This window comes from Bartonella sp. HY328 (assembly GCF_025449335.1).
In the GTDB taxonomy this organism is placed as follows: Bacteria; Pseudomonadota; Alphaproteobacteria; order Rhizobiales; family Rhizobiaceae; genus HY038.
Window position 1 is genome coordinate 1 of record NZ_CP104883.1, and the last position, 57671, is coordinate 57671.

Here is a 57671-nt window from a genome sequence, read left to right on the forward strand (position 1 = left end):
AAATTAAATCAATGATTTAATATGCTTATCCACAGGATGTGGATAGGTGTACATAACGCTATTTAGAGTCAAGACCATATTATAATTTTTTTTTAAAGTTGTAGTTTTGCAAGCCCACCCCAATCCCAATTGAAAAAGCTGTGTTGAATCAAAGTTCATGGCAAAAAATCTAATCTAATTGCTGCAAAATTGAAAAAAACATTGGACATAAAAGAATCGGATTCAGCACTTGCAATGCTCGCAGCGATTTTTGTAATGTGGTCTACACACCGGCAAGATAAGAGCTGCGTTAATAATTATGAATAAGGCACTTATCACAGTGATATCTAAAATTTGATCCAAAAAGGCATAGTCCAACTCTATTTGTGTTTGGGCTTGATGAGGATTTTTGTGCCTATATAAACCACTTGAAAAGTGAGCTACTGCTCTATTTTATTTGAAAGGTTTTAATAGGCTTTGGAATGATTGGCATAACTGCATAGAAATATTGCAGTTGGTGGAAAAGTGAATTTGCGGCAATTCCGCATAGAAAATATGAAATTTTGCGATTTCAGTTTAAAATCTATTGGTTAATGTGTTAAGAGTAAAAGGCTAAAGATGATGGTAAATGTTGACTTGAACAATATGGAAGAAAATTTTGGGAATTCTTCTATAGACCCATCATTGGAGAATAGCATGGCTGAGGGAATGACCAATAATATGATAATTTCTGATGAAGATGGTGCAAAAGCCTTTGAACGTGTTGCAGCAAAATTAAAGGCACGAGTTGGTGCTGAAGCCTATTCTAGCTGGTTTGGCCGTTTAAAATTAGCAGAATATATGCGCAATCAGGTTCGCCTTTCTGTGCCGACTGCGTTTTTACGTTCATGGATTAACAACCACTATGCTGTTATCCTTACAGAATTATGGCGCGAAGAAAACTCTGCTATTATGCGCGTTGAAGTCATTGTACGCGGCATGAATCGCGCACCAAAACCAACGGTAAGTGCCAATATCACAAATGAGCCTCAATTAACTGAGCAAGCAGCACCAATTGCTAATCCCGCGCGCACTGAAAAGACAAGCTCTAGCTATTCCAATGCCAGTATTTTTGGCTCTCCGCTTGATCCTCGTTATTCCTTTGAAAATTTTGTCGAAGGTGCTGCCAATCGCGTAGCTCTTGCCGCTGCCCGCTCTATAGCTGAGGGAAGCCAAGGCGCATTGCGTTTTAATCCACTTTTCATTCATGCTGGCGTTGGTCAAGGCAAAACCCATCTCTTGCAGGCAATTGCAACGGCTGCCTTAAAACACCCAACACCGCAACGGGTTGTTTATTTAACTGCTGAATATTTCATGTGGCGTTTTGCAACCGCTATTCGCGATAATGATGCCTTGTCCTTTAAAGAACAGCTACGCGATATTGATCTTCTTATCATTGATGATATGCAATTCTTGCAAGGTAAGTCTATCCAGCACGAATTTTGCCATTTGTTAAATACTTTGCTTGATAGTGCCAAACAAGTGGTGGTTGCAGCTGACCGTGCACCAGCTGAGTTGGAATCGCTTGATGTGCGTGTACGTTCACGCTTGCAAGGTGGTGTATCGCTTGAAATTGGCTCGCCAGATTATGATATGCGCCTTGAAATGTTGCGTCGCCGTTTACGCACCGCTCGCCAAGAAGAGCCAAATATTCAAATCGGTGAAGATATTTTATCCTACATTGCCCAAAGCGTTTCAGGCTCTGGCCGTGACCTTGAAGGTGCCTTTAACCAGCTTTTATTCCGCCAATCTTTTGAGCCAGAATTATCCATCAACCGTATTGACGAATTATTAGGCCATTTGACCCGTAGCGGTGAACCAAAGCGCATTCGCATTGAAGAAATTCAACGTGTGGTTGCTCGCCATTATAATGTATCCAAGCAGGATCTATTATCCAATCGCCGCACTAGAACCATTGTCAAGCCGCGCCAAGTTGCAATGTATCTTGCCAAGATGATGACACCGCGCTCATTGCCAGAAATTGGCCGTCGTTTTGGTGGTCGTGATCATACAACTGTTCTTCATGCGGTGCGAAAGATCGAAGATTTAGTTGGCGGCGATCAAAAGCTGGCGCAGGAATTGGAATTGTTAAAGCGCCTTATCAATGATCAGGCAAGCTAGAGCGTTTTCCGAAAAGTGTGAAGCGGTTTTCGGATAAAAAACGCGGTGTAAACGATGGCTTAGAGCGCTGATCTGATCCAATCAGATCGAAATGCGCTCTAAGCCTATTGGAATGATTTTAAAAAAACGTTTAACCTTAAAACTTGAACGCTTTTATTTGAGCAATATAAAATCTTATAAAAAAAGCCCAATTTGTTTAACGCAAATTGGGCTTTTATTTTGCTTATAAGCAAAAAATCAATTATCGATTTTATTTTTAAAAATCAGCACACGGATAATAGCGGATAAATCGGCAATTGCCTCAACAAGGACAAAGCCATTTTTGTCAAAAAGATCATTTATATCTTTTTCTTGGCCCATACCAATTTCAAGAGCAATATAGCCGTCATCATTTAAATGATTGCGGCTTTGTTCAGCAAGTTGACGATAAAAATCAAGACCATCATCGCCGCCATCAAGTGCGAGCATTGGATCAAATTGACGTACACCAATATCAAGCTCTTCTATTTCCTTATGGGGAATATAAGGGGGGTTTGATGCAATAATGTCAAATTTTCCAACAATATTTTCAAACCAATTGCTATAGAGCGGTGTAAAGCGCCGCTCGACCCCATGCCGAGCAGCATTGCTTTTTGCCATATCAAGCGCATTTTGTGAAATATCAACGCCAATAGCGTGAACTTTTGGCTCTTCACAAGCAAGGGTAATCGCAATAGCGCCGCTACCGGTTCCCATATCAATAATTGTGACTTTGTCCTTTTGTTGTGCAGATAAGCGCACATAGGGCAACAGCACATCAATTAAAGTTTCCGTATCGGGACGCGGCTCTAATGTGTCGCCATTCAGCCAAAAATCACGGCCATAAAAATTACGCTTTCCCATGATGCGATGCACAGGTTCGCCATTAAGTCGGCGTTTGATAATGCTGTCCAATTCCATTACCAATTGATGGGTAATCACCAATTCAGGATTGCTCACACGGTCCAAACGGCTCGTCGCAGTAAGCCAACTTACCAGCAAATCAGCATCAAGTTCGGCAGTGGTAATATCGGCGTCTTTAAAGGCTTGTTTTGCACTCAAATAGCATTCTTGCAAGGTCTTACTGGTCACGCGTCACTCATCTCTGCCAATAATGCACTTTGATGATCCGAAATAAGCGCATCAATAATTTCATCAAGATCGCCAACTATAATGCGGTCAAGCTTATAAAGCGTGAGATTAATCCGGTGATCTGTCACGCGGCCTTGCGGATAATTATAAGTGCGGATACGCTCAGAGCGATCGCCCGAACCAACTTGGCTTTTACGCGATGCTGAACGCTCGCTATCGGCCTTTTGCCGTTCCATATCATAAAGACGAGCGCGCAAGATTTGCATGGCGCGGGCGCGGTTTTGATGTTGGGATTTTTCCGCCTGCACTACCATAATACCGGTTGGAAGATGGGTGATGCGCACTGCCGAGTCGGTAGTGTTGACGTGCTGGCCACCAGCGCCCGATGCGCGCATGGTATCAATACGAATATCTTCATTGCGAATTTCAATATCAATATCTTCTGCTTCTGGCAAAACCGCAACGGTTGCTGCTGAAGTATGGATACGGCCACCCGCTTCTGTCTCAGGTACACGCTGCACGCGGTGGACGCCTGATTCAAATTTTAACTTTGAAAACACGCCCTTACCAGTGATGGTCGCGATAATTTCCTTAAACCCACCGGCATCGCCTTCACTGGTTGAAACCAATTCGACTTTCCAATTATGTTCGCTGGCATAGCGCTCATACATGCGGAAAAGATCACCGGCAAAAAGGGCAGCTTCTAAGCCACCAGTACCCGCACGAATTTCCAAAATAGCGCTACGCTCATCGGCAGCATCTTTTGGTAAAAGCAAAATTTGGACGGATTTTTCCAAATTTTCAATTTTTTCTCTAAGTTCGGGTAACTCTGCCTCAGCAAGATCACGCATTTCTGCGTCTGTATCGCGGTCATCAAGCATGGCTTGCAAATCTTGCAATTCGCTAAGGGCGCTATTTAAACCACGAATCTGAGTGACGATCGGCTGCAAATCCGAATATTCAGAAGCAAGGCGTACATAGGTTTCAGAATCGGGATTTTGTGACATCTGCGCTTCAATCATTTCAAAGCGTTTTTCCAATTGATGCATGCGATCCAGTGGCAGTGATACCATTGCTTATTACCTGACCTTGAATAAATTTTATAAAATAAATAGCTTATGCAGCCTTAGCATAGCTATATATTTGAACTATTTGATCACTTTTATCCAATCTTGCAGATTTTATTAAAGCGATTATGATTGCAATCTTGTTTTAAGCTATATACGCGCATTTATGCGCTTTACAACCAATTTATCAATGGCTTGGTATTATTTTAATGTTTTTCCATATGGTTTAGCAGCATAAAAATAGCAAAACAGAATAAAGTGAACGATGCTTTATTGGCTTTTTAATTGATTAAGGCTAAGATCAATGGAAGTTCAAAAATATTGCATGGCTTTTCACCGACTGCCGGTTGACCAGACATTCGGTCAATGACATCTTTTGGTAGTTTTCCCTTTAATCTATGTTAAGTTGCTCTGTCGTGACGCAAATTTTAAGCAATTTAAAAAAAAGACCGCATAAATATCCAAGACTAATGGTTTTGGCTGTGTTGTTTGCCCTTGTTTTTTCGCTTAATATAATGGCGCCGCCATTCATGCAGTATAAAATGAGCAATGAGATAACCAATGATATAAGTAGCGATAATGCTGCAATAGCGCTTATCGATACTCATTGCCAAGACGCGATGGACGGAGCTAACCAGTCCTCACAACTACCGCATCACTTGCAAGATTGTTGTCGCTTAATGGCCGGCTGCGCCTTTTGCTTTCTCCCCATCGACGAATTTTATTCTTACAGCATAATGCCAACCAAAATTACTTTGGTTATAAGCCATGATGTTTTTTTGGCGCAAAGCAATTATCTGCCGCTATTACCACCACCTAAAGTGTCTTGATTGTATTTTTTAAAGTTTAAACCTTGGCAAAAATGGCTCTAAGGCTTTTTGAAAATTAACTTTCTTAAATTAGGTGTAAATTATGAATCGTAGAAAAATTCTGCAATTGCTGGGCTCTGGCGCCCTCATGGTAACGGTTGCCCATAAGGCTTTAGCCCAAGGTGGACATCAAGGGCATGGTTACCATTCGGGTCATGGAGCAATGGCCCCCAATAAAATGGGTCATAGTGGCCATGGTTCCATGCCGACCATGTCGCATGATTTAGCAGATTTAATGCCACTTGATAAAATGGCAAGCAAACAGCCTTTGCAGCCCTTAAAGCTTTTAAAAAATACCTCTAGTAAGCAGGGCGTATTTATAGCGAATTTGGAAGCAAAGCCGATCAAAGTTAACTTGGCTGACGATAAGGAAACTGAAGTTTGGGCCTATAACGGCCAATTGCCTGGGCCGCAAATTGTGGTCTATGAAGGCGATACTGTTGAAATTCATTTTAAAAATTCACTATCACAACCAACCACAGTGCATTGGCATGGTTTACCAGTACCACCGCAAGAAGACGGCAATCCACAAGATGCGGTTAAACCGGGCGAAAGTCGTATCTATCGCTTTACTTTGCCACAAAATTGCGCCGGTACCTATTGGTATCACCCCCACCCCCATGGCTATGTTTCTGAACAAGTGGCAAAAGGCCTTGCCGGGAGCTTTATTGTCAAAGCCAAAAATGATCCTTTAAATGATTTATCCGAGCAGCATTGGCTTATTTCAGACTTGCGCCTTGATAAAAACGGCAATATTCCTGAAAATAATATTTTGGATTGGATGAATGGCCGCGAAGGGCAGTTTGTGTTGATTAATGGCCAATTGCAGCCAAGTATCAACATCAAAACTGGCGAGCGTATTCGTATCTGGAATGCTTGTTCTGCCCGTTATTTATTGCTTGCCATTCCAGGCTGTAAATGGATCACAGTTGGCAGCGATGGCGGTCTATTAGAAGAACCAAAGCCCGCCGCTTCAAAATTATTTATTGGCCCTGCAGAGCGAGTAGAAGTTATTCTACAAGCCGATGAAAGTCAATTGACGCAATTGGTTAGCAATTATTATGACCGAAGTAAAATGATGGTTAATGATCCTAAGAATGACGTTCTTTTAGCCAATATTTCGGTTGATGCAACACCGTTTAAACTACCTGAAACGTTGAGAACGATTGATGATTTAGGGCCGGTTGCTGCAAAAAAATATGTTGAGTTTTCAGAAGCAGAAATGCCCACTGATTTTATGAATAGCAACAGCGATAAACAAATGGCAGTGCTAAAGACTATGTTTTTAGTCAATGGTAAGACCCATGACATGAATAGAATCGATATGACCAGCAAGCTTAATGCTATTGAAGAATGGGAAGTTTATAATAATTCCCATATGGATCATCCTTTTCATATTCATGGCGGACAGGTACTCATTACTAAGCGTGTTTTTAAAGACAAGGTAACTGAGGAAACCCGTAAAATCTGGAAAGACACTTTTAACGTCAAACCTTATGAGCGTGTAACCTTTAGAATTAAGCAAACAGAAAAAGGTATTCGCATGTTCCATTGTCATATTTTGGAGCATGAAACCCTTGGCATGATGGCCAATTTAAATGTTATTTAGTCAATATTAAACCCATCTTGAACTCTGTCCTGTTTTCACAACAGGACAGAGTTTAGCTTACAGCCATATGTCTTCATCAATATGTATATTGTTTAAAAAATTTTGGTCATGGCTAACAACCATCAACGCACCGTCATAGGCATTGAGCCCGTTTTCTAAAGCTTCGATGGTTTCAATATCCAAATGATTGGTTGGCTCATCAAGGATTAGCAATTGCGGCGGTGTTTCACTGCCAATGGTGCAGCAAAGACCAGCCCGCAATTTTTCACCGCCACTTAAATCACCAATTATTCTTTTTGCCATAGTGTTGCGAAAACCAATCCGCGCCAAAGCCTCAAAACATTGGCGATCATTGGCCATTGGGTGAAGCCGTGCAAAATTATCAAGCAACGTAGCATTGCCATCCAACAAAGATACAAATTGGTCAAGCATGGTAAAGCGGACAAAAATATTTGCATTGCCGCTTTTTATCGGCAAGGTACCACTCAATAATTTTAATAAAGTCGTTTTACCGCTACCATTTTTACCATGAAGCGCAAGGCGTTTTGGTCCGTAAAGCTCAAGATTGAATTTTTGAATAATATCATTATAGCCACCTGTTAATTCATTTGCTGATAAAACCAGCTTTTGTGGTGCTAGCTTGGTCGGTAATAGCTTAAAAGCAATCGGCATTTTTTTGATCAAGGCAGATTTTGCAACCGTCATTATATCTTGCGCTTTACTCAATAAAGCTTGGTTCTGCTCAATGGTTTTGCCGCGTGATTTTTCAGCATTATTCTTTGCCTTATCCAATGACATTTTGGGAATATTAGCAGTTTTGCTCTTGCGTTTTCCGTTTTGGTCGCGCCTATTTTGCCGCTCAATAAGCTTTATGCCTTTATTTTTAACATTTTTAAAATCAACCTCTGCCTGATGAACATCGTTTTTAATTTTGGTAAGTCTTTGCACTCTATCTTGATAATAAACACTATAATTTCCGCTGACTTGGTAAAGACCCGTTGATGATAATTCATTGATTGTGTTCATATGTTCAAGTAATTGCCGATCATGACTGGCAATGACAATAATGCTTTTTTGTACAATCAAAGGATTTTGGGTTAATTGTTTAATTAAGAAATCTCGCGCTTCATTATCAAGATTATTACTTGGTTCATCTAGCAAAATAAGCGAATAGCCGGCACAAAAAAGTCCAATGAGTCTAGCGCGTATGGCCTCACCGCCACTTAAATCACTAACCAATGTATCAAAATTACGGCTGTTAATCGCGCTTTGTTGCAAAAGATCGTGAAAATCTTCTAATGCAGTCCAGTTAATCTTATCGCTATCAAAAGATAGAAGCTCGCCTTTTTCAATTTTTTCAAGCAAACGCAAATCGTCACCAAGGCCAAAGAGATCAGCAAGGGTGGTATTGGTGTTATGTCTAATGTTTTGGTTAAGATAACCAATCGGATTTGGTGTTTGAAGCGCACCACTTGTTGGCTGTTTTTTGCCGGCAATTATGTCAAGAAGGCTGGATTTACCAGCCCCATTTTTTCCAATCAAACCATGTAAACCAACAGGCAATGCCGCATTGACATTGGAAAACAGCCAATCACCATTAGGTAATTGATAGCTAAGTGATGTTAAGTCGAGTATGGGAGAATAAGCCATGGAAAACCACCTTTTCACAAAATATAACAAATAATTTTATGAGTGGATTGCGCATGACACTTATTCCTTTATTGCAATAGGACTATTTTGAACAAAAACTTTAACATGAAAAACCTAAGCTTACCATAGATTTGGCATAACATTATTTAAAAAAGCGCTATTTTTCAATAAAATACCCATTAATGGTGTAATTTATTCTATTGCGTCATTTAAAAAAGCAAGGCAATTTACAAGGCAATTTACATGGCAATTGGGCTTTTAATATTTAAATCCTTTCGGCATTAGAATATAAGCGCAGGAATTATAAGTATACGGGGCAATGATGGTTGATCTTAAACAAATAACTTTATTAATTCGGCAACGCATAAAATTGGCGACCGAAGGCATGATTGGCCGCGAGCAATTAGCCGAATTAATGATTTTAGGCGCCATTGCTGGTGAGCATTTATTGGTGATTGGTCCGCCCGGCACTGGCAAAAGTGCGGTGGTGCGCCGCGTCGCTAATTGTTTTGGAGGACGTTATTTTGAATATTTGCTTGGCCGTTTTACTGAACCATCGGAGCTATTTGGGCCGGTTGACCTACGAAAATTAAAAGAAGGCAAGGTTGAAACAGATATTTCTGGCATGTTGCCTGAAGCTGATATTGCCTTTCTTGATGAGGTTTTTCTTGGCTCTACCGCAATTTTAAATACCTTGCTGGGTATTTTAAATGAACGGCGTTTTCGCCGCGGTCATACCGAACTTATCTGCCCTTTAAAAATATGTGTTGGTGCGTCCAACTCCCTGCCCCACGATCCTGCCCTTGGCGCCTTTGCTGATCGCTTTTTAATGCATCTTTTTGTTGACCGCATTGCTGATCACCAATTGGAAGATATGTTAAAAGGTGGTTGGCAAGCGCAAAGCCAAATAACAGCTTTTGAAAAAACTGGGGACCTCATTGCAACATTAAACGCGCAATTGCCAAATGTTGATATGGCAAATATGCGACCAATTTTGGCTGATGCAATACGTAAACTACGCCATGGCGGATTAAATCTATCAGATCGGCGTATTGTGCGTTGCCAAAATCTAATTGCCGCAGCAGCTTTATTAAATGGTCGTTTTGAAGCCAGCAAAGAAGATTTATGGCCTTTGCTTTATGTTGTGCCAACTGAGGCCGAACAAAAATTTGCCCAAGATATTTTACGCCCTATTTTAGGCGATGCAGCTAATTTTTCATTGCATGGCGTGGTCGAAGCAGTGGCAGAGCAACCCGCAAGCCGCGTTGCGCGTCTGGCTGAAATGGCGGATCTATGCCTCAAGGCGGAAGAGAGTGATCTTAGCGCAATTGAAAATATCTTGCGTGAAATTGATGTCAATTTTGCAAGTGATGCTGTGCCGCAAGAATTGGCTGGCTTGCGTGTCCGCTTGCTAGAGCGTTTACAGGAAAAACGCCATGGCGAAGTTTGATTGGCAATGGCAAGCGCGGCCAAATGGGCTTACGGCCAAAGGCATGATTGTTTTTGGCCCAGCAAGTTTTGATTTGCTTGAGCGTCTGAAAGCCATTGATGACAGCGTGCAGCAAGCGGCCTTACAAATTGTCGGTTTTCGCTATGGCATTGTGGTGTTAGGGCCATTGCAATATTTACCATGGTGCGAAAATGGCCATTATATTGGCCATGATCTTGAAGCGCCAGAATTATGGTTACCTTTGCATAGCATGCCTAATGCGCCACTAGACCTTTTGCTTGCAGCCTTTAAAAAGCGTTTTCCAGCGCCGTTTTTGCTATGGCCAGAACCGCGACAACTCATCGATTTAAGACGGCAATTTCCTATTCAATCTTCAGTGCTGACATTATTGCGCCAAGAGTTAGAGGAAAACGCAAAATGACAATGGCGCAACAGCAAACATCTGACCCAAATACATTAAATAATTTATTGGCTGAGTGGCAGCACTGGCTTAAGTGGTTTTTAGGCGATTTGCAGGGCGATATTGGGCAAATGTTACATCATTTGCATCCCTTATTAACCGCGCCGCGCCCAAGTGATAATGGTGGGTTATTAACCACGCCGGGTCTTGAAACAGTGTTGCGACGCGGAAATTATGCCAATTTGCTATTATCTGAATGGATGCTTGCGGATAGTTTTCCTGATGAATTTTTGCGCCGTGCTGCACAGCATGAACATTTATTTTTTGCGCCGCCACCACTTGAAGACGATGGCGGAAAAAGAGTGCTTGCCCTTTTTGATGTTGGCATTATGCAGCTTGGCTTGCCGCGTGTTGCCCATATAGCCTTGTTAATGCTTTTATCGCGCCGTGCGCAATTATTAAAAGGTGAATTTTATTGGGGCATTGTACAAAATGAACCGCAATGGCATGAATTTACCAATGTCAACCATTTGCGGCAGATGCTCGATGTCCGGCAGGTTACATTAATAACAGCTGAACAACTTGATAAATGGCGCAATTTTGTTGAAGAAGGGGATAAAGGCGATGAGTGTTGGTTTATCAGCAGCCAAAAATTTCATGATCAAGGTAAAAGCCTTTTTGCAAGCCACAGATTAAGCATTGACGAAACTTTTAAAGGTACATCGCTTGAGGTTATTTTGCACCAAAATGGCCGCTCAGCAATTGAAATAGCGCTACCTTTACCCGATGAAAAGCAATGTAAGCGTTTATTATCGGCTAAATTTGTCAAAAAAGATACGCAAGGAAAAAAGCAAACTAACAGCCTGCTCGATAATAGCTCGCTTTTGTGGCCATTAATCATTTCACCTAATGGTAAAAAAGTCCTGCTGCGTACCAACGGCGACAATGATCGATGTTTGATTGAAGTTGATATAGATGATCTGCGCCCTAAAATTCGCAAGTGGTCCTTGCCAGTAGGCGCAAAAATTATCGCTGCTGGTTATTCATTCGATGGTGATATCAGCTTGTTATTAAAAGTTGATCAAGATTATCAATTATGGGCAAAAGATAATACGCCTTTGCGAGGAAATATTCAAACCAATATTTCCGATTCACCTGCAAGAACGACGAGAAAAATTGAACCGCTCATTGTCATGACTGATGGGGATGGGCTTAGCTGGATTGCACGGTTGTCAGGCGGTTTGACACAGAACCTTTATATAACAAATGCGACAATCAAGCCTTTGAAAGAAAATTTAGCATTTCTCGACATTTATGCTGTGCAATATTATTCCTATAAGCATTTTTTAGTATTGAAAAATATAAAAGAAAATTTCCGCTTAGAAATGATCAGTGTCAAAGATAACGAGGTTAAACAATTTTTTGATCTTGGGCCATCATTTGAAACTTCAAAGACATTTATAAAAATCGGCTATATTGACAATCCAGCTTATAAGGGATCCAAAAAATTTGTATCTGGTATGCTTGCCCAAAATAAAGATGAAAGTCACTTAACTTGGTTAAGCCGGACTAAAATTGGTGGTGAGCAGCTTGTTGAAACTATATTCCCTTTGCCCATGGGATGTAAGGTTATTGGCACATGGTTTGATGATGCATTAAATGTTTTGGTACCAGTTATTTGGGATCATAAAAAAACCATTGGTGCATGGCGCGGTGATCGTTTTGAAAACTGGTATAGCGATGCAGTAAAACTCGCTAACGCCGAAATGTGTATCTATTCGGGAACTATTGTTATGCATAGTGTCGATCATGACATCATCTTTTTTGATGTCAATAGTCGGCAAATTATGGCGCAAACGGGGCAGGCAAACGGGGATAAAAATGGATAAAACAAATTTTTCACCGGTGCGCCAACCTTTAGCGCAAGGAAGACGCGATGTAGCTGGTTTGTGGTTGCCCCATGAATGGTATAGCGAAAGTGAGCGCCAGCGCATTATCTGGCACTACTGGCAAAAAGGCGCGCAAATTTTGCGCTTTTCAAGCAGCAGCGAATCCTATTTCAATGCAAATGGTGATTTATTGCGCTTTCCTGTTGCATGCTCAATGCTTTGCAGTGATTTACCGGGGCTACCTTTGATTGCTTATGGTGCAATGCTTACCACTGCGGATCTTGATAAAAATGAGCAAAAAACATTACCCGTCTGTGATTGTTGGATTATTGCTGGCAATGAAACCAAGGCTTTAAAATTCAGTCAAGGCGCATATATTGACCCGTCCAATTGGGCAAATATTGCTAACTATACGTGGCACGAAAGTTTTGATCTCGCGCCGCCAGTGATAGAGATTGAGGAAATTGCTCCCAAGCCTAGCGGTGATACGCGCACAATATTGGGTGATAATATTCCGCAGCCAAGTGAAAGCCAAGAAAAAATATTAAAAGACTTAAAGAAAAAGGCCGTAGCAAAGAAAACACGAAAGGTATTCAATAGGCCTTGGATTTATGAAAGGGAAAGAACCACCGCAGATGGGATGGGGAGCAAGATTATAGCTATTTATCTCATTGTCTTGGCCCTCTTTTTTTATATTTTTTTCGTAAACGATATACCGCACTCAACTCAAACAACAGCAACGCCGCAAAATAATCCAGTCGCTCAACCAATTATCGAGTATAGTAGCAGCCCTTCAATTTTTTATTGGTTGGTTGTTTTTGGGTTGGTGGCACTTTTCATATTTTTATTACGCCAATTTTTAATATCTAATATTTTTAACAAGATAACGGCCTCAAGTGTCGAGCAATATACAAAATATCAAGACAGCTTAGCAACGCAGCAAAGTTACCGCCAAACGACGCGGGCGCAAGGCCCTAGCGTGCAATCAACTCATCAGGACGTTGAGCAAGATGGCGTTAATGATGCAATAAAAGCAAACAATAAGCCGCAAACTCAAAACAGTTCCACGCCAAAAGCCGAAGGCAATAAGAATAAAAATCACTCAAAAAATAATAAAAATGGCCTTAAACAGCGTGATGAAGATAAGATTATGCGCCCACCCTTATGGCGTTTATTGGTGGCGCGGTTGGCAATTGTTAGTAACCTGAACCGCTTGTTTGCTATGCGACAGGCACGATATTTAAATTCTATGCTGCGCATGTTTGAACAAGGCGATATAGAAAATGCTTTGCGCCATGCTATACCATTTTCATCAAGCCAAAGTGATGGTGGCCCAATGTTTGGTGTACCACGGCCGCGAGATAATTTGCAATTAGGCGCAAAACAGGTTGGTGGTCCATCTATCAATATTGACGAAGACGCAAGAAAAATGCTTACCAGCTATTATCGGCGTGCTTTCACAACCCTTGATAAACAGGGCCGCATTGAAGAAGCTGCTTTTGTTTTAGCTGAACTCTTGGATGAGCGCTTAGAAGCACTGGATTATCTTGAAAAAAATGACCGCAGTGATAAAGCCGCCGAACTTGCGCTTGCTTGGGATATGTCGAGTGACATTATTGTGCGACTATATTGCCTTGCCGGAAAATGGGATTGGGCTATTGCTGTTGCGCGCCGCGACCATGCTTTTGCTGCGGCGGTTTTGCGCCTTGAAAGAGATAAATCTTCGGCGAGCGTTCGATTGCGCAAAGAATGGGCATTTTTTGAAGCTGAAAACGGCAATTTGATGAGTGCCATACAAATTATCTGGCCGCTTAAAAACCAGCGTGATCTTGCATTGCAATGGCTTTTACTAGCGGAAAAATCAGATGGTGAACTTGCTGCTGCCGCGCTTGTTAAACGGGCAATTTTACTATCAGACACGGTTGAAGATTATCGCACTAAAATAACCCAAATTATTGAAGATAAAAATCCCAAAGTTTTTGCGGCACTCATTAGCGAAATTGATAAGGCATTTTTAAATGGTGACAGTAGTGAAGGACTTATTTTTTTAACGCGCTTCATTACAAGGCCAGCCTTATTACGGCATCAGCAAAACGCATTTTATCTTGAAAAACAAAAGTTTTTGCGGCTTTTACATGCCAGTAAACAATTTGCCTTTGGTGCTGATTTACCCCAAACTGGTTGGGGTCAAAATAGTTTGGAAGCATTTAGCGCAGATAATATTTGCCAATTTAAAGCGCCAACGAATGGCAGACCGCTTGATATACATGATATAGTCTATGTCAGTGAAGGGCGATTTATTGCCGCCCTTGGTGATGGCGGCGTGGTGCTTCTTGATGATTTAGGCCATGAATTGGCTTTTTATGATGTGCCTGCTTCGCAACTGGTGGTATCGGCTTCAGGTAATATTGTGCTTTTATTGATGCAGCGCGATAATTTATACCGTGCCACACGGCTTAACCTAAATGATAATAGTTTAACGCCGCTCAAAAATTTGGCTTTGCAAGCAATGACGCGCGATTTTGACGGTGTTTCGTGGTCAGTTGCGCTAACGGATGGTTTTATTCATGTGCTTGATACAGCCCGTGGCTTAAAATCGCTTTGGAAAAGCGGAAAATTACCAAATCCAGTTCATGACATGCGTTACCGGCACTGCTTTGTTGAAGGGGTGCCAACAACTGCAAAAAGTGAGCAATGGCTTATTTACCATGTTGACCAGCAGCAAAAAATGATCGAACTTGAAAGCTGGTATTATTCGCTACCAAGCAGAACCCTGCGCTCACGCGACATTATTCCCGATAGTTTAAACACCACAAACCGTATCTTCCTGCCAGAAGACTATATCGCCTATAGCTATGGTATTGAACAAGACAATGAAGGCAATGCTCAGCTTTATTATCTTGATGCCTGTGAATATGAATATAAAACACATTCAGTTTCACTTGATGCCTATTATGAGCCAGAAAATCAAGAATTTAAGATGTTTGGCTTTGATAAGGCATTTATCGCCAATTATAATGGAACTATCTATGCAATTTCGCATAAAAATATTGTTATTGCCTCCCTTGCATGGGGCGATGTGCGCTATCGCTTGGCAGAGCAGCAAAATCATTTAATTGTTTATAATGATCGCGGCCGTATTTTTCATTTCGACATGGTAAACCATACCGGCAAAGCAATAAGCGTGCAGTAAATTTACCTTAGTATAAATATGATTTTTAAAACCGATTTGGATAAACCAAATTGGACATTGGGGCAGCGCTTAGAATTATCAGTAGTTTAGTGGCTTTTCGATCTGATTGGATCAGATCGGCGCTTTAATCCATTGTTTACTCCGCATTTTTATCCGAAAACCGCTGCACACTTTTTTGAAAATGCTCTAATATTCATGAATTTTATTCATAGCAGTATGGTGAATTTAGCCTATTCCTTTCATAAGCTTTAGCTGGTTTAATCAAACTAATAACGAATAAGACTGCTGAAAAGCCAAATTTTATCTAAGTTTCATTCAAACAACTGGAACAAAAAGGAGATATTATGCTTAGTCAATTACAACAAATGATTGTTCCTATTGCAGCTTTTACAGCTAAGGGTGATATTGCGGCATTAAAGACCGCCCTTGATGAAGCATTAGATAATGGGGTTACCATTAATGAAGCGAAGGAAGTTATCATTCAAACCTATGCTTATGCTGGTTTTCCGCGTAGTTTAAATGGCCTAAATGCGTTGCAAGACGTTTTAGCTGTTCGCAAATCTGCTGGTAAAAATGATGAGCTTGGCCGCGATATTTCCCCTATTGCCCCGTATCAATCCACGCTTGAAATTGGCACAAAAATCCAGACGGAGGTCGTTGGTCAGCCGGTTGCTGGCGGCGTTTATGATTTTGCCCCTGCTATTGACCAATTTTTAAAAAGCCACCTATTTGGTGATATTTTTGCCCGTGATATTTTGGACTACCCCACCCGTGAGGTTGCAACCATTGCAATTTTGGCAACTATTCCTGGGCTTGAGGCGCAATTACAAGGCCATTATAATATTGGAATGAATACGGGATTAAGCAAAGAACAATTGCATCAAATTGTAAATATCCTGAATGCCAATGTCGGCAGTGATGAGGGTGAGCGCGCCCAAACAGTATTGATAAAAGTGCTCGCATAATAAAACACCCGCGCAAGAAACATGACTTTATAAAATATTTAAAATTGCTTGCCCGATAATCGGCGGACAAGGTTAAAAAAATACTTTATATTGATTTTATGAGCACGATTTTTTTAAATAATAGCGACCAATTATATGAAGCCCTTTGCGCATCAAGCCATGCCTATGATGGGCATATATTTGTTTGCGTTAAAACAACAGGTATTTTTTGTCGTCTTTCCTGCAAAGCACGCAAGCCGTTACAAAAAAATGTATTTTTTGCCGACAATGCGGCAAGTTGTTTGGAGCAAGGTTTTCGCCCCTGCACTAAATGCAAACCCTTGCAAAGCCTTTCTGAGAAAGACCCATGCTATTTAGACCTGATGCAAAGGCTTGAAAGCAACCCCGACCATATTTGGGGTGAAGAAGATATTAGCGCACTTGGCTATGAATTATCAACGGTGCGGCGGATTTTTAAGCGCACCATTGGCATGACCTTTCTTGACCTTGCAAGGCTAAAGCGCGCAAGCAAAGCGGCGGCCCAATTAAGCGCCGGCGATTCAGTTATCAATACCCAACTAGAAACTGGCTACGAATCATCAAGCGGCTTTCGCGATGCGATTATTCGATTGATTGGTGAGCCGCCACAAGCACTTAAAAACCGTACACTCCTTAAAGCAAAATGGATTGATACGCCCATTGGACAAATGCTAGCAGTAGCGGATAATCATTTTTTGCACTTGCTTGAGTTTTTTGATCGCAAGGGGCTACCTAACGAACTTAAAAAACTGCAATTATCAACAAAATCGGCAATTGAGTTTGCCAATAACGAAATTTTAGATCGGTTAAATGCTGAGCTTGATGCTTATTTTAGCGGCCAATCCTGCATATTTAAAACGCCGATAACCCTTCATGGGTCGCCATTTACCGCCGATGTTTGGCGGGCGTTGCAAGAAATTCCCAATGGCACGACTTGCTCTTATGCAGCTCTTGCCAAAGATATTGAACGACCAACGGCTATGCGGGCAGTGGCAAGAGCCAATGGACAGAATCAAATTGCCATCATTATTCCCTGCCACCGCGTTATTGGCTCAGATGGGTCTTTAACTGGCTATGCAGGTGGTTTATGGCGCAAAGATTGGCTATTAAACCATGAAAAGCGCTTCTTTTCGTGAACACTTGCTTGCTATTTTACCCTCAATAGGCTATGGAGCAAGCGTTCAAGTTGTCCGGCAGGGCATGCCGTGGTAACTTTTGAGTAGCTTGGATTTGGCTCTGGTCAGCCTTTTCCTTTAATTTTTAACATATGGAGAGCAAAATGCCCAAGATGAAGACCAAATCTTCTGCCAAAAAGCGGTTTAAAATCACTGCAACTGGCAAGGTCAAGGCTGCTGCCGCTGGCAAGCGTCATGGCATGATCAAACGGTCCAATAAATTCATTCGTGACGCACGCGGCACTATGGTGCTTGCTGAGCCGGATGGCAAAAAGGTTGTAAATTTTTATCTTCCTAACGGACTGTAAGAAATTATCGCACTCTTATTGAGTGTTTTTTCAAGGATATCATGACATGGCACGTGTAAAACGCGGCGTAACGTCTCACGCCAAGCACAAAAAAGTTTTAAAGCAAGCTTCAGGTTTTTATGGCCGTCGCAAAAGCACCATTCGTACTGCGAAGGCTGCTGTTGACCGTTCAAAGCAATATGCTTATCGCGACCGTAAAAATCGTAAGCGTACATTCCGCGCATTGTGGATTCAGCGTATTAACGCTGCCGTTCGCGCTGAAGGTTTAAGCTATGGCCGCTTCATTGACGGTCTTAACAAGGCTGGTATTGAAGTTGACCGTAAGGTTCTTTCTGATCTTGCAATTCATGAACCTGCAGCATTTTCTGCTCTTGTTCAGTCTGCAAAGAAGGCTTTGGAATATCTTAAAGACACAACTCCAAATGCTTTTGAAGCTGCTGTGCAATAAGCCAGTGGTTCTAAAAGGATCTTGAGTGAAGATCAAGCCCGCACTGGCAAAACCGGTTGCGGGCTTTTCTTTTAACTTTTTAATAAAAAATGCAAAAAGCAAAAATATAAATTTTATCAAATGGCTAGACTTATCGCATTGATAATGCAACAAAAGAGCCGATTTATTTTTTTGCTTTTAATGGAAACAAACACTGTTTTTATTCAGCATTACTATTCACTATTTTACACCCACGACCGCGACATAAATAAAGGCACGAATAAGCGCTATCATGTTAGAATTTTCTTTTTCCGATCCCTATGCATGTAGTGAGGCTGACAAAGTTCTCATAGCGGCAAGTGCTGGAAAAAGAACAAGCTATGCCATGCGTGGCGATGAGCGGGTTTTTATCAAACGCCATGATGTTGGCGCCCCCCGTTTTGGACGCAAATTACATGGATTTCTATCACCAATTTTACCAGCCCATTTTTTGCGCGCCTCGCCGATTTTAAGCCCCGTTGATATGGCAAAACGCGAATTGCGCAAAATTGCTCTGTTTCAGAAACACCATATTGATGTACCAGAGGTTATTTGCAGCGATGGTTGTGCAATCATGATGGGTGATGTTGGTGAAAATATTCAAACCCGTTTAAAGCAATTACGCGAATTAAACACCCATCTTCACGATAGCCTATTGATCCAATGCTCGGCTGCGTTGGGCGATATTCATGCGGCAGGGCTTTGTCACGGCAGACCACATCCGGTCGATATGTTTTTAGGCCAAGCGAAAATTGGCTTTTTTGATTTTGATGAAGAACCAGAAACCGTGATGAGCCTTGCGCAAGCACAAGCGCGCGATGCATGGTTATTGTTTTTCCAAATCGCCACGCAAGCGGTTGATCAGGAACGAACGCCCCATGCGGCATTTGGTGCATGGCGGCGTAAAATCTCGTTAGAAACTTTGGAAAGCTTGAAAGAGCTAGTTTTATTTTTTAAGTTTTGCATCCTACCTTTAAAATTGGCCAAAAATATACGGCTTGGTGTTGATGGACAAAATATGTTAAATGCAATGGAATTTTTTATGCTGCACTTGGGACTTAAGGCAAAATCATGAGTGATATTGAACAAATTGAAAAAGAATTAACCGCTGCGATTGAAAATGCCAATGACGAACAGGCATTAGAAACAATCCGCATTGATGCTTTGGGTAAAAAAGGTGCTATTTCTGAAAAGATGAAAAGCCTTGGTACCATGTCCGCTGAAGAGCGCAAAGAGGTTGGGCCAATATTAAACGGGCTTAAAAACCGTATTACGGATCTTTTAAGCAATAAACGTGATGTGCTTAAAAAGGCAGCTATTGCAGAGCGTTTACGCAGTGAGACTGTTGACGTTACCTTGCCGGTGCGCCCATCACCTGCTGAACAAGGCCGCATCCACCCAATTTCGCAAGTCATTGATGAAATAACCGCAATTTTTGCAAATTTAGGTTTTGCTATCGCCGAAGGCCCAGATATCGAGACGGATTATTATAATTTTACCGCACTTAACTTTCCTGAAGGTCACCCTGCGCGTGAAATGCATGATACGTTTTTCTTCAATCGTGATGAACAAGGCAACCGCAAATTATTGCGCACCCATACAAGCCCCGTGCAAATTCACACCATGGAAGTGCAACAACCGCCAATTCGTATTGTTATCCCTGGTAAAACCTATCGCATGGATTCGGACGCCACCCATTCACCAATGTTCCATCAGATTGAAGGCTTGGTAATTGATAAAACCTCTACCATTGCCAATATGGTTTGGGTTTTTGAAGAATTTATTAAAGCGTTTTTTGAAGTACCATCAGTTAAAATGCGTCTTCGTCCATCCTTCTTCCCTTTCACCGAGCCATCGATGGAAGTTGATATCCAATGTGACCGCTCTGGCGGCGAGATTAAATTTGGTGAAGGCAATGATTGGTTGGAAGTTTTGGGTTGCGGCATGGTTAACCCCAATGTTTTACGCAACTGCAATTTAGATCCTGATGAATATCAAGGCTTTGCTTGGGGTATCGGCATCGATCGCCTTGCCATGCTTAAATATGGCATGCCGGATCTACGTGCTTTCTTTGAAGCGGATGTTCGCTGGCTTAACCATTATGGTTTCCGCCCGCTTGATATTCCAAATTTACTAAGCGGTCTTAGTCAATAAGCCTTGTTACATATTGCGTGATTGCGGCGCCAAGCGCCATACCGAAAGGTTAAAAAAATGAAATTTACTCTATCTTGGCTTAAAGAACATCTTGATACGACAGCCAGTCTTAATGAAATTACTGAGCGTCTCACCTCTATCGGTCTTGAGGTTGAAGATGTTGATACGCGTGAAGCCTTTAATGCCTTTGTTATTGCCAAGGTTGTTAGCGCACAAAGACATCCTGATGCCGATAAATTGCAAATTTTATCAGTCGATACTGGTGATGGCAAGCCTTTGCAAGTTGTCTGCGGTGCACCTAATGCGCGCGCCGGCCTTATTGGTGTTTTTGGCCGTCCCGGTGCTTATGTGCCCGGTCTTGATGTAACTCTTGCTGTTGGCAAAATTCGCGGCGTTGAAAGCTTTGGTATGATGTGCTCTGAGCGCGAATTATTGCTTTCCAACGAGCATGATGGCATTATTGATCTGCCAGAAGATGCGCCTATTGGTAGCTCTTTTGCGAGCTATGCGGGTCTTGATGATCCAATCATTGATGTATCAATCACCCCTAACCGTCCTGATTGCACGGGCGTTCGCGGTATTGCTCGTGATTTGGCGGCAAGTGGGCTTGGCACTTTAAAGCCACTCAATATTCCAGACATTCAAGGCAATTTTGAGCCATCGATTGATGTTAACCTTGACTTTGCAGATCAAACACCGCTTTGCCTTGGTTTTTCATGGATTATGGTAAAGAATGTTAAAAACATTCAAAGTCCACAATGGATGCAAAAGCGCCTTACCGCCATTGGTTTACGGTCAATCAATGCCGCAGTCGATATGACCAATTATATCACTTTTGATCTTGGTCGCCCGTTACATGTTTTTGATGCCGATAAGGTTAAGGGTAATTTGACGGTTCGCCGTGCAAAAGATGGTGAAACCATTATTGCCCTTGATGGTAAGACTTATAATCTTAATAATAAAATTTGTGTCATTGCTGATAGCGCCCAAGTTGAATCAATTGCCGGTGTTATGGGCGGCGAAGATAGCGGCGTTGATGAAAATACCACCAATATCATCATTGAATCAGCGCTTTGGGATCCGCGCAATATTGCGATGACTGGCCGTGAGCTTGGCATTGTTACCGATGCGCGTTATCGTTTTGAGCGCGGTGTTGATCCTGAATTTATGGTTGATGGCTTAAAAATTGCAACCCAATTACTAACTGATATGGTTGGCGGTACACCAAGCACGCTCAAAACAATTGGCTATGAAGCAGCAGATTTAAAAATTGTCACTATGCCATTTAGCGAAATCAAGCGTCTCACTAGCCTTGATGTAAGCAAGGAACAAGCTGCACAAATTTTAGAAAGTCTTGGCTTTAAGGTTGCCATCAACGGTGAGAGCGCTAATGTAACGGTACCAAGCTGGCGCCCTGATATTGATGGTAAGGCTGACTTGGTTGAAGAAGTGATGCGTATTTATGGCATTGATAAAATCGTGCCAACACCTCTCGCAATACCAGCGGGCGTTGGTGAAGCAATTTTGACAACGCTACAAATTCGCACCCGCCTTGCCCGCCGCTCGCTTGCTGCTCGCGGTATGATGGAAGCTGTTACTTATTCCTTTATTTCAGAAAAAGCCGCCACAGCCTTTGGCGGCGGCGATAAAGCACTAAAGCTTGCAAACCCAATTGCTAGCGATATGTCGGATATGCGCCCATCGCTTTTGCCGGGTCTATTATTGGCAGCGCAGCGCAATGCTGATCGTGGTTTTAATGATCTTGCACTTTTTGAAGTCTCCGGCACCTATCAAGGCGATACAGCCGACAAGCAACGCCGTGTTGCTGGTGGCATTCGTCGTGGTAGCGCGAAACTTGACGGCTCTGGTCGCTTTTGGTCGGGCAATGCCAAGAATGTAGATGTTTTTGATGCAAAAGCCGATGCTTTAGCTGTGCTTGATGCCTGCGGCCTTACGGCTGACAAGGTGCAAATTGAAAATGGCGGCCCAGCTTGGTATCATCCTGGGCGTTCTGGTACGATCAAGCTAGGGCCAAAAGTTATCCTTGGCTATTTTGGTGAATTTCATCCAGAAACACTAGAAACACTTGATGTATCTGGTAGCCTATGTGGTTTTGAAGTATTTATTGATGCGGTGCCAGAGCCACGAAAAAAACCAACAAAGACCAAGCCTGCCTTGCAATTATCACCTTTCCAAGCGGTTAGCCGTGACTTTGCTTTTGTAGTGGATAAGAATGTCACTGCCGCTATTATTATCCGTGCCGCCCTTGGCGCCGATAAAAAGCTAATTAGCGGCGCTAAGGTCTTTGATATTTTTGAAGGCGCAAGCCTTGGCGAAGATAAGAAATCAGTAGCGATTGAAGTGGAAATCCAACCGGTGGAGCGCACATTAACCGACGCTGATTTTGAAAGTTTAGCGAAAAAAATCATCGATAATGTGGTGAAATCCACAGGCGGTAGTCTACGCGCATAAAACTTAAAATGGCTTGGAACATTGAACCCTGCTTTCAATATTCCAAGCCAAACATTTAAGAAGCAAGAATCATTTATTTAAATGAAATGGCGGCATAAATAAAAGCCACAATATTTTCATAAAACCAACCAATTATACATTTAATAAAACTAATGCCGTTTTATTGAGGGGGTAGATTTATGACAATAGATAGTAAAAAATCATTGAAAATAGATGTTAATCCGTCCAAAAGAAGTGAAACCTATTCAAAAAAAAATATAATATTAAAAAAAAACAGGTAAAGCGAAAACATTTACATTTTCTGGCATTTTGCTGATAGTTAGCTATTTCTTCATCATTGGTTTAACTATTCAATATATTGCATTTTTTTACGACATATTTAAATGGTTATATAATTTAATATTTTAATGATAATCATTTTTATTATTTATGTAACCATCATAAATACGGTGGAAGCTAGCAGATTGAAGATAGAAAATGCTAGCCATTTAAAACGCGGATAATCAATCACCAATAATGGCGTGGCTCCAATAGATTGGAACCCATGAGCAAGCGTAACTTCTGAAAACTTAGCGAAAAAATCTATAACAGAATCTAATCCACCGGTGGTAGTTTTTTTATGTCGCTTGCGCCAATGCATAGTTTAAAAAAGATAATAACGAAGCGAAAAATCAATAATTTTTACGTATTATAATCATAAATTACCAAAATATACTGTTAATAAATCAAGAAAAATCAATTTTAAATTTTTCTTTTAATAATGATTAAATATAGTCAACCTGCTTAAATACTAGGCATTAATATTATATTACAAAACACTAAAATACAGAGGTTTTATTATGAAAAAAATTATTCTTGGTTTGGTTTTTGCTTTAACAAGCACAGCTTCATTTGCTGCTTGCACTCAAGAAGAATATACAGCAAAAGCAACTGAATTATCAACCAAATTTCAGCAAGTCATGACCAAAGATCCTTCCAGTGCACAAAAATGGCAAACACGCATGGCCGAAGTTGCACAAGCTGAAGTAGCTAAAGGCAATGGCAATGACATCAATGCAGCATGCGACATGATGGATAATCTTATTAAAGAACTTGAATCTGCACTTTAATATTTAGTATTGACGCATTATGAAAAGCATATATTGTTTTCAATATATGCTTTTTGTGTTTTTAACCATTAAGCTAAACGACCATCTTAGCTAACAGGCCTCTAATTTGGCATATAAACTAATCTTATAATGACATTGGTTTCATTTCTGCATTTTATGAGCGCAATATTATCGTTTTGAAAAAACAGGAAAAGTTTGCGACTCTTTCAAATGAATTGTCTTGATAAGACTTGGCTTGTTTGAAAAAAATTACGATAAAAAATCCAGCGCGCCGCAAAAAATTTAGGCCCTAGATTATTCGCTGTTTTACTAAAGCGACATGGATCATAAAACCATCGGCATGCCATTAAAATTAATTGAAGATTGCTGTTTTGATAAAAATATTAGGCATTGCTTACAACAATTATATTTAAATTTCATATAAGATAGTAAAATTGTTTATTCTTTCGCTGTTAAAGCGATTTTATCAAAGCAATGTGATAGTTTTAATGTAAAAACCTGATTGAAGATTAAGTGGTCAGTGAGCACAAGCTCATAAACTAACAAATTTCGCTAATTTGCAAAACCCAAGAATTAAGGCATGTATTGCTGCCAATACATGCCTTAATTGCTTGCAAAGCATCAGGCGTTTTGCCGCCTGATGCTTTGCACTTATTTATTTTGCTTGGCCAAATTGCGCAGAACATATTGCAAGATACCGCCATTATGGAGGTAATCAAGCTCTTCTAGCGTATCAACACGGCAAAGAAGTGGTACTTCCTTGACGCTACCATCACCGCAAGTGATGGTTGCCTTAGTCATCTGGCGTGGCTTGATTTCATTCAAACCCTCAATAGTGACAGTTTCCTCACCATTTAGCCCAAGAGTTTTCCAGCTTGTACCTTCTTCAAAAACAAAAGGTACAATCCCCATACCAACAAGGTTAGAACGGTGGATACGCTCAAATGATTGGGCAATAACCGCACGCACACCTAAAAGATTGGTGCCCTTAGCTGCCCAGTCGCGCGATGAACCATTACCATATTCAATACCAGCAAATACCACCAATGGAACCCCATCATGCTTATATTGCATGGCTGCATCATAGATGGATTCTTCTTCCTTAGATGGATAATGAATAGTGTAACCACCTTCACGGCCGTTTTCACCAAGCATGAAATTGCGAATACGAATATTAGCAAAAGTACCGCGCATCATAACTTCATGGTTACCACGACGGGTACCATATTGGTTAAAGTCGGCAGGCTTTACACCATTTTCCATAAGATAACGGCCAGCTGGCGAATCTGCCTTGATCGAGCCTGCAGGTGAAATATGGTCCGTGGTAATTTTGTCACCAAAAAGACCAAGAATATGTGCCTTTTCAATGTCTTTTACTGCGGTTGGTACACGTGGCATATTTTCAAAATAAGGCGGATTACGCACATAGGTTGAATTATCATCCCAAGCATAGGTTTTACCTTCTGGCACTTTTACCTGCTGCCAGTTAATATCACCCTTGAACACATCGGCATATTTTTCCGAAAATAGCTTACGAGTAATATTTTCTTCGATAAATTCTTGGATCTCTTTTGATGATGGCCAAATATCTTTAAGATAAACAGGCTGCCCATCAGAACCAGTACCAATTGGATCCTTGGTTAAATCTTTACGCACGGTACCAGCAAGCGCATGAGCAACCACAAGTGGTGGACTTGCAAGATAGTTAGCTTGAACATCAGGTGATACGCGGCCTTCAAAGTTACGGTTGCCAGACAGAACAGCCGCTGCAATAAGCCCCTTATCATTGATGGTTTTTGAAATTGGCGCAGGCAATGGCCCTGAATTACCAATACAAGTGGTGCAACCAAAGCCAACAAGGTTGAAACCAAGTGCGTCAAGATCTTTTTGCAAGCCTGAACTCTTTAAATAGGCTTCAACCACTTGGCTACCTGGGGCAAGCGAGGTTTTCACCCAAGGCTTAGCTTTCAGCCCCTTGGCAACTGCATTACGAGCCAAAAGGCCTGCAGCAATCAAAACGCTTGGATTTGATGTATTGGTGCAAGAAGTGATTGCGGCAATAACCACATCACCATGGCCAAGATCGAAATCTTCACCTTCAACTGGATAGCGATCCTGTTGACCTGTTGTTTTCTTATATTCGTTTTCAAGCGCGATATCGTAATTAGCACCAACATCTTCAATTGGCATACGCCCTTCAGGACGCTTAGGGCCAGCCATTGATGACACAACGGTGCTGATATCTAATTCAACCACATCGGTAAAGACTGGATCAGCCATGCCAGCTTCACGCCATAGGCCTTGCGCACGCGAATAGGCTTCAACAAGCTTAATGCGATGTTCGTCACGACCCGTCATTGTAAGATAACGCACGGTCTCGCTATCAATTGGGAAGAAGCCACAGGTTGCGCCATATTCAGGACCCATATTAGCGATGGTCGCACGGTCAGCAAGGGTCAAATGATCAAGGCCGGGGCCGAAAAATTCAACGAATTTGCCCACAACGCCTTTTTTACGCAACATCTGGGTTACGGTCAAAACCAGATCGGTTGCGGTAATGCCTTCGCGGATTTTACCGGTAAGACGGAAGCCAATAACTTCTGGAAGCAGCATGGAGACGGGTTGGCCAAGCATACTTGCTTCAGCTTCAATACCACCAACACCCCAACCAAGAACACCAAGACCATTGACCATGGTTGTGTGGGAATCGGTACCAACGCAAGTATCAGGATATGCAACGGTTTCGCCGCTATCTTCACGGATCCAAACAGATTGGGCAAGATATTCCACATTCACCTGATGGCAAATACCTGTACCTGGGGGCACAACGCGGAAATTTTTAAAGGCTTGCTGGCCCCATTTCAAAAAGCGATAGCGTTCGCCATTGCGCTCATATTCAAGATCCACATTGTGTTTAAATGCGAGTGGATTGCCGAAATCATCAACAATAACGGAGTGATCGATCACAAGATCAACCGGTACCAAAGGATTAATAGATTCAGGATCATCACCAAGCTTAACCATAGCATCACGCATGGCAGCAAGATCAACAACTGCAGGAACACCAGTAAAATCCTGCATCAACACGCGAGCTGGACGATAGGCAATTTCTGCCCCTGCACTGCCCTTATCATTAAGCCATTTAGCTACGCTTTCGATGTCCTCTTTCTTGACCGAGCGACCATCTTCAAAACGCAAAAGATTTTCAAGAAGCACTTTCATGGAAAAAGGCAGTTTAGAAACCCCTTCAAGACCATTTTTTTCAGCTTCAATTAAACTATAGTAAACATATTCTTTGCCATCAACATCAAGTGTCCTACGGCATTTAAAACTATCAACTTGCGACACGACTGTTCGTCCTTATGCTTGCGGGCCAGAGAACGAACCAACTCACTGCAGGTCAAGGCTACAAGCGAGGTGCGGGTGCAGTCATTTCCGCTGTCCGTCCCTTTCAACCAAGATTTTTAAAAAATTAGTGTTTTTAAAAAACAGATTGGGAGATCGGCCCAAAATCGTCAACCACGCCGACCGCTGGCATGACTGTTCTTCTTATAGAGGTTTTTTTGGAACTGTTCCAGAGTTAAATATTGAAAAATAAATGACCCAATAAAATTTCTCCACCTCTATTGCTTGTAATAGGTATTTTAAAGTGATTTTAAAAGAGGAAAACTAGCCTTTTTAGGAAAATACCGTTAAACCAAGTCTTTAATTGTTAAAATTAAGCAAGTTTTTCAAAAACCCAATAGAGAAACATTGGGTGGCAGAGGATTAAATGCAGCTTATTGGTAAAAATCTTGGTATTGAACGGGGCGGCATAACCTTATTTTCTTCAGTCAATTTTTTGTTAGAAGAGAATCAAATGCTGTTTATTTCTGGTGCCAATGGTGCTGGAAAATCTACCCTGCTGCGAATCATTGCCGGACTTCTATCGCCGCTTAGCGGTTCTGTACATTTTTTTGACGGCGTTTCTCATTTTACAGTAGCACCTTTTGCCCATTATCTTGGCGAAAAAAACGCGATGAAGCCTCAGTTAAGCATTGCTGAAAATCTAAAATTTTGGGCGCGATTTTATCACCCATCCCTTACAGCTTCTGCCATACAAGATTTGATTGAAAATGCTCTTGCGAAGATTGATCTTCTCCATCTCATGAACTTACCCTTTAATGTTCTTTCTACTGGTCAAAGGCGGCAGATTGCCATTTGCCGGCTACTGCTTGATAAACGAGTTTTATGGATTATTGATGAGCCAACAAGTGGTCTTGATAATATGGCATGCGATATTTTTTCTGCCCTGTTGCAAGAACATCTAGATCATAAGGGTATGATTATCGCAGCCAGCCATTTACCCCTTGGCATTAACGCCAGCCATGAAATTGCTTTAAGCCGCGAGGCAGATTAATGGCTGCTTTATTTTGGCGCGATATAAAATTGAGCTTTGGTGCTGGTCAGCAGATCATCATTTCACTGCTGTTTTTTTTGGCTGTTACAACCATTATGCCTTTTGCCGTTGGTCCCAATCCTTTAATATTACAAAAAATTGGTGTTGGCATGGTGTGGGTTGGTGCACTTTTATCAATTTTATTAAGCCTTGAGCGGATGTTTCAACTAGACGCCCAAGATGGAAGTCTCGACCTTATTATTATGGGGCAAGATTTTACCAGCCTGACATTTATTGTATTTTTTAAAGTCATCGCCCATTGGATTGGCACTGTATTACCGCTAATTATTGTTGCACCACTTTTTGCTTTATTCCTTAATCTTGAACCTTATTCGATTTTGATTGTTGTTTTAACCCTTATTCTTGGCACGCCTGCTATTACGTTTATCGGCGCGATAGGGGCAGCTCTTGGCATTGGCTTGCCGCGTGGAGCATTGCTTATTTCAGTAATTATTTTACCACTTACTATACCTATTATCATTTTTGCGGTGGCTGGCGCTAATAATATATCATCACCAGCGGGAAGTTTATGGGCACCCTTGATGTTTCTTAGTGCCTTTAGCCTCCTGTTTTGTCTGCTAGGATCAATAGCTGCGGCCTTTACTCTTAAATATTTGCCAGAATAATCAAGTTCTCATTGCAGTTATTGCATTAAACCCATAAAATATAATGATGGAAAACGCCCAAAATAATCACTTGAATATGGTAAAGCAAAGCTGGTGGCAAAAGCTTGCCACTCCCACCTATTTTATGGAACTTTCAAAGCAGCTTTTACCTTGGTTTACGATGCTAAGCATTATCGGCTTAGTGATTGGATTATACCTTGTTTTCAATGCCCCTGATGACTATCAGCAAGGATCAACGGTTAAAATCATGTTTATTCATGTGCCGTTTGCTTGGCTTTCCATGCTTTGCTACACTATGATGACCATATCAGCCTTGGGTGCTCTTATTTGGCGTCATCCTTTAGCCAATATTAGCATTATTGCCGCAGCGCCGATTGGTGCAGTATTTACCGCCCTTTGCCTTATTAGCGGCTCCATTTGGGGGCGGCCAAGTTGGGGCGCATGGTGGGTGTGGGACGCAAGGTTAACCTCTGTTTTAGTATTGTTTTTGATTTACCTTGGCATTATTGCTCTTTCTCATGCCTTTGATGATTTTAGCAAATCTGCCCGCGCGAGTGCTATCTTAACCTTAGTTGGTTTTATCAATATTCCGTTGATAAAATTTTCGGTTGATTGGTGGAACACCCTTCATCAACCAGCCTCGCTTTTACGCAGTGGTGGCCCAGCAATTGAAAGCTCGTTACTTTGGCCATTATTAGTAATGGCCATTGCTTTATCATTTTTATTTGTAACTTTACATGTGATGGCGATGCGCAATGAAATCTTAAATCGTCGCTTGATTAATTTACAAAGAAAGGCAGCCCGCCAAAACCACTCAATCAAAGGGGAAGCTGTATGAACCATTTAGCCTTTATACTTGCCGCCTATGGCGCTGCAGCTTTAGGCATTATCGCCCTTACAATCTCGATCATTTGGCGCGGCCATATTTTAAGTCGCAAAATCGCTCGCTTAGAAGCCATTGACTTTAAGCAGAAAAGAGACCAGCAAAGGGTCCCAGCAAGCCCACAAAGTAACAAATTATGAGTGATATGCAACGCCCTAAGCGCCGCCTTGCTCTGTTCTTTCCACTTATTGCCTTTATGCTTTTTGCGACCATCGCTCTTATCCGCATTACTTCGAATGATCCTGATGCAGCCAATTCATTACCCAATGCTTTAGCAGGGCAGGACGCACCACAAACGCAATTGCCAATATTGGCTTTGCAAGCACCAACGAGCGCGGTATTTGATCCAACACAATTTAAAGGCCGTGTTACCTTAGTTAATTTTTGGGGGTCATGGTGTCCGCCCTGCCGCGAAGAGCACCCACAGCTTTTAACCCTTGCCCAAGATCCGCGTTTTGACCTTGTCGGCGTTAATTTTAAAGATAATCAAGAAAATGCCATTCGTTTTCTTGGTGCATTTGGCAATCCCTTTAAAGTCATTGGTTTTGACCCAAGCGGCCGCGCCGCTATTGAATGGGGTGTATATGGGCCGCCGGAAACATTCATTATAAACCGTGAGGGTAAAATTGTTTTTAAGCATATTGGCCCAATCATGCCGGATAATTTAATCAAAACCTTAATGCCAGAAATTGAAAAGGCGCTGCAATAACAGCGCCTAACAATCGATCACTTATTGGTATTTAATCAATATTAAGATCAAGTTTCCTCAATAATATTGACATTATTGGCATTTGCCATATGGGTTGCCTTTATCACTTGGCCAGGTTGCTGCGGGCGGTTGCGATAAAACATAATGGCGGCGTTAATCTCCGCACCAAGAATAGAAATCGAGGCGATAATATAGAGGAAAATAATTGCCACCATGATCGAGGCAAGACCAGCATAAGTTGACACATAATTGGCAAAGGTTGCAAGATATTGCGCAAATAGCATCGATGCTACCAACCAAGCAATAACGGTAAAGGCAATGCCGGGCAAAATATCAACCATTTTTCGTTTTCCAGCAGGCAACCATTTATGGGCAGTAATTAAGGTCACCAATAAAATAATAATAGCAATAAAGTACCGCCAAAAGCGGATTGTTCCAACATAAGGTGCAAGCGCAGGCACTTCACGTTGTGCAATGGCGATCACGAGGGGGGCAAGAACCAACAAAAAGCTGATCGCCATTAGACCTATCGTACCGATGATAACAAAGACAAGGCTTTGTAAGCGGCAAAATATGATGGTTCGATTATCTTTTACACGGTAAGCGCGATCAAGTGCTGTGCGCAAAGCTTCAACGCCATTAGAGGCAAAATAGGCAGCACCAATCGCCGAAAGGGTCAATAATCCGCCGCGCTGAACCGTCAACACATTAGTGATTTCCTTGCCAATCGGCTGTTTTAAAGCATCAGGCATCATTTCCAAAATATAGGTAACGCTGGTTGCTGCATAGGCTTGCGCACCCAAAAAGCTAGCCAAGGCGGTGGCAAAAATCAAAAAGGGAAAAAATGCCATAAGGCTTGAAAGTGCAACATAACTAGCGAAAGCAGAACCCTGTTCAGTAAAATAATGCCCAATCGCATTGTAAAGAATTTGCCAGCAATATTTTAACCAGCCAACGCGTTCTTCGTCTTTTTCTGCCATGCTGCAACCTCAAAAGATATTTACATTGATGCATTGCACCAATTTTGCCCGGCAACCTTAAACTATTTTTGCCCAAATGGGTAAAAAAACTCGTAAAATATGCACGCAAAATTTATTGCCTATTTTGATATCACTTCTGTGAAGATCTATTGTTTTCGCTCATTTGCAAATTGCTAAGATAAGGTTGGATATATTGCTTGATAAAATCTTCAGGCAAGGCTTCCAATTCTGCGCGGGCAGCGTGGGGATTGATAATCCCAAGAGGCGCTGCTACCAGCAACCAATTGATAATATGGAAAATCGGCAACCAGCTATTGCTTGTATAAGCTTCAATATCAATGACCCGTGGGACACGCTGCGCGCAACAAGCCGAAAATTCTTGATATTGCGGTGAGCGTGGCAAATATTGGATATCGCGCCAATAGGATGTATCATCACGTGGTGTATCATAATGTAGGCGTAAAAAATCGCAAATTTCATTCCAACTTTGATTATTAGCAATATTAAATCCATCAATAATATTTTGGCCAATAACGCCGCGGCAATTATTAATAATGCGCTCAATATTGCGCAAAGTTTCTAAGCTTTGACCAATGGAAGCCGCCTCTAAAGGCTCAACAAAGCCGGCAGCAGCCCCAAGAGCAATAAGATTATTGCACCATATGCGCTCAAAATTGCCTTGATTAAAACTTAAAACACCATCAAATGTAACGGAATTGCCAAATAACGCTTCTATTTCATCGGCCGCATGGTCTGAACTGTTATGGCGGCTTGAAAAAACATAGCCAGCACCAATGTGCTGTCTTAATGGCGATTGCCATATCCAGCCAGACTTCATTGCACGTGCAGTTGTAAAGAATTGCGGATTTTTACTTTTGTGCTGAAGGGTAAAGGTCACAGCTTTATCATTGATCAACTGGTCGCTAAAAGAGCGCCAATTTTGGCCATAGGTCGCGCCAATACCTAGCCTTTTCACGCCAGATGCATCAATGACGAAATCAGTTGGCAAAACAGCTTCATCGGTTTTAATCGCTACAACATTGCCGTTTTCTGACAATAATAATTGGCGAACTTCAACCGCGCTTTGGATAATATTTCTGTTGAGCGCTTTGCTTTTTAAAAAATTTTTAAATTTATAACGATCAAAATGAAAGGCAAGCGCCAATCCAGTATTGGCAGTTTGCAACTCAGCAGCGGCATCATATTGTGAGGCATTTTGTTGAATTAATTTAAATCCTGGGAAAAAATCGTGCAGATTTTGCAAGCTTGCAATGCGCGAAATCAATAAAGGATTGGTTCCAAAAGCTTCTAGCGTCAATTCCGGTACATTGGCATCTTTTTTAGGGAATAAATGATAATAAGCTTCATTTTCACCATTTGAACGCCAATTTTCAAATTTCGTGCCAATTTTAAAAGTGGCATCAACTGTGCTGTAAAACTCATCCATCTGAATTTGGTTTCGCTGCAATGTGGATAAAAGGTTAACCAAACCTCCCTCGCACATATCTGCAATTGGTTGTGTTTCGTCGTCAAAAACGGTGATCTCGACCAAAGGCCCAAATAGCCGGCGAAATGTTAAAGCGGCAAGCCATGCAGCAATATCACCACCAATAACTGCTACTTTTTTGATAGAACGCAAGTCCAACACAATATTGGCCTTTCCTCAAAATTTATCGAAAATTTGAATAATTAAAAACCGTGATTTTGCCTCTTTGAGGCAGCATCACCGACACCTTAAACAGCACACCTTTGAAACGTCCAATAAATGATAGATAAAATAGAATGCGAATAAGGATTATGCTTGCAACCATTATAGCTAGGGCAAGATCAATTTTTGAAAATGGTCTTCAATAAAAAATAATCGCAAATATAAAAAAGGCAAAACCCTTAATATATTTGCGATTAATAATAAAAAGGTCGGGGCGGATACCCCGACCTATTGGTTTAATTAGACAACAATCTGACCGTTAGCAAGCAAGGTTGCAAGATCAGTAGTTGTATTGTTGAGTGTCAACAATGCCGTTGATTGGAATGTACTACCCGTGCCGTCACGATCAACGTACAGAACAGCATTGCCACCATCTTGTACCACACGAAGATAATCACCAATATTGTCACCAACATCGATTTTGGCAGTGCCATTTGAGTCAAAATGAGCTGGGCCATCAGCATCGCGGACATAACCAATCAAGATATTTGCAAGGTCAATACGATCAGCATTGGCATTAGTTTCATAATTGCCAAGCGTGAACTGGTTAACAACATCCTGCCCATTGCCGCCGGTGGCATCAGCATTATCAATGTTTTCATAAAGCAAGGTAGTATGACCTGTACCAGTCAGTGTAAAGGTATCATTACCACCACGGCCATTGAGAACATTGTTACCATTACCATCGGTAATGGTATCATTGCCGCTAGTGCCATAGATTGCTTCAATGTTGACAAGACGAGTAGCAAAGCCAGTTGCAACGGTTTGATAGTCTGTTGTATTTGCAAGACTTACATTTATACCTAGAGAACCAACCGCGGCAAAATCTGCAATATCCAAACCACTATTTTCATTCCAAGTGCGTTCGCCATCACCGACGTTCCAACCGCCGCCGCCATTATAGAAACGAGTACCAGCACCAATGAAGAAGGTATCATTGTAACCAGTACCAACAATACCAACATTGGAGCTATAATCAGTTGTATTGTTAACTGCTCCATCAGCTTCAGCTGTTAGAACATAACCATTATAAGGCTCTGTTGCTTTAAGGTTAGTCCAGCTCGAATTTACATTTTCAACTGGATTGGTACTGCTAGCAAAAGCTTGACCACCAAAGTCTTGTGAAACACCATTTTTATTGAAGCGCATCACTGCGGTATAGGTTTCATTTGGATCAAGACCATAGAAATGGACGATTGCCGAGCTATCATTCCAACCCGTACCATATTGTGGATTAATAATTTGACTTGATACACGCACACCAGCGGAGTTGTAAAGCTCAACTGTGTTACCGTAGAAAGTATTCGAACCATCGGGACGCACAATACGCAAATGCATGGCAGTGCCATAATCTGGCGTATTTGGATTGGTGATAACAATCGATGCTTCAGTGGTATTAGCACGAGATATGATCAAATCTTGATCACCATCCCAATCATAATCCATTGCAGCAGCACTTGCACCATTAACCGCAGCATCAAGTGCTGTTGACGTCATGATGGAACCACCAGCCGTAGCAACTCCCATATCTTTGATATTTTTAATATCCCAGACAACTTGGCCACTATCATCAAGCGTACCAGTATTATGGTAATAAAGCGATGTACCGATAGAATATTTGGCTTCAGGAACCTCAACAAGGTCCATTTTACCATCACCATCCCAGTCAATCGCAAGGGTTGATTTACCCATAATACCATCAGCAATGCGTTGCGGATCTTTAAGATTACCGGCACCATCATTGTAGAAGATCATACTATCGGTACCAGTTGTATTGGCAACCGCACCAACGCCAGCATTCTTGGATTGACCAATGAACAAATCCATATAACCATCGCCATTAAAGTCGCCCCAAGTTAAGGAAATAGTCCGTTCAAAACTATCCGATTGTTGACTTGTTCCTGCTGCACCGCTGGTATTGAATACATTGGTAAAGGATTGACCAAAACTCCAATTTTGTCCTGTTGCTGAACTCGTACCATTATTTTTGAGCGTCACCATATTATAGGTGCTTTGCCCAGCATAATTACCATGGAAAACCAGATCAACAGTACCGTCATTATCAAGATCGATTGCAGATAATTCATGATCTGTTTCAAGGCTACGAAGCGCTGTGGGCATTGATGACGCAGTAGCCGCGCCATACCCATAAAGATCAAAACGTCCATTAAGAAAATCTGTTGTACTACCGGCCGCACCTTTATTGTGAAAGAAGGTCGAACTATCATTACCAGAGTCACCGATAAAAACATCCAACCAACCATCACCATCCATATCAAGCGATACCGTACTACCAAAATGAGTGGCTGTCCCAGTATTTACCAATGTAGCAACATACGTACCATTAGATTGCCCAACAAACATTGTAGCATTATTACCACCACCATAGGTTCTATCGGTCAAGAACATATCCATATAACCATCGCGGTTGTAATCGCCATAGGTATAAGAGCTGAATAGCTTTTCGTTTGGGTATTGCGAAGTAATTGGCCCGCTACCGAGGTTTGCCCAAGTGAGCAATTTCGGCGAACCAAAATTGCGGAAATCATTACCATCAGCTGAATATTCAGCCATATCGGTCATCATTGTCCAGCCGCCATTATTACCAAGTCGCAAGGACATGGAATAGGTCGCATAAGCACCGCCGGTGCCAACATTTGGCGCCATATTGCTATCGGTTGTATCAATAGCAATTTCAAAGGCATCTGATAATGAGCCGTTGACACCGGATCGACTTTGGACCGCCGCATAATAGGTGTAGAATGTTCCGTCCGACAATGCTGTTGGCTGCGTAAAGCTCCAAGTCAAGCCTGTCACCGTGGCATAACCAACAAAAACGCTACCGCGGTAAATTGCAATCGCCGCTCCTTCGTCAAGTGCTTTGGTTAAAGTACCATGTAAGGTTGGTGTTGTATCATCGGTATAGCTACCCGATGGCAAGCTATCAAAAAGTTGTGGAGCTTGATCATCACTAAAATGGGTAATTTTAGTTGTAGCTTCAGGAACCTTATTGTCAATGACAACTTGTTGGCTGCTTTCAGTCCCTAGGTTACCTGCCGCATCGATAACACGAGTTTTAAAGGTGTAAGTACCATCAGCAAGTAAGGTATCTGTATTATCCAGCGTCCAACTATCAGTAGATGCTGCATAGGTTGCATCACGCCAAGTTGTGCCATTATCTAACGAAATTTGTACGCGTTCATTATCTGATAATGTACCAGTAACCTTGGCAGTAATAATCAAGGTACCATCGCGGGTGACATAGTCATTGGTACCATTACCAGTATCTTCAGTGATAGAAGTAATATTCGACAATGCCGTTGGAGCAGCTGTATCGAAAATAATACCAAATTGATTAGAGGTCGCACCTTCATTGCCAGCAGTATCAGTAACAACCGCTTGGAAAGTATATTGTCCATCTTTGAAGGCTTGTGCCGCAGTTACCTGATATTCCCAAGTTCCAGCTGATACGACAGCCACACCTAAAACAGTTGTCACACCATTTGCATCAGTTACTTTAATGACAACACGTTCGCCATCGGCAACACCAGCAATCGTTCCTTTAAGCAACGGTTCGGTATCATCGGTATAGCTATTATTAGCCGTAACTTCGCCTTGGATCAAACCAACATCATCAGTAAATCCAGTAATTGAAACAGAAACACCGTCAATTGGTGCAGTCTTATCAATAGTTACAGTTTGTGAGCCACCAGTGGTGATGTTACCAGCTGCGTCAACAACGCGGCTTTCAATCTTATGATCACCCTCTGACAAGGCATTGGCCTGATTGTCATAGCTCCAAGTTTTATCTGTTGCATTATAAACAGCATCAACCCAAGTGCCGCCATCAATACGGATTTGAACCTTTTCACCCGCATTTAATGTTTCAGACACGCTACCATGAATGATGAGCGTATCATCACTGGTGATATAATCGCTATCGCTAAAGCCCGTATCATCGGTAATACCGGTGATTGAAGATGTAGCGGTTGGCGCGGTTAAATCAAGATTAAGATCAAAGCCAGTTGACGTTTTACCCTCATTGCCTGCCTTATCAGTGACAACAGCTTCAAAAGTGTACTTGCCTTCGGTCACAAATTTCTGTGCTTCTGTAACTTGGTATTGCCAAGTTCCATTGGTCACAGTTGCATTGCCAAGAATGATCTTTGTGCCATCAGGACCGGTAACCTTGATAACAACTTCATCACCCGTCTTGATACCTGTTACAGTACCTTTCAATAGTGGGGTTGTATCGTCGGTTGATGTGCCAGATGTGGTCATATCACCTTGGATCAAGCCAACATCATCAAAGAAGCCAGAAATGGCAACTTCATAACCTTCAACTGGGCCAGTCTTATCAATAGTTACAGTTTGTGAGCCACCAGTGGTGATGTTACCAGCTGCGTCAACAACGCGGCTTTCAATCTTATGATCACCCTCTGACAAGGCATTGGCCTGATTGTCATAGCTCCAAGTTTTATCTGTTGCGTTATAAACAGCATCAACCCAAGTACCGCCATCAATACGGATTTGAACCTTTTCACCCGCATTTAATGTTTCAGACACGCTACCATGAATGATGAGCGTATCATCACTGGTGATATAATCGCTATCGCTAAAGCCTGTATCATCGGTAATACCGGTGATTGAAGATGTAGCGGTTGGCGCGGTTAAATCAAGATTAAGATCAAAGCCAGTTGACGTTTTACCCTCATTGCCTGCCTTATCAGTGACAACAGCTTCAAAAGTGTACTTGCCTTCGGTCACAAATTTCTGTGCTTCTGTAACTTGGTATTGCCAAGTTCCATTGGTGACAGTTGCATTGCCAAGAATGATCTTTGTGCCATCAGGACCGGTAACCTTGATAACAACTTCATCACCCGTCTTGATACCTGTTACAGTACCTTTCAACAATGGAGTTGTATCGTCGGTTGATGTGCCAGATGTGGTCATATCGCCTTGGATCAAACCAACATCATCAAAGAAACCAGAAATGGCAACTTCATAACCTTCAACTGGGCCAGTCTTATCAATAGTTACAGTTTGTGAGCCACCTGTGGTGATGTTACCAGCTGCGTCAACAACGCGGCTTTCAATCTTATGATCACCCTCTGACAAGGCATTGGCCTGATTGTCATAGCTCCAAGTTTTATCTGTTGCGTTATAAACAGCATCAACCCAAGTACCGCCATCAATACGGATTTGAACCTTTTCACCCGCATTTAATGTTTCAGACACGCTACCATGAATGATGAGCGTATCATCACTGGTGATATAATCGCTATCGCTAAAGCCTGTATCATCGGTAATACCGGTGATTGAAGATGTAGCGGTTGGCGCGGTTAAATCAAGATTAAAGATATTAAATCAAAGGTTGACGTTTTACCCTCATTGCCTGCCTTATCAGTGACAACAGCTTCAAAAGTGTACTTGCCTTCGGTCACAAATTTCTGTGCTTCTGTAACTTGGTATTGCCAAGTTCCATTGGTGACAGTTGCATTGCCAAGAATGATCTTTGTGCCATCAGGACCGGTAACCTTGATAACAACTTCATCACCCGTCTTGATACCTGTTACAGTACCTTTCAACAATGGAGTTGTATCGTCGGTTGATGTGCCAGATGTGGTCATATCGCCTTGGATCAAACCAACATCATCAAAGAAACCAGAAATGGCAACTTCATAACCTTCAACTGGGCCAGTCTTATCAATAGTTACAGTTTGTGAGCCACCTGTGGTGATGTTACCAGCTGCGTCAACAACGCGGCTTTCAATCTTATGGTCACCTTCTGACAAGGCATTGGCCTGATTGTCATAGCTCCAAGTTTTATCTGTTGCATTATAAACAGCATCAACCCAAGTGCCGCCATCAATACGGATTTGAACCTTTTCACCCGCATTTAAGGTTTCAGACACGCTACCATGAATGATAAGTGTATCATCACTGGTGATATAATCGCTATCGCTAAAGCCTGTATCATCGGTAATACCGGTGATTGAAGATGTAGCGGTTGGCGCGGTTAAATCAAGATTAAGATCAAAGCCAGTTGACGTTTTACCCTCATTGCCTGCAATATTGGTAACTACGGCTTCAAAAGTGTACTTGCCTTCGGTTGCAAATTTCTGTGCTTCCGTAACTTGATATTCCCAAGTTCCATCGGTGACAGTTGCAGTGCCAAGAATGATCTTTGTGCCATCAGGACCGGTAACCTTGATAACAACTTCATCACCCGTTTTAATACCTGTTACAGTACCTTTCAACAATGGCGTTGTATCGTCGGTTGATGTACCAGATGTGGTTATATCACCTTGGATCAAGCCAACATCGTCGAAGAAACCAGTAATGGCAACTTCATAGCCCGTAATTGGTAAAGACGTATCAATAGTTACCACTTGAGTTGATGGAGTTGATGGGTTACCTGCTGCATCACGGACAACGGTCTCAATTGTATAGCGACCATCAGTTAAGGCGTGGTCTGCATCATTATGATTAACACTATAAGTGCCATCAACATTTTTGGTTGCTTGGATCCATTGGCCAGCTGTACCGCCCTCTGGTTTGATGCGCATCCAAACAGTGTCACCCGTTTCCAATGTACCAGTTACCTTAATTGTATAGATCAAGGTTGTATCATTGGTAATAAAGTCGGCTGTATCAAAACCTGTATCATCACTAATTGATTGAAGGGCAGCGGTTGCTGATGGACCTGTTGTATCAACAATAACATCAAACTGCGCACCATCACTAACATTACCAGCCGCATCGGTTGATGTAACGGTAAGATTATGTGTGCCTTCAGCAAGCTCATCAGTTGTAACCGACCATTTGCCATCACTATCAACGGTGGTTGTACCAACAACTGTACCATCCTTATCCTTGATAGTGATGGTTGAACCAACTTCACCTGTACCACTAAAGGTTGGTGTTGTATCATCGGTTGATGAACCAGACGTAATTGGCCCTTGAATAAAGCCAACATCATCGAGAACTTCATTGATAACTGGAGCTGATGGTGCGGTTGCATCAATCTCAAGTGTGAAGCTTACTGTGCCTTTAACACCAGCAGCATTTACGGCTTCAGCACTAAAGCTATATTTACCATCCGCCAAATCAACTGATGGCGTCAAGCTCCATGCACCCGTGCTATCGGCAGTTGTTGTACCAACAACAACCTTCGTACCTGCTGCATTAACATAGCTAACCGTAACTGTTGCATTGGCGCTTGCGCTACCAACCATAACAGGTGTGCGGTCATCTGAGATACCACCACTCTTAACATTGCCTTGGATTGTGCCAACATTATCTTCAAAGTGGCTAAAGCTCACAACAACATTGCTGGTATCAACGGTAATATTAAAGGCAGGACTTGCAGCACTTTCATTACCAGCCTTATCGGTAACTGTTACTGTAATCGAATGACTACCATCGCTAAGACCTGGTGCTGGCGGTGTAAAGCTCCATGAGCCATCGGCGCCAACGCTGGTTGTACCAAGAACGGTATCACCATCCTTAATGGTTACTGTGCCACCAGCTTCTGAACTACCGGCATTACCAGAAAGAACAGGCTGTTTGTCATCAGTAGTATCATTGGCAGATAGCGCACCAGTAACATCACCAACATTATCAGTAATGGTTGGTTGGCTAGGTGTTGCAGGCGCAGTCGTATCAAGAACAACTGGGAAGCCACCGGTCATATTACTTAATTGACCGGCAGAGTCATTAGCCTGTGCCTTGATCGTATAAGTACCATCACCCTTACTAAAGGCAGGAGTAATCTCAATAGTCCAGCTACCATTGGCATTTACAGTGGTTGTACCACCAACAAAGCTTACGCCATCTGGACCTTCAACATGAATGGTAATGGTTGAGCCAGCTTCGCCGGTACCTTTAACAACAGGTGTTGTATCATCGGTAACGCCGTTCTTTTGAAGGGCTCCTTGGACCGAACCTTCATTATCGCTAACGCTGGTAATGGCAGGATCAGCTGGTGCATCACCAACAAGCGTGAAGTTCCAATCCGTTGTCGCTGGACCTTCATTGCCGGCCTTATCAACAGGACGGGCAGAGAAGATATAATCACCAGGCGTTAATGGTGGATTTGGATCAAAGCTCCAAGAACCATCAGCATTAACACTGGTTGAACCAATAAGCTTAACAACGCCGTTTGCATCCTTATTATAGATATTAATGCTTGATGCATCATTAGCATCAACAGAACCTGCAGCACCACTATAGGTTGGCGTGCGATCATCCGTTGGATCACCACGATTGATCGTTCCTTGAACAGGACCAAAATCATCAACCAAATCCATCTTAGATGTATCAATCGCTGCTGGTGCAGTCGTATCAACATTAAGATCAAAGAGACCAGATTTGGAACCTTCATTGCCAGCCTTATCGGTGACAATAGCTTCAAACTTGTAATCACCCTCACTAAGAGCTTGTGCATCAGTTACCTGATAGCTCCAAGTACCACCGGTAACAGTGGCTGTACCAAGAACCTTGGTAACACCATCAGAGCCAGTTACCTTGATGACGACCCGATCACCATCTTGAAGACCGGTTACAGTACCCTTCAATAGTGGGGTTGTATCGTCGGTTGATGTGCCAGATGTGGTTATATCACCAGTAATTGCACCAACATCATCAAAATAGCCGCTAATCGTAACCGTGCCGCCAGTTGGGCCTTGAGTATCGATTTCGATATTTTGAGTTGAAGGAGTTGATGGGTTACCTGCTGCATCACGGACAACGGTTTCAATTGTATAGCGACCATCAGTTAAGGCGTGGTCTGCATCATTATGATTAACACTATAAGTGCCATCAACATTTTTAGTAGCTTGGATCCATTGGCCAGCTGTGCCGCCCTCTGGTTTGATGCGCATCCAAACAGTGTCACCCGTTTCCAATGTACCAGTTACCTTAATTGTATAGATCAAGGTTGTATCATTGGTAATAAAGTCGGCTGTATCAAAACCTGTATCATCACTAATTGATTGAAGGGCAGCGGTTGCTGATGGACCTGTTGTATCAACAATAACATCAAACTGCGCACCATCACTAACATTACCAGCCGCATCGGTTGATGTAACGGTAAGATTATGTGTGCCTTCAGCAAGCTCATCAGTTGTAACCGACCATTTGCCATCACTATCAACAGTGGTTGTACCAACAACTGTACCATCCTTATCCTTGATAGTGATGGTTGAACCAACTTCACCTGTACCACTAAAGGTTGGTGTTGTATCATCGGTCGATGAACCAGACGTAATTGGCCCTTGAATAAAGCCAACATCATCGAGAACTTCATTGATAACTGGAGCTGATGGTGCGGTTGCATCAATCTCAAGTGTGAAGCTTACTGTGCCTTTAACACCAGCAGCATTTACTGCTTCAGCACTAAAGCTATATTTACCATCACTAAGATCAGCTGATGGCGTCAAGCTCCATGCACCCGTGCTATCGGCAGTTGTTGTACCAACAACAACTTTTGTGCCTGCTGCATTAACATAGCTAACCGTAACGGTTGCATTGGCGCTTGCGCTACCAACCATAACAGGTGTGCGGTCATCTGAGATACCACCACTCTTAACATTGCCTTGGATTGTGCCAACATTATCTTCAAAGTGGCTAAAGCTCACAACAACATTGCTGGTATCAACGGTAATATTAAAGGCAGGGCTTGCAGCACTTTCATTACCAGCCTTATCGGTAACTGTTACTGTAATCGAATGACTACCATCGCTAAGACCTGGTGCTGGCGGTGTAAAGCTCCATGAGCCATCGGCGCCAACGCTAGTTGTACCAAGAACGGTATCACCATCCTTAATAGTTACTGTGCCACCAGCTTCTGAACTTCCAGCATTACCAGAAAGAACAGGCTGTTTGTCGTCAGTAGTATCATTGGCAGATAACGCACCAGTAACATCACCAACATTATCAGTAATGGTTGGTTGGCTAGGTGTTGCAGGCGCAGTCGTATCAAGAACAACTGGGAAGCCACCGGTCATATTACTTAATTGACCAGCAGAGTCATTGGCCTGTGCCTTAATCGTATAAGTACCATCACCCTTACTAAAGGCAGGAGTAATCTCAATAGTCCAGCTACCATTGGCATTTACAGTAGTTGTACCGCCAACAAAGCTTACGCCATCTGGACCTTCAACATGAATGGTAATGGTTGAGCCAGCTTCGCCGGTACCCTTAACAACAGGTGTTGTATCATCGGTAACGCCGTTCTTTTGGATCGTACCTTGAACTGAACCTTCATTATCGCTAACGCTGGTAATGGCAGGATCAGCTGGTGCATCACCAACAAGCGTGAAGTTCCAATCCGTTGTTGCTGGACCTTCATTGCCGGCCTTATCAACAGGACGGGCGGAGAAGATATAATCACCAGGCGTTAATGGTGGATTTGGATCAAAGCTCCAAGAACCATCAGCATTAACACTGGTTGAACCAATAAGCTTAACAACGCCGCTTGCATCCTTATTATAGATATTAATGCTTGAGGCATCATTGGCATCAACAGAACCTGCAGCACCACTATAAGTAGGCGTGCGATCATCCGTTGGATCACCACGATTGATCGTTCCTTGAACAGGACCAAAATCATCAACCAAATCCATCTTAGATGTATCAATTGCTGCTGGTGCAGTCGTATCAACATTAAGGTTAAAGAGACCAGATTTGGAACCTTCATTGCCAGCCTTATCGGTGACAATAGCTTCAAACTTGTAATCACCCTCACTAAGAGCTTGCGCATCAGTTACCTGATAGCTCCAAGTACCACCGGTAACAGTGGCTGTACCAAGAACCTTGGCAACACCATCAGAGCCTGTTACCTTGATGACGACCCGATCACCATCTTGAAGACCCGTTACAGTGCCTTTCAATAGTGGAGTAGTATCATCAGTTGATGTGCCAGATGTGGTTATATCACCAGTAATTGCACCAACATCATCAAAATAGCCGCTAATCGTAACCGTGCCGCCAGTTGGGCCTTGAGTATCGATTTCGATATTTTGAGTTGATGGAGTTGATGGGTTACCTGCTGCATCACGGACAACGGTTTCAATTGTATAGCGACCATCAGTTAAGGCGTGGTCTGCATCATTATGATTAACACTATAAGTGCCATCAACATTTTTGGTTGCTTGGATCCATTGGCCAGCTGTGCCGCCCTCTGGTTTGATGCGCATCCAAACAGTGTCACCCGTTTCCAATGTACCAGTTACCTTAATTGTATAGATCAAGGTTGTATCATTGGTAATAAAGTCGGCTGTATCAAAACCTGTATCATCACTAATTGATTGAAGGGCAGCGGTTGCTGATGGACCTGTTGTATCAACAATAACATCAAACTGCGCACCATCACTAACATTACCAGCCGCATCGGTTGATGTAACAGTAAGATTATGTGTGCCTTCAGCAAGCTCATCAGTTGTAACCGACCATTTGCCATCGCTATCAACGGTGGTTGTACCAACAACTGTACCATCCTTATCCTTGATAGTGATGGTTGAACCAACTTCACCTGTACCACTAAAGGTTGGTGTTGTATCATCGGTCGATGAACCAGACGTAATTGGCCCTTGAATAAAGCCAACATCATCTAGAACTTCATTGATAACTGGAGCTGATGGTGCAGTTGCATCAATCTCAAGTGTGAAGCTTACTGTGCCTTTAACACCAGCAGCATTTACTGCTTCAGCACTAAAGCTATATTTACCATCACTAAGATCAGCTGATGGCGTCAAGCTCCATGCACCCGTGCTATCGGCAGTTGTTGTACCAACAACAACTTTTGTGCCTGCTGCATTAACATAGCTAACCGTAACGGTTGCATTGGCGCTTGCGCTACCAACCATAACAGGTGTGCGGTCATCTGAGATACCACCACTCTTAACATTGCCTTGGATTGTGCCAACATTATCTTCAAAGTGGCTAAAGCTCACAACAACATTGCTGGTATCAACGGTAATATTAAAGGCAGGGCTTGCAGCACTTTCATTACCAGCCTTATCGGTAACTGTTACTGTAATCGAATGGCTACCATCGCTAAGACCTGGTGCTGGCGGTGTAAAGCTCCATGAGCCATCGGCGCCAACGCTAGTTGTACCAAGAACGGTATCACCATCCTTAATAGTTACTGTGCCACCAGCTTCTGAACTTCCAGCATTACCAGAAAGAACAGGCTGTTTGTCGTCAGTAGTATCATTGGCAGATAACGCACCAGTAACATCACCAACATTATCAGTAATGGTTGGTTGGCTAGGTGTTGCAGGCGCAGTCGTATCAAGAACAACTGGGAAGCCACCGGTCATATTACTTAATTGACCAGCAGAGTCATTGGCCTGTGCCTTAATCGTATAAGTACCATCACCCTTACTAAAGGCAGGAGTAATCTCAATAGTCCAGCTACCATTGGCATTTACAGTAGTTGTACCGCCAACAAAGCTTACGCCATCTGGACCTTCAACATGAATGGTAATGGTTGAGCCAGCTTCGCCGGTACCCTTAACAACAGGTGTTGTATCATCGGTAACGCCGTTCTTTTGGATCGTACCTTGAACTGAACCTTCATTATCGCTAACGCTGGTAATGGCAGGATCAGCTGGTGCATCACCAACAAGCGTGAAGTTCCAATCCGTTGTTGCTGGACCTTCATTGCCGGCCTTATCAACAGGACGGGCGGAGAAGATATAATCACCAGGCGTTAATGGTGGATTTGGATCAAAGCTCCAAGAACCATCAGCATTAACACTGGTTGAACCAATAAGCTTAACAACGCCGCTTGCATCCTTATTATAGATATTAATGCTTGAGGCATCATTGGCATCAACAGAACCTGCAGCACCACTATAGGTTGGCGTGCGATCATCCGTTGGATCACCACGATTGATCGTTCCTTGAACAGGACCAAAATCATCAACCAAATCCATCTTAGATGTATCAATCGGATTTGGAATGACTGTATCGACATTAAAATCAAGTGAGCCGCTTGGGGTACTTGTATTACCGGCAGCGTCAGTTGCAGTTACTGTAATTGAATGATTGCCATCGCTTAGGGGATTTTCAGGTTTTAACGTCCACTTACCATCGCTATCAGCAGTGGTTGTGCCAATTACCGTATCACCATCTTTAATTGTGATGGTCGAACCTGGCTCGCCTGTCCCTTTAAACTCAGGTTTTGTGTCATTGGTGCTACTACCCGCAGTAATTGCACCTATGACTGGCTCCGTATTATCGGTCGCAGTTGGCACTGATGGTGTTGCTGGCGGCGTTGTATCAACGGTAAAATCAATCGGCGCGCTTGGGCTGCTTTCATTACCAGCTGTATCGGTTTCAGTAACTGTAACAGAATGACTGCCCTCTGTTAACGGCGCGTCAGGCTTAACCGACCAGTTACCATCGGTTCCAACCGTGGTCGTCCCAATAACAGTATCGCCATCTTTAATGGTAATGGTTGAACCTGCCTCACCAGTACCTGAGAATTCAGGCTGGGTATCGTTTGTGCTACCGCCAGCGGTAACAGGGCCTGTTACAGGCTCTTGATTATCAGTAACACTTGGAGCGGATGGCGTTGCTGGCGCAGTCGTATCAACAGTAAAATCAATCGGCGCGCTTGGACTGCTTTCATTACCAGCCTTATCGGTTTCAGTCACAGTAATCGAATGGTTACCCTCAGGAAGCGCAGCATCAGGCTTAACCGACCAATTACCATCGGTTCCAACTGTTGTTGTCCCAATAACAGTATCGCCATCTTTAATGGTAATGGTTGACCCAGGCTCACCTGTACCTGAGAATTCTGGCTGGGTTTCATTAGTGCTGCTACCCGGCGCGATGGGCCCAACAACAGGCTCAGTATTATCGGTTGCCGTGGGAGCAGATGGCGTTGCTGGCGCAGTCGTATCAACAGTAAAATCAATCGGCGCACTTGGACTGCTTTCATTGCCAGCCGTATCGGTTTCAGTCACAGTGATCGAATGGTTGCCCTCAGGAAGCGCAGCATCTGGCTTAACCGACCAATTACCATCGGTACCGACCGTGGTCGTCCCAATAACAGTATCACCATCTTTAATGGTAATGGTTGAGCCAGGTTCACCAGTACCTGAGAATTCTGGCTGAGTTTCATTAGTGCTGCTGCCAGGCAAAATTGGACCAACATGCGGCTCGGTATTATCGGTTGCCGTTGGAACAGATGGCGTTACTGGCGCAGTTGTATCAACAGTAAAATCAATCGGCGCGCTTGGACTGCTTTCATTACCAGCCGTATCGGTTTCAGTCACAGTAATCGAATGATTACCCTCAGGAAGTGGCGCATCAGGCTTAACTGACCAATTACCATTACTATCAACTGTGGTCGTCCCGATAATAGTATCACCATCTTTAATGGTAATGGTTGATCCAGGCTCACCTGTACCTGAGAATTCTGGCTGAGTTTCATTAGTGCTGCTACCAGGCAGAATAGGACCAACATGCGGTTCGGTATTATCCATAACCAAAGGTGTGGTTGGCGTTGACGGCGCTAAAGTATCAACCGAAAACTCGAATGGATCGCTATGAGCACTTTCATTGCCAGCACCGTCAGAGGCCGTATAAGTAATTGAATGAGCACCATCAGCAAGATCTACTTCAGGCTCCCAGCTCCAATGACCATCACTAGCAGCCACGGTCGAACCAATAAGCTGCCCATTATCATAAAACTTGATAACAGTCCCAGGCATTGCAGTACCGGAAAAAGTCGGACGCGGATCATTCGTGCTGGTTCCGGCAACTATTGGACCAACAATAGACTCAACCTTATCATAAACACTATCAAGAGATGGAATACTAGGCGGCGCCGTATCAACAACAGGAGGAGTATAATTGTAATTAGAACTATTTGCAAAAGCAATTGCGGCTGCGATACCGCCCGCACCAAGTAGACCAAGTAAAACAGCAGTGGCGTCGACACCATTTAATTCATGATAAATAACATCTGGATCATTAATACCATCTTGCCCTGACAAAGCCTTACTAAAATCTACCAATAAAAGCGAGCCACCATCGCTCAGTAACAAATTATTAAATTCTAGTCCATGAGCAAAAAAGTTCTTAATAAGAAGCTTTTGACCATCTTTAAATTCGATTACCAGATCGCCGCCTTCGCGGGCATAATTTAAAATATCACCCCTAGGTGCATCAATATAAAAATTGCTAGCATTCTCCGGCGCATCAACAACGCCTGACTTGCTGGTAATTTTGATATTGGCATGACTATTTAAATCAGACTTACTAACCACTAGTTCTATCCCCGCATACTTAATGCAATACTAATATAATTATATAAGCTAATAATACATATATATACAAATATATGTCAATAAACTAAATCAATTAAATTATTATATTTTATATAATACAATCACTAAAACATAGAGTATATCAATACAATACAAGTACTATTAAACCAATATATTATATATTAGTAATTTATAATATATTTGACATAAGATACAGCCAAACTATCCTTAAAGCAGCCTGAAAACAGCGATTACAGCGATGTAAATACTCAAATGCGTTTTTTGATCTTATATCACCTATCGCTATACAGATCGGTGTTTATCGATTATCTAGTATTGCCTGTAAACATAGGTATTGTAAGCTATGCTACTCATAAGACCGCTTGCATAAAGCATGACCAAAAAGAAGAGTGCGGCAATCCTCAATCAAAGATCTACTCTTTTTTTGAAATTAATCAACATCAAATATTGGCACTCAAAACGCAATCTATAGATAACTTGAATACAAGCGCCCTTTCACAGATGAACTTGCTACACTTCACCTTAAAATAGATTGCGGCAATCATGATAAATTACGTTTTTAACCTATTTGACAACAACCACAAAGATATGACCATTTGCCACAAACCCCCATCATGTTTGCTGAACTAAAATATCTTAGCTGATTCACGCTATTGCACTCCAAAAGCCTGATATTTTAGGGCAACCACCCCAAAATAATCATAAAAAACCAAAAATCTGAAAATATTTTTACATTAAACCGATTTAAAACTTCTTTGATGAAAATTTAAATTTGACACGAGTAAAATTTTATTCTTAGATTATTTTGACATGCAACAGAGGAGTTGGAGGATGTTTATTGCTAGTGCATTTTTGCCAAAAATTAGATTAAGCACATATCTAAGACTACCAAGTGCTTAAATAAAATGCGCTTACATTACTAACATCACCTATAAAAAATTCGAAAGATCTATCTGATAGGTAAGGGTGCTTATACTTACCCGTGCAACAATTTGGATGGTTTAGTGGTTACAAATACCTTTAATACAAATATTATGGAGATTTAAATGGGTATTAAAAAGACAATTTTTACATTGATGTTAAGTGCAACTGCTTGCTTTACGTCAAATGCCTTTGCAGATGGTATCGGTGCTTCACTCCTTACCCAGCAGCATCCATTTTATATTGAACTTGCGGATGCTATGAAAGCTGAAGCCAAGGAAAAAAATGTCGCATTGGACATAAGCATCGCCAACCAAGATCTTAATAAGCAATTATCAGATGTTGAAGATTTTATCACCAAAGGCGTTGACGTTATTATTATTTCTCCTGTTGACAGCCAAGGTATTTTTGCTGTCATTGAAAAAGCGGAAGATGCCGGCATTAAGGTAATCACCGTAGATGTTCCTGCTGCTCAAGGTGATGTTGTTTCTCATATTGGTACCGATAATTATACCGGCGGCGTTAAAGCTGGTGAATTAATGGCCAAGGTTCTTGATGGCAAAGGCAAAGTCGCCATTATAGATTATCCAATGGTGCAATCGGTTGTAAATCGTATCGAAGGCTTTAAAAAAGCGCTTGAAGATTATCCAGAGATTGAAATTGTTGCTCAGCAAGCAGGTGTTACACGGGCTGAAGCTTTATCTGCCGCACAAAATATGCTTCAGGCCAATGATGATATTAATGGTATTTTTGGCTTTGGTGATGATGCAGCTTTGGCGGCGGCGGCAGCAGTTCATTCGGCTAATCTTAAAGACAAAATCGTTGTTATCGGCTTTGATGGCATGAAAGAAGCTCGCGATGCGGTTGACAGTGATCCTGTGATGGTGGGTGTGATCCAACAGTTTCCCGACCAAATGGGCAAACTTGCCATTGATACGGCTGTGAAAGTTATTGCTGGTGAAGAAGTACCTGCTGAACAACCAATCGTTCCTGGTGTTTATACAAAGCAAAAATAGGTTAAATGATGGACCGGACAGATCAAATCATCCTTTCATTAAAGGATATTCAAAAGAACTTTGGCCCAGTAAAAGCTATTAAAAATATGCAACTTACTGTACGCCAAGGAACTGTGCATACCCTATTGGGTGAAAACGGTGCCGGTAAATCAACTTTAATGAAAATTCTTGCGGGTGTTCATCCGCAAACGGCAGGGCAAATCATTTTTGATGGTGAGCCCTATAGCCCCCAAAACCCGCGTGAAGCAGTTGCTAAAGGCTTATCGATTGTTTTTCAAGAGTTAAGCCTTTGCAATAATATGAGTGTTGCTGAAAATATTTTTGCAACCCATGAGCCACAACGTTTTGGCTTCATTAATGACAGGCAGTTGAGCAAAGAGGCTGATGAGTTAATCGCCTATTTAGGGCTACCAATACGTGCCAAAGACAAAGTTGGTGACCTTTCAATTGCCCAGCGCCAATTGGTTGAAATTGCCAAGGGATTAAGTAAACCAGCTAAAGTTCTTATTCTTGATGAGCCGACATCATCACTCTCAGATTCAGAAGCCGAAATCTTATTTTCACTGATCGACCGTTTAAAAGAACGCGGAACGGCTATCATTTATATTTCTCATCGCATGGAAGAAATCATGCGTTTATCTGATGATATAACGGTTGTTCGCGATGGCGAATATATCGAAACCAAGCGTCGTCATGATACCAATATTGATGAATTAATTGCAATGATGGTGGGGCGAAAAATGGATGAAATCTATCCCCCTGCCCTTTCTAGCCCTGATTTTGAGAAATTGTCTCCAATTTTAGAGGTAGAAAAACTATCATTTAAAGATGAATTTCAAGATGTATCTTTTGATATTCGCCCAGGTGAAATATTAGGCTTTTTTGGTCTAGTTGGTTCTGGTCGCTCTGAAGTGATGAATGCCATATTTGGCATGAAAAAGGCAAGTGGGACTATATGCTTGGACGGCAAGCCAGTTAATTTCAAGAATGCTGCGGAAGCTATCGCTGCCGGTATTGGCTTTGTAACCGAAAACCGCAAAGAGGAAGGTTTGATCCTAAACGCGAATGTTATGCATAATATTTCTATGGCTTCGCTTAAAGGATTTACCAATAATTTAGGCTTCATGAATTTTGCGACCGAAAAAAAAGCCGCAAACCAAGAAGTTGACCGATTTAGAATAAAAACTGATAGCTTAGATGCAGCAGTTAATACTTTATCAGGTGGCAATCAACAAAAAATCGTATTTGCTAAATGGCTTTTAACCCATCCTAAGGTTCTCATTTTAGATGAGCCAACGCGCGGTGTTGATGTTGGCGCCAAATTTGAAATCTATAAAATTATTAGACAATTAGCAGATGAAGGAACAGCAATAATTCTTGTTTCTTCTGAATTACCCGAAGTTTTGGGCCTTGCTGATCGCCTCATCGTTATGACTGAAGGGGGCATTACTGCCATACTCAATGGTACGAATATGACTCCACAAAATGTTATGGCTTTTGCTACCGGAACGGTTGCCACAGGAATAGTAAAATGAAACAGTCCGCACAACTCCTAAAAATACAAAACAGTGAATTAAGAAATTCTATTCGGCGCTATGCTGGCATTTTATTGGCTCTGATCATTCTTTGTATCTTTTTTAGCTTATGTACCAAAGGTCGCTTTGCAACTTTAAACAATATAACCAACATCATACAGCAGGTTGCAGTAGTTGCTATTGCAGCTTTTGGTATGACTTGGGTTATTTTGCTTGGTGAAATAGATCTATCTATCGGTTCGATTATTGCGGTTGCTGGCATGGTTGGTGCGCAAATACTGGCTCTTGGTTATGGATTTGTGCCGGCAATCATTATTACCTTACTTGCAGGGATAATAATGGGTTTTATCAATGGAGCCTTAACTGCAAAACTACTATTACCTTCCTTTATCGTGACCGTTGCAACAATGGGGATTTATCGCGGTCTGGTTAATTTGCCAACGAATGGTTCATCCCAACTAATAATAGATCCAACATGGAAAGCTATTAGTAAAGGCGAATGGTTGGGTCTACCGATTATTATATGGATTGTTATTGTTCTTTTTCTCGTTAATCATATTCTTCTTACCAAAACCACATTCGGGCGGCGTACTTATCTAACTGGCGGTAATAAGGAAGCTGCTTTATACTCAGGTATCAAGGTTGACCGCTTAAAAATCCAAATATTCATGTTGTCTGGGCTTATGGCAGCCATTGCTGGCATTTTATTGGCGGCACGAGTGAGTTCGGCACAAACCAATGCTGCATCAGGCTATGAGCTTGACGCTATTGCTGCCGCAGTTCTTGGCGGCACCAGTCTTTCGGGCGGTGTTGGTACCATGGTTGGCACATTAATTGGTGCATTGATCATAGGCGTCATGAATAATGGTATGAATATGTTATCGGTACCTCAATTTTATCAAATCATTGCCAAGGGTTTAGTTATCCTTCTTGCTGTTTGGCTTGATGTAAGAGCAAAAAGAAAAAGAGGCTAATCATGGGTAAGGTTTTAACCATCGGCGAAATTTTAGTCGAGATTGTTGCCACCACCAAAGGTGATGGATTTTTAGATGCACAGCCGCTTATTGGACCATTTCCATCGGGTGCACCAGCTATTTTTATCGATCAAGTTGGCAAATTGGATACACCATGCGCGATTATTTCTCGTGTTGGAGATGATGATTTTGGCCGCGTCAATATCGATCGATTAAAAGCTGATGGCGTTGATGTTTCGGCTATTGAGATTGCCCAAGGTGAGTCAACCGGTAGTGCTTTTGTGCGCTATCGCGAGGATGGCAGTCGCGCTTTTGTTTATAATATCCGCTATAGTGCATGTGGCACTTTAAACACCACTCAAAGCGCTAAGGATATGATTAAGGATTGCGATCATCTTCATGTTATGGGGTCGGCTTTTTCAGCGCCCGAACTTGGCACTATGGTTATTGAAGCTGCAAAGGCAATAAAACAAAAGGGGGGCACAATTTCCTTTGATCCCAATTTGCGCCCTGAATTATTGAATACCCCCGGTCTTAAACAATCTTGCGAATTTATCTTATCTATCACTGATCTTTTTATGCCGTCAGGCGAGGAAATTTTCTTATTTGAAAATGCTGGCAATGAAGAAGAAGCGATCAATCATTTATTGGCGCGTGGCATTAAAACCATTGTGGTGAAGCGTGGCGACCAAGGGGCGAGCCTTTATGAAAATGGCAAGCGGTTTGACGCGCAAGCTTTTAAGGTTGAGGAAAAAGATCCAACTGGCGCAGGTGATTGTTTTGGCGGGGCATTTTTGAGTTTTTGGCTCAAAAATACCGATCCGCAACAAGCGCTTGATTTTGCCAATGCTGCTGGTGCGCGTGCGGTTAGCGAAATTGGCCCTATGGAGGGAACGTCAACCCTTGCCGATCTTGAGCGCTTTATTGCACAAAAAGCACTTTGATCATTTGGACAAAAATTTGTTAAAACTGCACTCGTAAAAGGATATTCTATGACTAAAAATCCTCTGCAATCTATTTCAAATTGGCGTCAGCAATCGGGGCCATCTGGCATACCGTCTATTTGCACAGCACACCCCATGGTTATTGAGGCGGCAATGCGTGCAACCATGCCAACGCCGTTGCCACTATTGATTGAAGCAACCTGCAATCAAGTTAATCAAGATGGTGGCTATACTGGCATGACACCACAAGATTATAAAAAATTCGTGCGAGATATTGCCCAAAACTGCAACTTTCCAGTTGAGCGTTTAATCTTTGGTGGTGATCACCTTGGACCTAATCCGTGGAAAAATTTAACCGCAGAAGAAGCTATGGATAAAGCTGAAGTCATGATCCGCGCTTATTCAGCTGCTGGTTTTACCAAGTTGCATTTGGATTGTTCCATGGGCTGCCTTAACGAACCTTTAGCACTTGATGATAATATTATTGCATTGCGTGCCGCACGACTTGCCAAGGCTGCGGAAGAAGCAAGAGCTGAGGGCTCAATTGCCCCTGTTTACATTATTGGGACTGAAGTGCCAGTGCCTGGTGGTGCTTTAGAAGAGATTGAAGGGCTTGAAGTAACGAACAAGGATGCCGCCCTTACAACCTATGATATTCATAAGCAGGCATTTATAGCCCATGGCTTAGAAGATGCTTTTTCACGGGTCATCGGCCTTGTTGTGCAGCCCGGCGTTGAGTTTGGCAATCACAATGTCATTGATTATGATCCGCAAGCTGCAGTCACTCTTTGTTCAGCATTGCCGCTTATGCCGAATATTGTATTTGAGGCGCATTCAACTGATTATCAAACCCGCGCCGCTTTAACGGCTTTAGTTAATGATGGATTTGGCATTTTAAAAGTTGGCCCCGGCCTTACTTTTGTTATGCGTGAAACTCTATATGGTCTTGATATGATTGCCGAAGAGCTTTTTGCAGGGCGGCGTCAAAAGACTTTACGCCAGACTATGGAAGAGGTGATGCTCGGCTCCCCTGCCAATTGGGATCGCTATTATCACGGTGATCAACATGAATTGGCCTTGCAGCGCCACTTTTCTTATAGCGACCGTATCCGCTATTATTGGCCTGATGAAAAAGCTAATCGTGCGGTTGCAGAACTCTTGGAGTTATTTGACAATGTCACATTGCCAGAAACTCTTATCGGGCAATATCTTGGCGGCCTTTATCATGATGTGCGTAGCCAACGCCTGCCAGCTAATGCCAAGGCTTTGGTGTTTGCAAGCATTGAAAAAGCAATTAATGATTATATTGCTGCTTGCTGGCAAGCTTAAATAGCATAAAATTAAGGACATTGTCTGGCTTTGTTTAAAGGAATAGTGAAAGCCAGACATGTTTTTTTAAGATTAAAACGCCTGAAGGTATTTGCATAAAAATAAAAGATAACGCTTTTTGTTGGGTAAAAGATTAAAAATGAAAAAGATAAATTCGATACCTGAAATTCGTACAATGGAAGAGTTTGCTAGCCATATCGGATTATCACGCCCAACAGTATCGAAATATTTTAATGATCCAACATCGATTAGAAATTCAACGCGCGTACTCATTGAAAACGCTTTAACGGAATTTGATTTTCGCCCTAATCTATTTGCGGTTAACTTAAAGCGCCGGCGCACTAAAATTTTAGGCGTTATTATTCCAGATACGCTTGATCCATTTTATATGGAGCTTACCCGCAAAATTGAAGAAATTGCCGAAAAAAATGGCTATTTTGCGGTTGTCTTGAGCTCGCAAGGGCAAGTATCAAGACAATCTGATGCGATTGAACGATTGCAATCCATGCATATTGCTGGTGCAATCATTGCACCAATAGCCCATTCGGCAAGCCAAGATAAATTAAACTCTTTAGCTGATCGCATTCCCCTTGTTTATGTGGATAGTAAGGAAGAAAGTGATGTACCCTTTGTTGGTACTGATAACCGCCAAAGCTTTGGTCTTATCATTGATTATTTATGCCGATCAGGGGAACCACCATGCTTTTTGGGTATGCCGGGGGTGAATGCTAATTCAATATCACGCCGTGATGCTTATGAAGAAGCGATGATACGCAACGGTTTTAAACCTCTTATATTGCCGGTTGATAACTCAAATAGCTGGGAATTTGAAAAATTTGGTTATGAGCAAACAATAAAAAATGTAAAAAACGGCCTACCAACCAATACAATATTATGTGCTAATGATCGCATTGCTTTTGGCGCTTTGCATGCTGCATGGGAAATGGGCATTAAGGTGGGGCATGGTTTACCGAGCAGCGAATTACGCATTGCTGGCCATGATGACCATCCGCTTGCGCGATATACATCACCACCCCTTACAACCGTTGCACAAGATTATGCGCTGATTGCACAAATTGCCATGCAAAAACTTATGGATTTGTTTGATACTGAAGATTGGCAAGAACCATCTAAGCTAAAAGAACACGCCAAGCGTAAAGATCAATTAAAGCAAAAAGACCAAACATTGCTTAAAGCAAGCCTTATGCTTAGACGATCGGCTTAAAACGGTGGTCTAGCCAATGCGAATTACAAACTAATTTTTACTTTTGATGAAAATTTTAACCAAGCTATTCGTCATTTCGATGCTCTGGCAACACGTGCTTTAGATTTAAAGCAATTTGCGATACTTGAGAGTAATGAGTTTTTAAATATTGAAGTTTAGCGCGCCGTGTCAATAATATTGCCTTAGTACCATCATTGGGTGTTGTGGTTCTACAAAAGAAAAATTTTTAAAATTAATATTATTGTTTCTTATCAATACCTTATAATAAAAATAAAAAAATATTTACTTTTTGTAAACTTTTTTTTGGAACCTTTTGCCGGCTAAGCCGTTATGATTGCAAGAACGCTGACAAATGGCAAAAAAGCCAACCTTAACTAAAAAGGCAGCTCAAACAATTAACCAAACAACCCTGGAAGAATTTAATAAACGGAAGCCAAAAGCCTTTCCCGTTAACGATCTAACCTTGTCAAAATTTAAAGCATTTAAGCGCGAAACGAGTTTTCGCGAATAAAGAAGCTTTGTTTAAATTCATGGGTTTGAGCGGTTCTTCCATAAAAATTTAAGGATAAAGATCATGAACCGTTTTGCAAAATCAATCATCGCTGCTTCAACTCTAGCAATCGCAGTTATTAGCGGCGCACTTTGCGCACAAGCAACCACAATTTCAGCCCCTGCTTTATCATTGCATAATGCACCTGCATCAAGTGCAGCTGTAACAAGCAATATTGCTAAGGGGACACAAGTTAATGTTGGTGTTTGTAATTCAGCTTGGTGCTATGTAACTGCTGGCAACCAAAAAGGTTGGGTTGAAACCAACAAGCTTTCAGGCCAATTGGCTGCAGCAAATAGCCAAGCTCGCTCAATGAGTGCTGGTGGTGCAACTGGTAGTGCTGGCGCAACAGGTGGCCGCACTGCTTCTGCTGGCTTAAACATTTCAATCACTATTGTGCCTGAACAATCAGAAGCAAAAGCTGCTAATCACAATCGCATCAATGTTGCTAAAATTGCACCACAACATTTGCGTTAAGAATT

At 42.1% G+C, this 57671-nt stretch carries 36 protein-coding genes; 28 read left to right on the plus strand and 8 right to left on the minus strand.

Annotated features, from left to right (window positions below; genetic code table 11):
- Positions 1-699: 699 nt before the first annotated feature.
- Positions 700-2139 (plus strand): chromosomal replication initiator protein DnaA, encoded by a 1440-nt coding sequence (gene dnaA / locus N5852_RS00005; protein WP_410004268.1) that lies wholly within the window; start codon positions 700-702, stop codon positions 2137-2139.
- Positions 2140-2376: 237 nt separating this feature from the next.
- On the opposite strand, the gene prmC is transcribed toward dnaA, so the two are convergent.
- Both prmC and prfA read right to left on the minus strand, forming a co-directional pair.
- Positions 2377-3249 (minus strand): peptide chain release factor N(5)-glutamine methyltransferase, encoded by an 873-nt coding sequence (gene prmC, locus N5852_RS00010; RefSeq protein ID WP_262098289.1) that lies wholly within the window; start codon positions 3247-3249, stop codon positions 2377-2379.
- Positions 3246-4322: a peptide chain release factor 1 gene (gene prfA, locus N5852_RS00015; protein WP_182418322.1), complete on the minus strand. Its 1077-nt coding sequence runs from the start codon at positions 4320-4322 to the stop codon at positions 3246-3248. Before prfA ends, prmC begins: the two co-directional genes overlap by 4 nt.
- A 536-nt stretch (positions 4323-4858) precedes the next feature.
- Here prfA and N5852_RS00020 point away from each other — a divergent pair.
- Together N5852_RS00020 and N5852_RS00025 are read left to right on the plus strand one after the other, a co-directional pair.
- Positions 4859-5146 carry a hypothetical protein gene (locus N5852_RS00020; RefSeq protein ID WP_262098290.1) on the plus strand — a complete coding sequence of 96 codons (288 nt, stop codon included), beginning with the start codon at positions 4859-4861 and terminating at the stop codon, positions 5144-5146.
- Between the two features lie 82 nt (positions 5147-5228).
- A complete protein-coding gene (locus N5852_RS00025) occupies positions 5229-6794 on the plus strand; it encodes a multicopper oxidase family protein (protein WP_262098291.1) in 1566 nt (521 codons plus the stop codon).
- Between the two features lie 57 nt (positions 6795-6851).
- Here the strand turns inward: N5852_RS00025 and N5852_RS00030 are convergent, their stop codons facing one another.
- Positions 6852-8444: an ATP-binding cassette domain-containing protein gene (locus N5852_RS00030; RefSeq protein ID WP_262098292.1), complete on the minus strand. Its 1593-nt coding sequence runs from the start codon at positions 8442-8444 to the stop codon at positions 6852-6854.
- 319 nt (positions 8445-8763) lie between these two features.
- Here N5852_RS00030 and N5852_RS00035 point away from each other — a divergent pair, with 319 nt between their 5' ends.
- The 12 genes from N5852_RS00035 to N5852_RS00090 all read left to right on the plus strand — a co-directional run bounded on the left by N5852_RS00035 (position 8764) and on the right by N5852_RS00090 (position 24043).
- Positions 8764-9894: an AAA family ATPase gene (locus N5852_RS00035; protein WP_262098293.1), complete on the plus strand. Its 1131-nt coding sequence runs from the start codon at positions 8764-8766 to the stop codon at positions 9892-9894.
- On the plus strand, positions 9881-10315 hold the full coding sequence (locus N5852_RS00040; protein ID WP_262098294.1) for a bpX5 domain-containing protein: 435 nt from the start codon (positions 9881-9883) through the stop codon (positions 10313-10315). Before N5852_RS00035 ends, N5852_RS00040 begins: the two co-directional genes overlap by 14 nt.
- Positions 10312-12183 (plus strand): hypothetical protein, encoded by a 1872-nt coding sequence (locus N5852_RS00045; protein ID WP_262098295.1) that lies wholly within the window; start codon positions 10312-10314, stop codon positions 12181-12183. The genes N5852_RS00040 and N5852_RS00045 overlap by 4 nt, the downstream gene beginning before the upstream one ends.
- The gene (locus tag N5852_RS00050; protein ID WP_262098296.1) at positions 12176-15376 is read left to right on the plus strand and encodes a bpX6 domain-containing protein; all 3201 of its coding nucleotides are present in this window, start codon (positions 12176-12178) and stop codon (positions 15374-15376) included. Before N5852_RS00045 ends, N5852_RS00050 begins: the two co-directional genes overlap by 8 nt.
- A gap of 344 nt (positions 15377-15720) precedes the next feature.
- Entirely contained in the window at positions 15721-16341 is a 621-nt protein-coding gene (locus N5852_RS00055) for a carboxymuconolactone decarboxylase family protein (protein WP_262098297.1), read from the plus strand.
- Positions 16342-16439: 98 nt separating this feature from the next.
- Positions 16440-17495: a bifunctional transcriptional activator/DNA repair enzyme AdaA gene (locus tag N5852_RS00060; protein ID WP_262098298.1), complete on the plus strand. Its 1056-nt coding sequence runs from the start codon at positions 16440-16442 to the stop codon at positions 17493-17495.
- 143 nt (positions 17496-17638) lie between these two features.
- A complete protein-coding gene (gene rpmI, locus N5852_RS00065) occupies positions 17639-17842 on the plus strand; it encodes a 50S ribosomal protein L35 (protein WP_182418026.1) in 204 nt (67 codons plus the stop codon).
- Positions 17843-17888: 46 nt separating this feature from the next.
- Positions 17889-18290, plus strand: a complete 402-nt coding sequence (gene rplT, locus N5852_RS00070; protein WP_182418027.1) for a 50S ribosomal protein L20 — start codon at positions 17889-17891, stop codon at positions 18288-18290.
- 271 nt (positions 18291-18561) lie between these two features.
- Positions 18562-19383: a BUD32 family EKC/KEOPS complex subunit gene (locus N5852_RS00075; RefSeq protein WP_262098299.1), complete on the plus strand. Its 822-nt coding sequence runs from the start codon at positions 18562-18564 to the stop codon at positions 19381-19383.
- Positions 19380-20462: a phenylalanine--tRNA ligase subunit alpha gene (gene pheS, locus N5852_RS00080; protein ID WP_262078994.1), complete on the plus strand. Its 1083-nt coding sequence runs from the start codon at positions 19380-19382 to the stop codon at positions 20460-20462. Before N5852_RS00075 ends, pheS begins: the two co-directional genes overlap by 4 nt.
- Positions 20463-20519: 57 nt before the next feature.
- The gene (gene pheT, locus N5852_RS00085; protein ID WP_262098300.1) at positions 20520-22934 is read left to right on the plus strand and encodes a phenylalanine--tRNA ligase subunit beta; all 2415 of its coding nucleotides are present in this window, start codon (positions 20520-20522) and stop codon (positions 22932-22934) included.
- 839 nt (positions 22935-23773) lie between these two features.
- Positions 23774-24043, plus strand: coding sequence for a hypothetical protein (locus N5852_RS00090; RefSeq protein ID WP_262098301.1), 270 nt, complete (start codon positions 23774-23776; stop codon positions 24041-24043).
- Between the two features lie 651 nt (positions 24044-24694).
- Here N5852_RS00090 and acnA read toward each other — a convergent pair.
- Positions 24695-27391: an aconitate hydratase AcnA gene (gene acnA, locus N5852_RS00095; RefSeq protein ID WP_262098302.1), complete on the minus strand. Its 2697-nt coding sequence runs from the start codon at positions 27389-27391 to the stop codon at positions 24695-24697.
- Between the two features lie 424 nt (positions 27392-27815).
- Between acnA and ccmA the strand changes: the two genes are divergently transcribed.
- From ccmA to N5852_RS00120, 5 genes are read left to right on the plus strand one after another with little or no spacing between them, the layout of a single operon-like run.
- Positions 27816-28442, plus strand: coding sequence for a heme ABC exporter ATP-binding protein CcmA (gene ccmA / locus N5852_RS00100; RefSeq protein WP_262098303.1), 627 nt, complete (start codon positions 27816-27818; stop codon positions 28440-28442).
- Positions 28442-29107 (plus strand): heme exporter protein CcmB, encoded by a 666-nt coding sequence (gene ccmB / locus N5852_RS00105; protein WP_262098304.1) that lies wholly within the window; start codon positions 28442-28444, stop codon positions 29105-29107. The genes ccmA and ccmB overlap by 1 nt, the downstream gene beginning before the upstream one ends.
- A 46-nt stretch (positions 29108-29153) precedes the next feature.
- Positions 29154-29945, plus strand: a complete 792-nt coding sequence (locus N5852_RS00110; protein WP_410004269.1) for a heme ABC transporter permease — start codon at positions 29154-29156, stop codon at positions 29943-29945.
- Positions 29942-30130, plus strand: a complete 189-nt coding sequence (gene ccmD, locus N5852_RS00115; RefSeq protein WP_262098305.1) for a heme exporter protein CcmD — start codon at positions 29942-29944, stop codon at positions 30128-30130. Before N5852_RS00110 ends, ccmD begins: the two co-directional genes overlap by 4 nt.
- Positions 30127-30699 carry a DsbE family thiol:disulfide interchange protein gene (locus N5852_RS00120; RefSeq protein WP_262098306.1) on the plus strand — a complete coding sequence of 191 codons (573 nt, stop codon included), beginning with the start codon at positions 30127-30129 and terminating at the stop codon, positions 30697-30699. The genes ccmD and N5852_RS00120 overlap by 4 nt, the downstream gene beginning before the upstream one ends.
- 47 nt (positions 30700-30746) lie before the next feature.
- On the opposite strand, the gene N5852_RS00125 is transcribed toward N5852_RS00120, so the two are convergent.
- The 4 genes from N5852_RS00125 to N5852_RS00140 form a co-directional block, all read right to left on the minus strand.
- The gene (locus N5852_RS00125; protein WP_262098307.1) at positions 30747-31679 is read right to left on the minus strand and encodes a YihY/virulence factor BrkB family protein; all 933 of its coding nucleotides are present in this window, start codon (positions 31677-31679) and stop codon (positions 30747-30749) included.
- A gap of 130 nt (positions 31680-31809) precedes the next feature.
- On the minus strand, positions 31810-33327 hold the full coding sequence (locus N5852_RS00130) for a tryptophan 7-halogenase (protein WP_262098309.1): 1518 nt from the start codon (positions 33325-33327) through the stop codon (positions 31810-31812).
- Positions 33328-33627: 300 nt separating this feature from the next.
- Entirely contained in the window at positions 33628-38748 is a 5121-nt protein-coding gene (locus N5852_RS00135; RefSeq protein ID WP_315973251.1) for an Ig-like domain-containing protein, read from the minus strand.
- Entirely contained in the window at positions 38730-48674 is a 9945-nt protein-coding gene (locus tag N5852_RS00140) for an Ig-like domain-containing protein (RefSeq protein WP_262098311.1), read from the minus strand. The genes N5852_RS00135 and N5852_RS00140 overlap by 19 nt, the downstream gene beginning before the upstream one ends.
- A 1097-nt stretch (positions 48675-49771) precedes the next feature.
- On the opposite strand from N5852_RS00140, the gene N5852_RS00145 reads away from it, so the two are divergent.
- From N5852_RS00145 to N5852_RS00180, 8 genes are all read left to right on the plus strand, one after another.
- Positions 49772-50632, plus strand: coding sequence for a substrate-binding domain-containing protein (locus tag N5852_RS00145; protein WP_410004270.1), 861 nt, complete (start codon positions 49772-49774; stop codon positions 50630-50632).
- A 5-nt stretch (positions 50633-50637) separates the two neighbouring features.
- Positions 50638-52167, plus strand: a complete 1530-nt coding sequence (locus N5852_RS00150; protein ID WP_262098314.1) for a sugar ABC transporter ATP-binding protein — start codon at positions 50638-50640, stop codon at positions 52165-52167.
- A complete protein-coding gene (locus N5852_RS00155) occupies positions 52164-53141 on the plus strand; it encodes an ABC transporter permease (protein WP_262098315.1) in 978 nt (325 codons plus the stop codon). The genes N5852_RS00150 and N5852_RS00155 overlap by 4 nt, the downstream gene beginning before the upstream one ends.
- Before the next feature lie 2 nt (positions 53142-53143).
- Positions 53144-54085 (plus strand): tagatose kinase, encoded by a 942-nt coding sequence (locus N5852_RS00160; RefSeq protein ID WP_262098316.1) that lies wholly within the window; start codon positions 53144-53146, stop codon positions 54083-54085.
- 48 nt (positions 54086-54133) lie between these two features.
- The gene (locus N5852_RS00165; protein ID WP_262098317.1) at positions 54134-55414 is read left to right on the plus strand and encodes a D-tagatose-bisphosphate aldolase, class II, non-catalytic subunit; all 1281 of its coding nucleotides are present in this window, start codon (positions 54134-54136) and stop codon (positions 55412-55414) included.
- Between the two features lie 175 nt (positions 55415-55589).
- The gene (locus N5852_RS00170; protein WP_262099784.1) at positions 55590-56639 is read left to right on the plus strand and encodes a LacI family DNA-binding transcriptional regulator; all 1050 of its coding nucleotides are present in this window, start codon (positions 55590-55592) and stop codon (positions 56637-56639) included.
- A gap of 352 nt (positions 56640-56991) precedes the next feature.
- Positions 56992-57150, plus strand: coding sequence for a hypothetical protein (locus tag N5852_RS00175; RefSeq protein WP_262098318.1), 159 nt, complete (start codon positions 56992-56994; stop codon positions 57148-57150).
- Between the two features lie 63 nt (positions 57151-57213).
- Entirely contained in the window at positions 57214-57666 is a 453-nt protein-coding gene (locus N5852_RS00180) for an SH3 domain-containing protein (RefSeq protein ID WP_262098194.1), read from the plus strand.
- Positions 57667-57671 lie beyond the last annotated feature (5 nt).

Bases quoted from the DNA above. Each gene is read 5' to 3' on its own strand.
- dnaA (WP_410004268.1), top strand. From the start codon at position 700: ATGATAATTTCTGATGAAGATGGTGCAAAAGCCTTTGAACGTGTTGCA.
- prfA (WP_182418322.1), bottom strand. From the start codon at position 4,322: ATGGTATCACTGCCACTGGATCGCATGCATCAATTGGAAAAACGCTTT.
- N5852_RS00020 (WP_262098290.1), top strand. From the start codon at position 4,859: ATGAGCAATGAGATAACCAATGATATAAGTAGCGATAATGCTGCAATA.
- N5852_RS00025 (WP_262098291.1), top strand. From the start codon at position 5,229: ATGAATCGTAGAAAAATTCTGCAATTGCTGGGCTCTGGCGCCCTCATG.
- N5852_RS00030 (WP_262098292.1), bottom strand. From the start codon at position 8,444: ATGGCTTATTCTCCCATACTCGACTTAACATCACTTAGCTATCAATTA.
- N5852_RS00035 (WP_262098293.1), top strand. From the start codon at position 8,764: ATGATGGTTGATCTTAAACAAATAACTTTATTAATTCGGCAACGCATA.
- N5852_RS00040 (WP_262098294.1), top strand. From the start codon at position 9,881: ATGGCGAAGTTTGATTGGCAATGGCAAGCGCGGCCAAATGGGCTTACG.
- N5852_RS00045 (WP_262098295.1), top strand. From the start codon at position 10,312: ATGACAATGGCGCAACAGCAAACATCTGACCCAAATACATTAAATAAT.
- N5852_RS00050 (WP_262098296.1), top strand. From the start codon at position 12,176: ATGGATAAAACAAATTTTTCACCGGTGCGCCAACCTTTAGCGCAAGGA.
- N5852_RS00055 (WP_262098297.1), top strand. From the start codon at position 15,721: ATGCTTAGTCAATTACAACAAATGATTGTTCCTATTGCAGCTTTTACA.
- N5852_RS00060 (WP_262098298.1), top strand. From the start codon at position 16,440: ATGAGCACGATTTTTTTAAATAATAGCGACCAATTATATGAAGCCCTT.
- rpmI (WP_182418026.1), top strand. From the start codon at position 17,639: ATGCCCAAGATGAAGACCAAATCTTCTGCCAAAAAGCGGTTTAAAATC.
- rplT (WP_182418027.1), top strand. From the start codon at position 17,889: ATGGCACGTGTAAAACGCGGCGTAACGTCTCACGCCAAGCACAAAAAA.
- N5852_RS00075 (WP_262098299.1), top strand. From the start codon at position 18,562: ATGTTAGAATTTTCTTTTTCCGATCCCTATGCATGTAGTGAGGCTGAC.
- pheS (WP_262078994.1), top strand. From the start codon at position 19,380: ATGAGTGATATTGAACAAATTGAAAAAGAATTAACCGCTGCGATTGAA.
- pheT (WP_262098300.1), top strand. From the start codon at position 20,520: ATGAAATTTACTCTATCTTGGCTTAAAGAACATCTTGATACGACAGCC.
- N5852_RS00090 (WP_262098301.1), top strand. From the start codon at position 23,774: ATGAAAAAAATTATTCTTGGTTTGGTTTTTGCTTTAACAAGCACAGCT.
- ccmA (WP_262098303.1), top strand. From the start codon at position 27,816: ATGCAGCTTATTGGTAAAAATCTTGGTATTGAACGGGGCGGCATAACC.
- ccmB (WP_262098304.1), top strand. From the start codon at position 28,442: ATGGCTGCTTTATTTTGGCGCGATATAAAATTGAGCTTTGGTGCTGGT.
- N5852_RS00110 (WP_410004269.1), top strand. From the start codon at position 29,154: ATGGAAAACGCCCAAAATAATCACTTGAATATGGTAAAGCAAAGCTGG.
- ccmD (WP_262098305.1), top strand. From the start codon at position 29,942: ATGAACCATTTAGCCTTTATACTTGCCGCCTATGGCGCTGCAGCTTTA.
- N5852_RS00120 (WP_262098306.1), top strand. From the start codon at position 30,127: ATGAGTGATATGCAACGCCCTAAGCGCCGCCTTGCTCTGTTCTTTCCA.
- N5852_RS00125 (WP_262098307.1), bottom strand. From the start codon at position 31,679: ATGGCAGAAAAAGACGAAGAACGCGTTGGCTGGTTAAAATATTGCTGG.
- N5852_RS00145 (WP_410004270.1), top strand. From the start codon at position 49,772: ATGTTAAGTGCAACTGCTTGCTTTACGTCAAATGCCTTTGCAGATGGT.
- N5852_RS00150 (WP_262098314.1), top strand. From the start codon at position 50,638: ATGATGGACCGGACAGATCAAATCATCCTTTCATTAAAGGATATTCAA.
- N5852_RS00155 (WP_262098315.1), top strand. From the start codon at position 52,164: ATGAAACAGTCCGCACAACTCCTAAAAATACAAAACAGTGAATTAAGA.
- N5852_RS00160 (WP_262098316.1), top strand. From the start codon at position 53,144: ATGGGTAAGGTTTTAACCATCGGCGAAATTTTAGTCGAGATTGTTGCC.
- N5852_RS00165 (WP_262098317.1), top strand. From the start codon at position 54,134: ATGACTAAAAATCCTCTGCAATCTATTTCAAATTGGCGTCAGCAATCG.
- N5852_RS00170 (WP_262099784.1), top strand. From the start codon at position 55,590: ATGGAAGAGTTTGCTAGCCATATCGGATTATCACGCCCAACAGTATCG.
- N5852_RS00175 (WP_262098318.1), top strand. From the start codon at position 56,992: ATGGCAAAAAAGCCAACCTTAACTAAAAAGGCAGCTCAAACAATTAAC.
- N5852_RS00180 (WP_262098194.1), top strand. From the start codon at position 57,214: ATGAACCGTTTTGCAAAATCAATCATCGCTGCTTCAACTCTAGCAATC.